General features: G+C 71.6%; 59 protein-coding genes (2 of these 59 cut by a window edge). 17 read left to right on the top strand and 42 right to left on the bottom strand.

Annotated features, from left to right (window positions below; translation table 11 throughout):
* The 15 genes from ACQPZF_RS30955 to ACQPZF_RS31025 form a co-directional block, all read right to left on the bottom strand.
* On the bottom strand, positions 1–119 hold the 5' end (the start) of the coding sequence (locus tag ACQPZF_RS30955) for a GPW/gp25 family protein (protein WP_433262978.1). 292 nt of this gene lie to the left of the window's left edge; the window shows 119 of its 411 coding nt (coding positions 1–119); the start codon lies at positions 117–119; its stop codon lies beyond the left edge, outside the window.
* A 1-nt stretch (position 120) separates the two neighbouring features.
* On the bottom strand, positions 121–402 hold the full coding sequence (locus tag ACQPZF_RS30960; RefSeq protein WP_433262980.1) for a PAAR domain-containing protein: 282 nt from the start codon (positions 400–402) through the stop codon (positions 121–123).
* 75 nt (positions 403–477) lie between these two features.
* Positions 478–2,295: a VgrG-related protein gene (locus tag ACQPZF_RS30965; protein WP_433262982.1), complete on the bottom strand. Its 1,818-nt coding sequence runs from the start codon at positions 2,293–2,295 to the stop codon at positions 478–480.
* Positions 2,285–3,043 carry a LysM peptidoglycan-binding domain-containing protein gene (locus ACQPZF_RS30970; protein WP_433262984.1) on the bottom strand — a complete coding sequence of 253 codons (759 nt, stop codon included), beginning with the start codon at positions 3,041–3,043 and terminating at the stop codon, positions 2,285–2,287. Before ACQPZF_RS30970 ends, ACQPZF_RS30965 begins: the two co-directional genes overlap by 11 nt.
* A 4-nt stretch (positions 3,044–3,047) precedes the next feature.
* Complete coding sequence (locus tag ACQPZF_RS30975; RefSeq protein WP_433262986.1) at positions 3,048–3,479, bottom strand: phage tail protein; 432 nt, start codon at positions 3,477–3,479, stop codon at positions 3,048–3,050.
* A gap of 12 nt (positions 3,480–3,491) precedes the next feature.
* Positions 3,492–3,791, bottom strand: a complete 300-nt coding sequence (locus ACQPZF_RS30980; RefSeq protein WP_433262988.1) for a hypothetical protein — start codon at positions 3,789–3,791, stop codon at positions 3,492–3,494.
* A 2,061-nt stretch (positions 3,792–5,852) separates the two neighbouring features.
* Complete coding sequence (locus ACQPZF_RS30985) at positions 5,853–6,011, bottom strand: DUF6760 family protein (protein WP_433262990.1); 159 nt, start codon at positions 6,009–6,011, stop codon at positions 5,853–5,855.
* Positions 6,008–6,442: a hypothetical protein gene (locus tag ACQPZF_RS30990; RefSeq protein ID WP_433262992.1), complete on the bottom strand. Its 435-nt coding sequence runs from the start codon at positions 6,440–6,442 to the stop codon at positions 6,008–6,010. The genes ACQPZF_RS30985 and ACQPZF_RS30990 overlap by 4 nt, the downstream gene beginning before the upstream one ends.
* 4 nt (positions 6,443–6,446) lie before the next feature.
* Positions 6,447–6,890 (bottom strand): phage tail protein, encoded by a 444-nt coding sequence (locus ACQPZF_RS30995; protein WP_433262994.1) that lies wholly within the window; start codon positions 6,888–6,890, stop codon positions 6,447–6,449.
* A 13-nt stretch (positions 6,891–6,903) separates the two neighbouring features.
* Entirely contained in the window at positions 6,904–8,424 is a 1,521-nt protein-coding gene (locus ACQPZF_RS31000) for a phage tail sheath family protein (RefSeq protein ID WP_433262996.1), read from the bottom strand.
* Positions 8,425–8,611: 187 nt separating this feature from the next.
* Positions 8,612–9,028: a VOC family protein gene (locus tag ACQPZF_RS31005; protein WP_433262998.1), complete on the bottom strand. Its 417-nt coding sequence runs from the start codon at positions 9,026–9,028 to the stop codon at positions 8,612–8,614.
* A gap of 10 nt (positions 9,029–9,038) precedes the next feature.
* Positions 9,039–9,455: a helix-turn-helix transcriptional regulator gene (locus tag ACQPZF_RS31010; protein WP_433263000.1), complete on the bottom strand. Its 417-nt coding sequence runs from the start codon at positions 9,453–9,455 to the stop codon at positions 9,039–9,041.
* A 155-nt stretch (positions 9,456–9,610) separates the two neighbouring features.
* Positions 9,611–10,330 carry an eCIS core domain-containing protein gene (locus tag ACQPZF_RS31015; protein ID WP_433263002.1) on the bottom strand — a complete coding sequence of 240 codons (720 nt, stop codon included), beginning with the start codon at positions 10,328–10,330 and terminating at the stop codon, positions 9,611–9,613.
* Positions 10,331–10,481: 151 nt separating this feature from the next.
* The gene (locus tag ACQPZF_RS31020) at positions 10,482–12,473 is read right to left on the bottom strand and encodes an ATP-binding protein (RefSeq protein WP_433263004.1); all 1,992 of its coding nucleotides are present in this window, start codon (positions 12,471–12,473) and stop codon (positions 10,482–10,484) included.
* Positions 12,470–13,078: a DUF4255 domain-containing protein gene (locus ACQPZF_RS31025; protein ID WP_433263006.1), complete on the bottom strand. Its 609-nt coding sequence runs from the start codon at positions 13,076–13,078 to the stop codon at positions 12,470–12,472. The genes ACQPZF_RS31020 and ACQPZF_RS31025 overlap by 4 nt, the downstream gene beginning before the upstream one ends.
* Before the next feature lie 235 nt (positions 13,079–13,313).
* Here ACQPZF_RS31025 and ACQPZF_RS31030 point away from each other — a divergent pair, with 235 nt between their 5' ends.
* Positions 13,314–14,159: an NPCBM/NEW2 domain-containing protein gene (locus ACQPZF_RS31030; protein WP_433263008.1), complete on the top strand. Its 846-nt coding sequence runs from the start codon at positions 13,314–13,316 to the stop codon at positions 14,157–14,159.
* Between the two features lie 35 nt (positions 14,160–14,194).
* Here the strand turns inward: ACQPZF_RS31030 and ACQPZF_RS31035 are convergent, their stop codons facing one another.
* Positions 14,195–14,446 (bottom strand): hypothetical protein, encoded by a 252-nt coding sequence (locus tag ACQPZF_RS31035; protein WP_433263010.1) that lies wholly within the window; start codon positions 14,444–14,446, stop codon positions 14,195–14,197.
* Positions 14,447–14,535: 89 nt separating this feature from the next.
* On the opposite strand from ACQPZF_RS31035, the gene ACQPZF_RS31040 reads away from it, so the two are divergent.
* The 3 genes from ACQPZF_RS31040 to ACQPZF_RS31050 all read left to right on the top strand — a co-directional run bounded on the left by ACQPZF_RS31040 (position 14,536) and on the right by ACQPZF_RS31050 (position 15,790).
* Positions 14,536–15,378 carry a helix-turn-helix domain-containing protein gene (locus ACQPZF_RS31040; RefSeq protein WP_433263013.1) on the top strand — a complete coding sequence of 281 codons (843 nt, stop codon included), beginning with the start codon at positions 14,536–14,538 and terminating at the stop codon, positions 15,376–15,378.
* A 2-nt stretch (positions 15,379–15,380) separates the two neighbouring features.
* The gene (locus tag ACQPZF_RS31045) at positions 15,381–15,551 is read left to right on the top strand and encodes a DUF397 domain-containing protein (protein ID WP_433263015.1); all 171 of its coding nucleotides are present in this window, start codon (positions 15,381–15,383) and stop codon (positions 15,549–15,551) included.
* A gap of 62 nt (positions 15,552–15,613) precedes the next feature.
* Positions 15,614–15,790: a DUF397 domain-containing protein gene (locus ACQPZF_RS31050; RefSeq protein ID WP_433263017.1), complete on the top strand. Its 177-nt coding sequence runs from the start codon at positions 15,614–15,616 to the stop codon at positions 15,788–15,790.
* A gap of 116 nt (positions 15,791–15,906) precedes the next feature.
* On the opposite strand, the gene ACQPZF_RS31055 is transcribed toward ACQPZF_RS31050, so the two are convergent.
* Positions 15,907–16,119 (bottom strand): hypothetical protein, encoded by a 213-nt coding sequence (locus tag ACQPZF_RS31055; protein ID WP_433263019.1) that lies wholly within the window; start codon positions 16,117–16,119, stop codon positions 15,907–15,909.
* Positions 16,120–16,745: 626 nt separating this feature from the next.
* On the opposite strand from ACQPZF_RS31055, the gene ACQPZF_RS31060 reads away from it, so the two are divergent.
* From ACQPZF_RS31060 to ACQPZF_RS31075, 4 genes are read left to right on the top strand one after another with little or no spacing between them, the layout of a single operon-like run.
* Positions 16,746–17,105, top strand: a complete 360-nt coding sequence (locus tag ACQPZF_RS31060) for an ATP-binding protein (protein ID WP_433263021.1) — start codon at positions 16,746–16,748, stop codon at positions 17,103–17,105.
* Entirely contained in the window at positions 17,102–17,848 is a 747-nt protein-coding gene (locus ACQPZF_RS31065) for a SigB/SigF/SigG family RNA polymerase sigma factor (RefSeq protein WP_433263023.1), read from the top strand. Before ACQPZF_RS31060 ends, ACQPZF_RS31065 begins: the two co-directional genes overlap by 4 nt.
* 22 nt (positions 17,849–17,870) lie before the next feature.
* Positions 17,871–18,242 (top strand): hypothetical protein, encoded by a 372-nt coding sequence (locus ACQPZF_RS31070; RefSeq protein WP_433263025.1) that lies wholly within the window; start codon positions 17,871–17,873, stop codon positions 18,240–18,242.
* A 46-nt stretch (positions 18,243–18,288) separates the two neighbouring features.
* Entirely contained in the window at positions 18,289–19,215 is a 927-nt protein-coding gene (locus tag ACQPZF_RS31075; protein WP_433263027.1) for a hypothetical protein, read from the top strand.
* Between the two features lie 91 nt (positions 19,216–19,306).
* On the opposite strand, the gene ACQPZF_RS31080 is transcribed toward ACQPZF_RS31075, so the two are convergent.
* Positions 19,307–20,173, bottom strand: coding sequence for a GNAT family N-acetyltransferase (locus tag ACQPZF_RS31080; protein ID WP_433263029.1), 867 nt, complete (start codon positions 20,171–20,173; stop codon positions 19,307–19,309).
* Between the two features lie 42 nt (positions 20,174–20,215).
* A complete protein-coding gene (locus ACQPZF_RS31085; protein ID WP_433263031.1) occupies positions 20,216–21,178 on the bottom strand; it encodes a DNA topoisomerase IB in 963 nt (320 codons plus the stop codon).
* Between the two features lie 75 nt (positions 21,179–21,253).
* Between ACQPZF_RS31085 and ACQPZF_RS31090 the strand changes: the two genes are divergently transcribed.
* Entirely contained in the window at positions 21,254–22,390 is a 1,137-nt protein-coding gene (locus tag ACQPZF_RS31090; RefSeq protein WP_433263033.1) for a carboxylate-amine ligase, read from the top strand.
* 14 nt (positions 22,391–22,404) lie between these two features.
* Positions 22,405–22,764, top strand: coding sequence for an STAS domain-containing protein (locus tag ACQPZF_RS31095; RefSeq protein ID WP_433263035.1), 360 nt, complete (start codon positions 22,405–22,407; stop codon positions 22,762–22,764).
* A 180-nt stretch (positions 22,765–22,944) separates the two neighbouring features.
* Here ACQPZF_RS31095 and ACQPZF_RS31100 read toward each other — a convergent pair whose 3' ends face one another.
* The gene (locus ACQPZF_RS31100; RefSeq protein ID WP_433274769.1) at positions 22,945–23,373 is read right to left on the bottom strand and encodes a nucleoside deaminase; all 429 of its coding nucleotides are present in this window, start codon (positions 23,371–23,373) and stop codon (positions 22,945–22,947) included.
* Positions 23,374–23,405: 32 nt separating this feature from the next.
* Positions 23,406–26,018 (bottom strand): CHAT domain-containing protein, encoded by a 2,613-nt coding sequence (locus ACQPZF_RS31105; protein ID WP_433263037.1) that lies wholly within the window; start codon positions 26,016–26,018, stop codon positions 23,406–23,408.
* A 78-nt stretch (positions 26,019–26,096) separates the two neighbouring features.
* Here ACQPZF_RS31105 and ACQPZF_RS31110 point away from each other — a divergent pair, with 78 nt between their 5' ends.
* From ACQPZF_RS31110 to ACQPZF_RS31130, 5 genes are all read left to right on the top strand, one after another.
* Positions 26,097–27,299, top strand: a complete 1,203-nt coding sequence (locus ACQPZF_RS31110) for a S8 family peptidase (RefSeq protein WP_433263039.1) — start codon at positions 26,097–26,099, stop codon at positions 27,297–27,299.
* A gap of 72 nt (positions 27,300–27,371) precedes the next feature.
* A complete protein-coding gene (locus ACQPZF_RS31115; protein WP_433263041.1) occupies positions 27,372–27,998 on the top strand; it encodes an RNA polymerase sigma factor in 627 nt (208 codons plus the stop codon).
* Positions 27,970–28,428 carry a hypothetical protein gene (locus ACQPZF_RS31120; protein ID WP_433263043.1) on the top strand — a complete coding sequence of 153 codons (459 nt, stop codon included), beginning with the start codon at positions 27,970–27,972 and terminating at the stop codon, positions 28,426–28,428. The genes ACQPZF_RS31115 and ACQPZF_RS31120 overlap by 29 nt, the downstream gene beginning before the upstream one ends.
* 179 nt (positions 28,429–28,607) lie before the next feature.
* Positions 28,608–29,810 (top strand): S8 family peptidase, encoded by a 1,203-nt coding sequence (locus ACQPZF_RS31125; RefSeq protein ID WP_433263045.1) that lies wholly within the window; start codon positions 28,608–28,610, stop codon positions 29,808–29,810.
* A 184-nt stretch (positions 29,811–29,994) separates the two neighbouring features.
* Positions 29,995–32,007, top strand: a complete 2,013-nt coding sequence (locus ACQPZF_RS31130; RefSeq protein WP_433263047.1) for a diguanylate cyclase domain-containing protein — start codon at positions 29,995–29,997, stop codon at positions 32,005–32,007.
* Here the strand turns inward: ACQPZF_RS31130 and ACQPZF_RS31135 are convergent.
* The 5 genes from ACQPZF_RS31135 to ACQPZF_RS31155 all read right to left on the bottom strand — a co-directional run bounded on the left by ACQPZF_RS31135 (position 31,967) and on the right by ACQPZF_RS31155 (position 38,245).
* Entirely contained in the window at positions 31,967–32,713 is a 747-nt protein-coding gene (locus ACQPZF_RS31135; protein ID WP_433263049.1) for a class I SAM-dependent DNA methyltransferase, read from the bottom strand. The two genes, ACQPZF_RS31130 and ACQPZF_RS31135, sit on opposite strands and share 41 nt — an antisense overlap.
* Before the next feature lie 70 nt (positions 32,714–32,783).
* Positions 32,784–33,374 carry a GTP-binding protein gene (locus ACQPZF_RS31140; protein WP_433263051.1) on the bottom strand — a complete coding sequence of 197 codons (591 nt, stop codon included), beginning with the start codon at positions 33,372–33,374 and terminating at the stop codon, positions 32,784–32,786.
* Between the two features lie 52 nt (positions 33,375–33,426).
* Positions 33,427–33,849 carry a roadblock/LC7 domain-containing protein gene (locus ACQPZF_RS31145; protein WP_184696067.1) on the bottom strand — a complete coding sequence of 141 codons (423 nt, stop codon included), beginning with the start codon at positions 33,847–33,849 and terminating at the stop codon, positions 33,427–33,429.
* A complete protein-coding gene (locus tag ACQPZF_RS31150) occupies positions 33,846–36,965 on the bottom strand; it encodes a nitrate- and nitrite sensing domain-containing protein (RefSeq protein WP_433263054.1) in 3,120 nt (1,039 codons plus the stop codon). The genes ACQPZF_RS31145 and ACQPZF_RS31150 overlap by 4 nt, the downstream gene beginning before the upstream one ends.
* 254 nt (positions 36,966–37,219) lie before the next feature.
* The gene (locus ACQPZF_RS31155; RefSeq protein WP_433263056.1) at positions 37,220–38,245 is read right to left on the bottom strand and encodes an ABC transporter substrate-binding protein; all 1,026 of its coding nucleotides are present in this window, start codon (positions 38,243–38,245) and stop codon (positions 37,220–37,222) included.
* 232 nt (positions 38,246–38,477) lie between these two features.
* Between ACQPZF_RS31155 and ACQPZF_RS31160 the strand changes: the two genes are divergently transcribed.
* Positions 38,478–39,632 carry a 4-hydroxybenzoate 3-monooxygenase gene (locus tag ACQPZF_RS31160; RefSeq protein ID WP_433263059.1) on the top strand — a complete coding sequence of 385 codons (1,155 nt, stop codon included), beginning with the start codon at positions 38,478–38,480 and terminating at the stop codon, positions 39,630–39,632.
* Between the two features lie 167 nt (positions 39,633–39,799).
* Here the strand turns inward: ACQPZF_RS31160 and ACQPZF_RS31165 are convergent, their stop codons facing one another.
* The 13 genes from ACQPZF_RS31165 to ald all read right to left on the bottom strand — a co-directional run bounded on the left by ACQPZF_RS31165 (position 39,800) and on the right by ald (position 53,179).
* Positions 39,800–40,684 carry an ABC transporter ATP-binding protein gene (locus ACQPZF_RS31165; RefSeq protein ID WP_433263061.1) on the bottom strand — a complete coding sequence of 295 codons (885 nt, stop codon included), beginning with the start codon at positions 40,682–40,684 and terminating at the stop codon, positions 39,800–39,802.
* 1 nt (position 40,685) lies between these two features.
* Positions 40,686–41,483, bottom strand: coding sequence for an ABC transporter permease (locus tag ACQPZF_RS31170; RefSeq protein ID WP_433263063.1), 798 nt, complete (start codon positions 41,481–41,483; stop codon positions 40,686–40,688).
* Positions 41,480–42,247 carry an ABC transporter permease gene (locus tag ACQPZF_RS31175; protein ID WP_433263065.1) on the bottom strand — a complete coding sequence of 256 codons (768 nt, stop codon included), beginning with the start codon at positions 42,245–42,247 and terminating at the stop codon, positions 41,480–41,482. The genes ACQPZF_RS31170 and ACQPZF_RS31175 overlap by 4 nt, the downstream gene beginning before the upstream one ends.
* Before the next feature lie 106 nt (positions 42,248–42,353).
* Entirely contained in the window at positions 42,354–42,902 is a 549-nt protein-coding gene (locus ACQPZF_RS31180; protein ID WP_433263067.1) for an AAA family ATPase, read from the bottom strand.
* Positions 42,903–43,001: 99 nt separating this feature from the next.
* Entirely contained in the window at positions 43,002–46,754 is a 3,753-nt protein-coding gene (locus ACQPZF_RS31185; protein WP_433263069.1) for a helix-turn-helix domain-containing protein, read from the bottom strand.
* A gap of 229 nt (positions 46,755–46,983) precedes the next feature.
* Positions 46,984–47,724: a pseudouridine synthase gene (locus tag ACQPZF_RS31190; protein ID WP_433263072.1), complete on the bottom strand. Its 741-nt coding sequence runs from the start codon at positions 47,722–47,724 to the stop codon at positions 46,984–46,986.
* Positions 47,717–48,448, bottom strand: a complete 732-nt coding sequence (gene scpB / locus ACQPZF_RS31195) for an SMC-Scp complex subunit ScpB (RefSeq protein ID WP_433263074.1) — start codon at positions 48,446–48,448, stop codon at positions 47,717–47,719. Before scpB ends, ACQPZF_RS31190 begins: the two co-directional genes overlap by 8 nt.
* On the bottom strand, positions 48,445–49,278 hold the full coding sequence (locus tag ACQPZF_RS31200; protein WP_433263076.1) for a segregation and condensation protein A: 834 nt from the start codon (positions 49,276–49,278) through the stop codon (positions 48,445–48,447). Before ACQPZF_RS31200 ends, scpB begins: the two co-directional genes overlap by 4 nt.
* The gene (locus ACQPZF_RS31205; protein ID WP_433263078.1) at positions 49,275–49,667 is read right to left on the bottom strand and encodes a hypothetical protein; all 393 of its coding nucleotides are present in this window, start codon (positions 49,665–49,667) and stop codon (positions 49,275–49,277) included. Before ACQPZF_RS31205 ends, ACQPZF_RS31200 begins: the two co-directional genes overlap by 4 nt.
* The gene (locus ACQPZF_RS31210; RefSeq protein ID WP_433263080.1) at positions 49,664–50,638 is read right to left on the bottom strand and encodes a ParA family protein; all 975 of its coding nucleotides are present in this window, start codon (positions 50,636–50,638) and stop codon (positions 49,664–49,666) included. Before ACQPZF_RS31210 ends, ACQPZF_RS31205 begins: the two co-directional genes overlap by 4 nt.
* Before the next feature lie 94 nt (positions 50,639–50,732).
* On the bottom strand, positions 50,733–51,059 hold the full coding sequence (locus tag ACQPZF_RS31215) for an ArsR/SmtB family transcription factor (RefSeq protein WP_433263082.1): 327 nt from the start codon (positions 51,057–51,059) through the stop codon (positions 50,733–50,735).
* Positions 51,060–51,191: 132 nt separating this feature from the next.
* On the bottom strand, positions 51,192–52,073 hold the full coding sequence (gene xerD, locus ACQPZF_RS31220) for a site-specific tyrosine recombinase XerD (protein ID WP_433263084.1): 882 nt from the start codon (positions 52,071–52,073) through the stop codon (positions 51,192–51,194).
* Positions 52,070–53,179, bottom strand: coding sequence for an alanine dehydrogenase (gene ald / locus ACQPZF_RS31225; protein WP_433263086.1), 1,110 nt, complete (start codon positions 53,177–53,179; stop codon positions 52,070–52,072). The genes xerD and ald overlap by 4 nt, the downstream gene beginning before the upstream one ends.
* Before the next feature lie 69 nt (positions 53,180–53,248).
* Here ald and ACQPZF_RS31230 point away from each other — a divergent pair, with 69 nt between their 5' ends.
* Positions 53,249–53,851, top strand: coding sequence for a DUF1707 domain-containing protein (locus tag ACQPZF_RS31230; protein WP_433263088.1), 603 nt, complete (start codon positions 53,249–53,251; stop codon positions 53,849–53,851).
* On the opposite strand, the gene ACQPZF_RS31235 is transcribed toward ACQPZF_RS31230, so the two are convergent.
* The 3 genes from ACQPZF_RS31235 to ACQPZF_RS31245 all read right to left on the bottom strand — a co-directional run.
* Complete coding sequence (locus ACQPZF_RS31235) at positions 53,848–54,228, bottom strand: DUF2752 domain-containing protein (RefSeq protein ID WP_433263090.1); 381 nt, start codon at positions 54,226–54,228, stop codon at positions 53,848–53,850. The genes ACQPZF_RS31230 and ACQPZF_RS31235 overlap by 4 nt on opposite strands.
* A gap of 292 nt (positions 54,229–54,520) precedes the next feature.
* Positions 54,521–55,135, bottom strand: coding sequence for an NUDIX domain-containing protein (locus ACQPZF_RS31240; protein WP_433263092.1), 615 nt, complete (start codon positions 55,133–55,135; stop codon positions 54,521–54,523).
* Positions 55,132–55,976 carry the final stretch of a CTP synthase gene (locus ACQPZF_RS31245; protein ID WP_433263094.1) on the bottom strand. Its footprint extends 847 nt past the window's final position, so 845 of the gene's 1,692 nt are visible here — the last part of the coding sequence; its start codon lies beyond the right edge, outside the window; its stop codon occupies positions 55,132–55,134. Before ACQPZF_RS31245 ends, ACQPZF_RS31240 begins: the two co-directional genes overlap by 4 nt.

The following is a 55,976-nucleotide window of genomic DNA, read 5'->3' on the forward strand; positions in this document are numbered from 1 at the left end:
GCGGTGGCCAGGATCAGCCGGATGCTCTCCACGATCTCGCGCTCGCCGCCGACCAGCGCCACCGAGCCGGTCGCGTCGGTGTGGATCGGGAACGCCAGGCCCCGTCCGATGAAGTCCACGTCACCCTCCGATCATGACGGTCGGGCAGCCCAGGACGATCGGCGCGCCGCACGCGGACAGGTCGCCCATCCGCGCGGCGGGCCGCCCGCCGATCAGCACGGTCGGGCAGCCGGGCGGGAGCAGCGCGGTCGGCGGATGCGGTGGCAGGCCGGGGAAGGAGCAGATGTGCGGGTTGCCCACGACCGCGGCGGGCATCCCGCCGACGAGCACCGTCGGCACACCCGGCGGCCCGACCACGCCGGGGTGACCGGTGGGGTCGCCGACCCTCGCCGCTGGTGGCATGTCCGCCTCCCTCAGTTTGACCCTGCCCTTGGTCGATCCCGACCCGGTCGACCGCGACCTCAGTCGATCTCGACCTCAGTTGATCTTGACCAGGCTGCCGCGCACGGTGAGCACGCCGCTCGCGGTGACCTCGGTCTGGCCCTGTCCCGCTACCGACACCGTCGCGCCTTCGACCTTCACGCCCGCGGTGCCGTTGAGCTTGAGCTGGGCGCCGGCCTTCACCTCGACGTCCGTCTGGGCCTGCGCGGTGATCTTCTGGCCCTTGAGCTCCAACGGCCCGGTGCCCGCGTCGATGGTGATCCCGTTCTGCGCCTTGACCGTCACGGCCTTGCCGCTGGTCACCTCGATGACCTGGGCCTTCTGGTCCAGCTTGACGACGAACTTCCCGTCACCGCTGGAGATCAGGATGCCCTCGTCCTCCACGAACTCGACCTTGTGCCCCTTGCGGGACACGAACCCGCGGGTGGTCACCTCGCCGCTGTTGCCGTCCACCGGCTCCTTGGTCAGCTTCGGCGCGGTGTCCTTGCTGTTGTAGAGCCCGCCGAGCACGTACGGGGCGTCGAAGTCGCCGTGCTCGAACCCGACCAGCACCTCGTCGCCGACCTCGGGCAGCACCAGCGAACCCCGACCCTGGCCGGCCCCGGTGTGCACGGTGCGCGCCCACCCGCTGGTGAAGTCGTTGGACAGCCACGGGTACTTGACCTTGACCCGGCCGAGTTTCGCCGGGTCCTTGATGTCCGAGACCTCGGCGGGCACCAGGCCGGCGCGCGCGCCGTTGCCGCCGCCGCTGTTGGCCAGCCCGTAGAGCGAGCGCTCCTGGCGGCCGGACACGGTGAACTCCGTGGTGTAGCCGACCTGCTCGGCGAACAGGTGCCGGGTGCTGGTGAGCGTGTACTTGCCCGCGAACGGGTCGCCGATGTTGGTCAGCGCCACCGCCGTGCCCGCGCGCAGCTTGGGGTTGCCGCGCGCCACCCCGGCCAGTTCCGCGCACGCCCCGCCGAGCTGCGAGCCCAGCGCCGCCGCGACCGCGTCCACCTCGGCCTGCCCCCGGTACGGCCCGGTGGCCAGGAACGGCGGGCTGTTGAACTTCCCCGCCAGGTCGACGGGGCTGACGCCGGTGATCTCGGTGCCGGTCATGTCGGGCTTCTTCGTCGCGGAGACTTCCTTCTTGTTCTCGTAGTCCCAGCCGCGCACCTGGACTTCCGGCACCTGCTCGGCGGCGGTGATCGCGGCCCGCAGCGACAGCAGCGTGCGGTGCATCTCCAGCACCAGCGGGTTGCTCTTGGCCTTGGCCGACTTGTCCGGCGCGCCGGCGGGTTTCTCCGGTAGCTGGAAGTCCAGTTTCCCCTCCACCACGGCGATCTGCGCGCCGACCGCGGCGGCGAGCCGGGACAGGAACTCCCAGTCGCTCAGGTTGTCCTGGCTGATCTGGGTCTGCGGCCGGCCGCCGAACCCCTTCACGTCGTCGATCTGCCCGATCGGGATCTGGGCCCGCTGGGCGACTTTCCGGACGATGTCGGCGACGGTCATGTTCGGGTAGGCGGCGGTGCGGCGGCCCCGGAACAGCCGGTGCGCCAGGTCGTAGCCGCGCACCTCGGTGAACGTGCCACCGCTGTCCAGCTCCACGCCGACCGCCGTGACCTCGCCGCTCATCAACGGCTGCGGCCCGCCGGGGTCGGAGGTCTGCACCTTCAACGCGATCTTCGCGCCGATCTTGAAGTGCGCCTTGTCGAGCACGACGTGGCCGGGGTCGCGGAAGCGCAGCACGAACACGTCCGGCAGGTTGCGGCTGTCGTCCACGTAGGCGTGCGTCAGCAGCGGTTTGACGTCCTCCGGCAGCGGGGCGGACTCGACCTCGATGACGAGGGAGTTCGCGAAGCTCTCATTGGCCATCGCGGATCTCCTCCAGTGCCGGCACCAGCAGCCGGGAGCCGGGCCGCAGCCGCATCGGGTCGTCGATGTCGTTGGCCACCGCGATCTCGCGCCACAGCTCGGCGTTGCCATAAGCCTTGTACGCCAACGACTGGAGCGTGTCGCCCGCGACCAGCACGTGCGAGTCGCGAGCGGCCAGCGCGCCGGACGTCGGGTTCTGGCCGCCCTGCTCGCCGGAGATCTCCTCCAGGTTGACCGTGCAGGTCGCACGGACCGGCGTGCCCGCCGGCGTGAACAGGGTGTACTTCGCGCTGACGCTGGAGACGTACGACGGGAACCCGGTCATCCCGCCCCACTTGAAGATCACCCAGGGCGGCGAGCCCTTGCCGTGCTGGCGGCTGTCCTCGGTGGGGACGCAGCAGGCGAACAGCCGCTCGACCTTCCTGACCACGCTGTCGTCCATCTTCTCGGTGGCGTCGAGGAAGAGTTCGAGCGCGAGCTTCGACGGGTCCGAGCCCTTGAACTCGGGCGGGCCGCTCTTGGCGTTGTTGGGCTGGCGGCTGCGCTCCCACTTGGCGTTCTTGGTGAGCGAGAGTTCCTTGGGGTTGAACTGGAACGCGATCTCGTGCAGCAGTCCGCCGGGTTTGGCGGCACTGCCGGCCTTCGGCGGGCTGTGCACGGCGAGCACGGCCTTCTGGAGGTTGTTCGGCGCGGCGTAGCTGGTGACCTTGGACGCGCCGGCGGACGTGAAGGTGATCGGGGAGGCCATGCCGTCACCTCGCCGACGTCAGGAAGCCGTGGTGCGCGAGTTCGAGCGTCTCGGTGGCGACCTTGGGCGAGTCGGCGGACAACTGCGGCCCGCTCCACCGCACCGGGACGACCCCGGACAGCGCCCAGCTCGCGATCACCGTGCCCCGCAACGTGCGGGCCTCGATGATCGCGGTCTTGCGGGAGATGCCCGCCGCCATGCCGGCGATCCACTTGATGATCTTGTCGGAGTCCTTGGTGACCGGCCGCGACAACTTCACGTTGGAGTACTTGATCCGCGTCGGCAACTGCCACACCATCCCGTTGTTGCCGCCTTCTTCCCGCTGCTCGATGGTGAACTCGATGCCGAGCCCGTCACAGCTATTGAACGACCCGAGGCTCTCGTCGTCGATGCGCACCACGAAGCACACGGCAACCGCCTCTTCCACTTCAGCCATCGCCAAGTCCTCTCAGTGCCACCGATCCGTCAACACCCCGCGCCGTTCGCGGTCCAGCCAGAGTTCGGCTTTGAGCCGCCGCAACAACGGGTCGTACAGCTTCTTGACCAGCTCCTCCGGCTCCTGCCCGACGGGGGCCGGTCCGACTGCCTGCACGGGAGCCGCCTGGGCTTGCGGTGGCGCGGACTCGACCGCCGGGGCCGGCTCGGCGGCCGGGGTGGGGTCGGCGGTGACCTCCCGCGCTACAACGACTTCGGCCTGCGACTCGGGCGCTCGCTCGGTCCGTTGCACGAAGTAGGCCGAGGACGCCATCGGCGCACCCAGGCCAGGGCGTCGTGCTTCGGTCGGACGGCCGGCGGAAAATCGGCCGGGCACCGGATCTTCAACGGCTGCATTTCCGATTATGGGAGTTCCAGCCATGGAAGCTGTGACGGGGGAACTCCCGGCCACCTGATCGACCGAGACCCGCTGCACAACGCCGCCCACTCCGCGCCCGCCAGCCTGGACCGGCCCTGCTCCCAGCGTGCTGCGGACCGGACTGTGGTCGGAACGGTGGTCAGCGCTGTAGTCAGGGCTGTAGTCAGAGCTGTGGTTCAACGGCGCTTCGCTCAACACGGGATCAGCGCCCACCAGCGGCGCGGCGGTCTCCTCTGAAGGCACTCGCTGCACACTCGGAAGTTGCGCACTCGGAGGCTGCACACTCGGAAGTTGGACACTCGGAAGTTGCATACTCGGAGTCGATCCGACCCTCGGCAGCCCCAACCCGAGCCGGGGCGCTACCGGCTCGACACCGGCTCGCACCGATTCCACACCGGACTGCCGAACCACGGGTTCGAGACTCGCCACCGTCGGAAGGTCGCGAGTCGACCCGGCTCCATGATCTTCGAAGCGCTGCGGTGTCACGGATTCGGACACACCCGCCACCACAGGATCGGACATGCGAGCCACTACCGGTTCGGCGCGCGCGACAACCGGCGCGGACCCGACCTCGACCACGGGCTCCGACACCGGCCGAGTGGACCTCTCAGCTTGAGAAGCCTGTACTTCCTGCCCGACCAGTCGCGCGGGCAAGGGGGCCGCACCCGACTCCGCCAAGCGCGCGACGACTATCTCTGGCCCAGTCCCCAAGACGGATTTCGACGCACTCTCCCCAACCGGCCCGTCGGAAACCATCGCAGACTCCGGCACCACACCGATCTCCGGCAGGCGCGACACGGAAGGCTTCGGGTTGGGCGGCACGACGGTCTCGGCGACACGCTGCACGGAAGGCTCAACCACTCGCTGCGCGACCCCGTCGGCCACACGTGGTACGGCAGGCGCAGCAATACGGGGCACAATCGACTCAGATGAGCGGGGCGTTGCAACTCCAGGTGAAGGCGGAGCGCTGGGCCCGGCATCAAGCGCAACCTCCGGCATCCGTTGGACCGGGGACTCCCCGAGCGTCGGACGTGCATCAGATCCGGAGTCGGCGAACGATGCAGCCTCCTGAGGCCCACCAGGCTCCCCCGCGAACTCAGCCTCCGCCACGAATCCGGCCTCCGGCGCGGTCTCGACCGGGCCCGCCACCGACGCGACTTCACCCGCCGAATCACCGACCACATCCGGCTGCCCGGCAACCACCGGCAAATCAGCCCGAGCAGCATCCGGCGGAGTACTCACCGGCGCATTCACCGATGCGCCTACCGAAGCACTCGGTGACGCGCTCCGCTGCACCTTCAGCGGTGCGCTCACCGACGCACTCGGCGGCATGCCCGGCGACGAACTCGGAGCAACCGGCACAACCGCCCCGACACCCGCCTCAGCCCGGAGCACCGAACCCGGAACCTCCGCAGCCAACTCGTCCCCGAGCACAGGAGCCTCAGCCGCCGACGCCCCAACAACCGACGTCTCAACAGCCGCCTCACCAGCCGACGCCTCAGCAGCCGACGCCTCAGCAGCCGCCTCACCTCCAGCCGCCTCAGCCCCCGCCACCTCACCCCCGGCCACAGCCCGCTGCACCGGAGCACCCGGCGAGTCAGCCGACCAAGAAGTCCGCAAAGAACCGAGCAGCCGCTGCACCACCGACCCCCGAGGCCTGCCCCGCACAGCAACAGGCATGTCGACCGGCGCCCCGGGCACCCGCACCGGACGGACCAAGCCGTCGATCACACCGGACGGCTCCCGAGCCTCCACGAGATGCGCCAACGGAGCCAGGTAGGCAGGCGACCGCCAAGAAGCCAGAGAGCCCGAGAACCGCTGCACCGGGTTCACCAGAGGGTGCTCCGGCACGACGCGCTGGATCGGCGGCAGCATCCGCCACTCGCCGCGCAGCACCGGTTCGGCGCGTGCCGCGGGCTCGGCACGTGGTTGCCTGCGCCATGGCCACATCGCGGTTCACCGCCCCTGGCTTATCCGTGTGTTGATGCGCGCGATCTCGGCCACGTACCGCAGCCGGTCGGGGTGTTCCATGTCCAAAATGGACTCCCACGACCAGTGGAAGTGGTACGCCACGTACGCGACCTCCTCGTGGAGGCGGTCGGCCGCGTACGTCACGATTCCCCCAGGCGCCCGCCCGCGACGTCCACGCTGAACCCGTGTCCGCACTCGGGGCAGGCCACCGCCGCGCGGGTGTGGCCCTCGCTGTTGATCCTCCGGTACATGTCCTGCAGGAAAGCCAGATCCGACGCGAACAGGTTCTCCACGACACCCACGTGCACGTCGGTCACCGTGCCGATCCGCTCGATCACCCTGGCCAGCAGCACCACCGTCAGGTAGGCCGCGTTCTCCCGCACCCGGTCGTCGCGCAGCGGCACCAGCTCGTCCCGCGCGGTGGCCAGGCGCATCACGCCGGACCGGTGCACGACGCCCGCGTCGTCCACGTAGCCGCGCGGCAGTTCGAAGGCGAACTCCGTCCGCATCGCCGACTCCGGTGCGGCCGGCGCCTCGGGAGCGGGTGCGGGGACCGCGGACATCACCCTGCGCATGGCGTCACTCGATTTCAAGCTGCTCGTAGGTGATGACGAGCTTCTCGGTCAGCACGCTGGTGTCGCCGGCCTTCAAGGTGCCGATCTCCAACGACTTCGGCCACGCGTTGGTCAGCTTGTAGCGCTTGATCGGCTGGCCCTCGTAGTCGTAGACGATGATCGCGCCGCCCTTGCGGGCGTTGACCATCTTGCCGAAGTGCGAGTCCTTGACCCACTTCTCGAAGCTGTTGTCGGACGTCAGGCCGCGGGTCAGGGTGACCTCGCCCGCCTTGGGCCTGCCGGGCAGCTTCTTGATCATGTACTTGCCGTCGTTGGTGTTCTGCTTCAGCTCGATGACGTCCTGCTCCATCTTCAAGCCGGAGACCTCGGAGATCTGCTTGATCGCGACGCCGTCGACTTCGAGCCCGAACGAATGGCCGACCGAGGTGTCGAGGTCGGGAAGGGCCATGACTCAACCGCCTTTACTCGTTGACGAGGCTGGTGCCGCCGGAGATCTGGGCCAACCGGAAGATCACGAACTCCGCGGGCTTCACCGGCGCGATGCCCACCTCGCAGACCACCTGGCCGAGGTCGATGCTCTCGGCGGAGTTGGTCTCGCGGTCGCACTTGACGTAGAACGCCTCGTCCGGCGTCAGCCCGAACAGCGCGCCCTTCCGCCATTCCGTGACCAGGAACGCGCTGATGGTGCGCCGGATCCGGGCCCAGAGCGCGTCGTCGTTCGGCTCGAACACGACCCACTGGGTGCCGTTCAGGATGGACTCTTCGAGGTAGTTGAACAGCCGCCGCACGTTCAGGTACCGCCACGCCGGGTCGGAGGACAGCGTCCGCGCGCCCCACACCCGGATGCCCCGGCCGGGGAACGACCGCACGCAGTTGACGCCGATCGGGTTGAGCAGTTCCTGCTCCGCCTTGGTGAGCTGCGTCTCCAGCGCCACCGCGCCGCGCACGACCTCGTTGGCGGGCGCCTTGTGCACGCCGCGCGTGCCGTCGGTGCGCGCCCACACGCCGGCCATGTGCCCGCTCGGCGGCACGAACACGTGCTCGTCGCTGGCCGGGTCGAAGATCTTGATCCACGGGTAGTACAGCGCCGCGTACTTCGAGTCGTAGCCCGCCTCGTTCTGCCGCCAACTGCGGACCTGCTGCGGGTTGAGCCCGGGTGGCGGGTCGAGGATCGCGATCCGGTTGCCCATCAGCTCGCAGTGGGCGATGATCGCGAGCTGCACGGCTTTCGCCGACTCCAGCGTGATCAGGCCGCGTTGCAGCGAACTCATCAGGTCGGGCACCGAGACCATGGTGATCTCTTCGATCGCTTCCAGGCCACCGAACCCGGTGCGGTCCGCGACGTCGCCCACGTAGTCGTCGGCCGCGATCTTGCGCGGCACGGGCGACCCGGCGGGCGCCTCGGACAGCGTGACGGCGCCCTTGTCGGGCTTCGCCAGCGCGGTGGAGGCGGTCTCCTCGATAGTGATCAGGTTGGACTTCTCCTGCACGACCGTGACGACGTTCTCCTTGGTGCGCTTGGTGGTCACGTTGTGCGTCTCGACCACCTTGCCGTTCTGCTTGACCAGCAGCGTGAACCGGTCGTCCGGCGGGTTCTCCCCGGCGGCGTCGGCCACCTCGACGGAGAGGTCCGCCGCGCCGACCTCCTTGGCGCGGACGCGGTAGCCGCCCAATGCGGCCTGCGGCCCGGTCGGCTCGGCGCCGTTGCCGTTTCCCCGCTCGCCGCCGATGCGCACCACGTAGCAGTTGGTGCCGCCGTTGAGGAAGTACCCGTAGACCGACTGCGCCAGGTAGCAGTCCTCGACGAAGTCGCCGAAGGTCTGCGTGTACTGGGCCCAGTTGGAGACCAGGGTCGGGGTGTTGAACGGGCCACGTGCCGCGAACCCCACGAAGGCGGCGACAGCGGTGCCCACGCCCTCAATGGGCCGCGCACCCGCCTCGACCTCCTCGACGTACACCCCCGGCGAGAGATAGGTGGGCATTGCGTTGCCTCCCAGAGTCGTGCGGGACCGGGTCGTGCGGAACCGGCTGTAGGCAAATGCTGCGGCCCGCCGGGCACGTGGCGAAACGACCATGAGGATGGGCCAGGGGGAACCGTTGACTGCCCGAAGAGGCAGCCGCCCCCGGGCAGCGGGAACTGCCAGGGGGCGGCTGCCCGTGATGGTCGGCTTACCGCTTGCGGGGCTGGTTGAAGCGCAGCATGTTGCCGGAGGGATCGCGGAACGCGCAGTCGCGGACGCCGTACGGCTGGTCGATCGGCTCCTGCAACACCTCGCCACCCGCCGCGCTGACTCGCTCGAACGTGGCGTCGCAGTCGTCGGTCTGGAAAATGACCCCGCGCAGCATGCCCTTCGCCAGCAATTCCGCCATGGCCTGCTTGTCGGCGGGCGAGGCGTTCGGGTTCGCGAGGGGCGGTTCGAGGACGATGTCCACATCGGGCTGTGACGGTGAGCCCACGGTCACCCAGCGCATTCCTTCGAACCCGACGTCGTTGCGCACCTCCATGCCGAGCACGTCCCGGTAGAAGGCGAGCGCCTTGTCGTGGTCGTCGACGGCGATGAAGCACTGTGAAAGCGTGATGTCCATGCGGACAACGCTACGAGCGCGGCCCGGGTTTCGCTTCTCCATTCCTGATCGGGCGGGTGTGGATCTTGGCGACGCAGGCCGGGATGGCCGCGCCATCGTCGTGGGAACGGGCCCGGTAGGCACTCGGGCTCTCGCCGACCAGCTCGGTGAACCGCGTGCTGAACGACCCCAGCGACGTGCAGCCGACCGCGAAGCAGACCTCCGTCACCGACAGGTCACCCCGCCGCAGCAGCGCCTTGGCCCGCTCGATCCGGCGCGTCATCAGGTAGCTGTACGGCGTTTCCCCGAACGCGGCGCGGAAGCTGCGGGAGAAGTGACCGTCCGACATGAGGGCGGCCCGCGCCAGCGCCGGGACGTCCAGCGGCTCGGCGTAGTCGCGGTCCATCGTGTCGCGGGCCCGGCGCAACCGGACGAGGTCCTCCAGCATCACGCGTCCACGATCTCACAGCCCCGGCCACCCGGTGCTGTCGGCGTCTCCACTATCGACCCATATTTCACCCGAAATAGGCCCGAATCAGGTGAACAGTCGATTCGCAATGGTTTTCATCATGCCATCGGGCGCAATTCACAGCGCCGCGCTGACTACTCGGCGACTTCTTCCTCTTCCTCCCGCTGCACATAAGTCTGCGCGGCCGGGGCTTCTTCCTCTTCCTCGGCGGGCACGTCCTCGCGCTGCAACGCCGCTTCCGCGCCGTGGTCGTGGTCCTCGTGCCGCTGCACGGCGGGCGCGGCCGGGGCCGACATCACGTGATCGGCGTTGGCACTGGCTTCCCGCTCGAACCGGTCGGACGGGTCGCTCACCTTCACGCCGCCGCCGGCGTCCGTGCCGTCGACCGGGCCGCTGCGCTGCTGCACGACGTGGGTCAGCTCGTGCGCCAGCATGTGCTTGCCCGCGTCCGAGGACGGGTCGTACTTGTCGCTCTGGAACACGATGTTCTCGCCGACCGTGTAAGCCTGGGCGTTGACCGACCTCGCCGACTCGTGCGCCGCGCCGTCGGTGTGCACGCGGACACCGGAGAAGTCCTGGCCGAAGCGCGATTCCATGTCCTCGCGCACGCCCACGTCCAACGGCGCGCCGCTGGACCGGACCACGTCGTGCACCGGGGATTCCTCTTCCACCAGGGTGCTCGCGCCCGCGTTGCCGACGGCCCGTTGCAGGCCCAGCATCCCGGCCGGCCCGAGGATGTCCGGGCGTCCGGCCGCCGCCGCACGACCCATCAGGTCGTGGTCCTCGCGCTCTACCCGATCGCCCTTCGGGCGGAACGCGCTCTCGCCCTCGTGCTCGTGCCCGTGTCCGTGCATGGTCGCCCCCACGTATCAGAGGTGTCGCCCTAGAGCATGGTCCCGGCGCGCGACGAGCACCAGCCTCGGCCGCACGCCCGAACGGGCGGTCTCGACTGCCCGGAAGGGCATCCACGGGGACCTGGAGCACGGTCGCGGCACGTGGCTCATGTCACGACACCACCAGGTCCAGGTACGGGCCGAACTCCCGCGCGCCGACGAGCCGCCCCAGCTTGCGGTACTCCCTGGCCACCGCGCCGACCACCTCGGCCATCCCGACCGGCCGCCCGGACTCGGCCGCCAGGTACGCGGCCGTCACGGCGGCGGAGCGGATGTGCCCGCCCGCCAGTTCGAACGCCGACGACAGGAAGTCCAGGTCCACCTCGGTGCGCGGGGCCGTCGTGCCCAGACACTTGTCCCAGAGCGCGCGCCGCAGGTTCTCGTCCGGCACCGGGAAGTCCACCACGACGTCCAGTCGCCGGGTGAACGCCTCGTCCAGGTTGGCCCGCAGGTTGGTGGCCAGCACGGCGATGCCGTCGAAGGTCTCCATGCGCTGCAACAGGTATGCGCTCTCGATGTTGGCATAGCGGTCGTGCGCGTCGCGGACTTCCGACCGCTTCCCGAAGATCGCGTCGGCCTCGTCGAACAGCAGCACGCCGTTGACGCCCGCCGCCTCGGTGAAGATCCGCTCCAGGTTCTTCTCGGTCTCGCCGACGTACTTGTCCACCACGGTCGCGAGGTTCACCGTGTACATGTCGAGCCCCAGCGACGCGGCGATGACTTCCGCCGACATCGTCTTGCCGGTGCCCGAATCGCCCGCGAACAACCCCGTCACGCCCCGCCCACGACCTCCGCCGGGGCGCATCCGCCATTCGTCGATGACCCGGTCACGGTGCCGGGCGCGGGCCGCGAGTTCTTGCAGCAGACCGACGACACCGCTGGGCAGCACCAGATCGTCCCACGTCACAGCGGGCTCGATGCGGCGTGCCAGGCGTTGCAGACCGGCCGCGTTCTGGCTGCGCGCCCCGGCCCGCAGGTGCGCCATCGTGACCACGCCGCCGTCCACCAGCGCCGACACCGACGCGGCCTGCGCGGCGCGGGCGATCTGGCTGGGGCCCAGCACGAAGTGCGCGGTCGCCGTGGCCGGGTCGACGCCGGGTGCGAGCTTGCCGTCGAGCCGCTCGCGCCACAGGTCCGCGCGGGACGTCACGGTCAGCGTCGCGGCGTCGTGCAGCAGCGGCGGGTCGACACTCCATTGTGGATTCCACACTTCGGGGCCGTGCACCAGCAGCGGGACGGACGGGTGCGTGAGCGGTCGCAGCAGCGGCTCGTCCTCCACCGGCCCCAACACCACGCCCGCGCCGCGCAACACCGCCTCCCTCAGCACGGCCGTCGCCAGCTCGGAGTGATCGGGCTCGGCACGCAACCGCGCGGCGTCCACTTCGAGCACGGAGAACCCGGCGTGCGTCAGGGCGGCCGACGCCAGCTCACGCGCCCCGCCACCCGGCCGTTCCCTCAAGTACGCCAGGCGGACCTTGGCCCGCAGCCCCCGCACCAGCCGCCCGACGTCGGCCGCCGGCACCGGGTCGTCCACCACGCGGGCGACGCCGGCCAGCGCCGCGTCCGGCCGGTCGTCGCCCAGCAGGTGGTTGACCACCCGGTCCGGCACCCGCAGCGAACGGGACAGGAAGGGCCGTTCCCGGTCCTCGACCACGAGCAGCCCGGCGGCCACCAGCGGTGAGGACGGGTCGAGCCGGGACCGGCCGGCGGCGGAGGCCTCGGGCAGCCCGCAGAGCCGCAAGGCCAGCCCCGCCGTGGCACGCCGCCGGGTCACGTCGTCGTTGAGGTAGCCGTAGAACTGCTCGAACCGGCTGTCCACGTCCGGAGCCAGTGCCACCAACAGGATTTCAATGTCCAAACCGGACAGTCCGGCCACTTCGGCCAACCGGCCGAGCCGCCCGGCCGACACGGAGGACTGGAACGGCACGTAGGGCTCGCGCCGGGACGCGAGCAGCGCCTCGATGGCCTCGTCCGACAGGTAGAGGCCGCGGAACGGGTCGTCCGGGTTCGGGTCGGCCTCGCGGCGCGCGGCGACCGCGTCCCGGATGCGCCGCTCCAGGGCCGCGAGCCGGGCGAACAGGTGCGGCAGGCTGCCGGTGTTCACGTGTGCCTGCGGGTCATCGCCGGCCGGTGGGCGACCGAGTCGTCGCCCATCTCCAGACGCATCCCGTCCTCGACCGGCGGGCCGGCCGGGAAGACGCGGCCGGAGTCGACCGGCGAGGACACCACGACGTCCAGCGACGGTTTCAGCTCGCCGCCCAGCGCGGTCCACACGTCGGCGAACGCGCGGTCCTCGGGCGGCGGCAGCGCGACCGTCATCGGCACCGGGAGTTCCAGCGCGGCCAGCGTCCCGCTGAGCAGGCCGGTCGGCACCGACTCGTGCCGGATGAAGCCGACCAGCAGCTCGGACAGCAGCCGGTGCTCGTCCTCGGACCGCTGGGTCCACGCCGTGACGAGGTAGGACAGCTTGATGTAGCGCGGCGGCAGGCGGCGCGAGACGACCTGGCCGTTCTCGTAGTCGTTGAGCAGCCCGCGCTGCCGGCGGCGCATGTCCTCGCGGATGTCGTAGAGGTAGACGTTGACGGTGGGCGCGTTGCGGCGCGCCGCCCAGTCCTTGGTCGGCGCGTCGAACGCGACTTCGACGTCCGTGCCGCGCAGCGCGTCGTCCCGGACCAGTCGGCGAAGGGCCTCGTCCACCTCGTGAATCACGCCTCCACCATGGGGTTCGGGCAGGTCGAGGTGCAGCGACGCGACGGCGGACCTTGGGGCAGCGCCGGCTGCCCGCGAGGGCAGGGTGGGCCGGGCCGGCACCTTGTTTTACCCGCAATTACCGCATAAATACGGAAGTTCGACTTCACACGAACACGTTTCCCGCGTATTGATCTTGGCTCGTTCGGTGCTAGTGTGCGGCGCCAACCAGGGATCCGGAAAGGATTTGTGAGCAATGGACGGTCGGCACCACCGGGCTCGCACCAGCGCTGACCACCCCGAAAGTGAGCCGACTACCTCCAAAACAACCATCGCACTAGCCCGGTGGGCCGGTGCGGCCACCAGCCTGGCGGGCGCCCTCATCGCCATTCTGACATTTCCGACCACGGTGCTGAAAATTGTCGGCGCGGCGGTCTGCGTGATCATCGGCGCGACCGTGCTCGCCACCTCCCGCGACCGGGACAGACCGTCCACCGCCCTGCTCGCGGGCCTGTCCACGGCCAGCGTCGCGACCCTGGTCCTGGCAATAGTGCTGGGCAGTATGGACATGTCGCCGCGGGCAACTCCGGCCAACGCCGCGAGCACCCCGCCGCCGTCCACCACGTCGACACCGAGCGAAACGATCGGCACCGCGCAGTCCGTGCCGCTGACGCCGCCGAACGCCGTCTCCCTGGCGGATCTGAAACCGATCGAAAACGAAGCCAACGAGAATCTCTGGACAACCGGCGCGACACGACTGCAAGGCGTCCCGCACGACAAGGCGATAGCCGTCACCGGCGCGTGGTGCGGAGCGACCCAGGTCGAGTTCGCACTGAACGCGCGATTCGAGCGGTTCACCGCGTTCATCGGAATAGCCGACGACTCCGCCGAAACCAAACCGCTGGACTTCTACGTGCTGGCCGACGGCAACCCGGCCGACTTCCCGGCGGTCGGCAAGACCTCGCGAATGGTGGACATCCCGGTGGCCGGCGCACAGCGGCTGACCATCGGCGTCCGCCCGCCGACGGGTGACGCCAGCAAGTGCCCCGGCCCGGAACGCGTCGGCGTGTGGGCCGATCCGCTGCTGACGCCGGCGAAGTGACCGCTGACGGGCGGCCACTCCGCCGGCCCGGCTGGTCACTCGGCGGACACGTCCTCCGGCAGGTCCTGGACGTCCTCGAACCACGACGTGATGTTGTCCAGCGCGGCGGACACCAGTTCGGCCTGCCGGGGCGTGATGACGATGACGTGGCCGTCCGAATCGGTGACCCGGACGTGCGGCAGCGCGAGTTCGATACTGGCCGGCCCGAGGTCGCCGTAGGCGGGGATGGTGAATTTCCGGCCGAGCGGGAGCTGGGCCATGTGCGCGAGCTGCTGTTGTGCGTTCATAAATGCACACTGACACGTTGCAACAGGTGCAATACATAGCCCAATCGTGTTATTGCCGATCAAAGATCAGCTCGACCACCATGGGCCTCATGCCAGGTAACGCCTACACCTCCGTGCGCTCCCGCACGGTCGCCAACGCGCTCCGACTATATCGTGAGCAACATGAGATGAGCTGCGAAGACGTCGCCGGGATGCTCGGCGTGTCGGCCAGCAAGATCAGTCGGATGGAGACCGGGAAGAGCGGCCTCCAACTGGACGACGTGGCCGCGCTGCTGGGTTTCTACCAGGTGCCGGGGCCGCGTCGGAAAGAGCTGATGGACCTGATGCGCAGGGGTGAGGAGATGGGGTGGTGGGAGCGTCAGGCCGGTCTGCCGAAACTGTGGCGCGCACTCATCGACTTCGAGAACAAAGCGTTGCGCATACACAACTACGAACCACTGATGATCCCAGGTCTGCTGCAAACCGCCGAATACACCCGAGCACTGTTCAAAGCCGCTGAACCGACGGTCACCGACCACGAGTTGGACACCCTGGTCACCAGCCGGATGGCGCGCCAGACATTGTTGTCTCGAAGCAACGCCCCGCAGTACCTCGCAGTAGTCCATGAGGCCGCGCTCCGCGTCCAGGTCGGCCAGCCTGCGGTCATGCGCCGCCAGCTTCGCCACCTCCTGGACGCCGCCGAACACCCGAACGTCACCGTCGTCGTCGTACCGATGTCCGCCGGCATGAACGCCGGTCTGCGCGGGCCGTTCGTGATCCTGGAGTTCCTGCACGAACCGGCGATCGTGCACGTGGAGAACCAGATCACGGCCATGTTCCTGGAGGAGGCAGTCGACTTGGAGGGCTACCGCCTTGCTCTGCGCAATATTCTCGGAGCGGGTCTTGCACCGGGTGCAACGGCCGACCTGCTGGCAGAGCTGATCAAGGAGTGACCGTGGACCTCACCCGTTGGCGCAAGAGCACCCGTAGCGGCACCGCGTCGAACTGCGTCGAACTGGCCCGCACGGAGCAGGCCGCAGCCATCCGCGACTCCAAGAACCCCACCGGCCCAATCCTTGCGTTCACCTCGAAGTCACTGGCCACGTTCCTGAACACTCTCAGGTAGTCGAGTCCGGGCCGACCCGCGTCGCAGGCCTGCCCGGCACGCACACCAATCAAGGAGTGACCGTGGACCCCACCACCGCCTGCTGGCGCAAGAGCACCCGCAGCAGCGACGTCGCCAACTGCGTCGAACTGGCCCGCACCGAGGAGGCCGCAGCCATCCGCGACTCCAAGAACCCCACCGGCCCGACCCTGGCCTTCACCGCCAAAGCCCTCACGACGTTCCTCACCGCCGTCAAGTAACGCAGGTCGGGGCCGGCTCGTCCCCCGAGCCGGCCCGCCCCAACAGCGTCACGGGTAGCAGTGCTACGAGAACTTGTGCCCCTCCGATGTAGGACCGCTGAAGAAGTCCACCAAGGTCACCCCGGTGGGCGCGGCCGGAACACGCCGCGTGGCTCGACAATCAGGAAGACCACGATCAACAGTCCATAGAGGACGGCCTCGACCTGGAACACCGTGACCGCGCCCGTCGCAGCGGGGCTGATGAACGGCAGCACCGTGGGCAGTTCCCGGGTTATGCGCGGCAGCAGGTTGCACGAACCCAGGTCGAAGAAACCGTTGACCACGAACAACCACCGCTTCCTCCTCTTGTAGTGCTCGACGTCGCGGAACGACGAGACCGTGCCCTCGCCCCGCAGCCCCAGGTGGGAACTCGCGCACGTCCTCGTCGGCCGGCAGCGCCGCGGCGGGCTCGTCCATCACCACCCGGTCGGTCTCCAGCACGTAGCCGTGGTCGGCGACGGGCAGCGCCATGGCGGCGTTCTGCTCGACCGGCAGGACCGCGGTGCCCTGCTCGTTGATCCGCACGAAAAGGTCGCGGATCTGCCGGACCACCAGCGGTGCGAGACCCGGGCTCGGCTCGTCCAGCAGCGGGTAGCGCGACTCGGATATCAGGGCGCGCCCGCGTCTCGCCCGCGCCGTTCGCGCCGAGGAGGGCGACTGTCCGCCCTTCGGGGATGCGCAGCCGCGCAACACCGGCATCACATCGGCGTAGACCAACTCAAAGTTGCACGCCTCCAGCACCAGCGCCTCCGGAGTGCCGGGAAGGCGGCCGGTATGACCCCGATCACACCGTTACCTACCACTGTTCACGAACCGTGATGTCGGGGCGGTCGACCCGGTCCGGCTTTCTCGATTCCGATGCCCAGTCCTGTGTGGACGGGGTGTAACGGGGTGACGGCTCGGGTATGCGCCATCCATGGACGGCGGCGAGATCGAGCTCCGGCTGGCAGCGGGGCCCGCCGGCCTGTCCACCGTGCGGGCGGTCGCGGGTGCGATCGCCCGGTCCACCCCCGAACTCGCGATCGACCTGGTCATCGCGGTGGACGAGGCCTGCACCACGTTGATCGCCAAGGCGCGCGACCACGCCGTGCTGGCCTGCCGGTTCGTCCGAGACGGTGATTCCGTTCGGTTTCGCGCACAGGTCCGCTCCTCGGCCGTGACCGTGCCCGACCACCGCTCGTTGTACTGGCGGGTCGTCAGCTCGGTGACCGACACGGTGGCCACCTGGGTGGACGGAGAAGGCCTGTTGCAGGTCGAGTTGAGGTGCCGGGCATGAACGCGGTCGACTACCAGCCGCTGTTCGTGGAACTGGCGGCGACGCAGCGTGACGGCACGCGCTATGCGCAGTTGCGCGACAAGCTGGTGACCGAGCACCTGCCGCTGGCCAGGCACATCGCCGACCGGTTCGCCGAACGCGGCGAGTCCGTCGAGGACCTGCGGCAGGTGGCCGCGCTGGGGCTGATCCACGCCGTCGACCGGTTCGACGTGGGCCGCGGCATCGACTTCCTGGCGTTCGCGGTGCCCACCATCACCGGCGAGGTCCGGCGCTACCTGCGCGACCAGGGCTGGGCGGTCCGCGTGCCCCGCCGGCTCAAGGAGCTGTGCGTGGCCATCGACACCGCCCGCGTCGACCTGGCCCGCCGCACCGGCCGCTCGCCCAAGCCCTCCGAGGTCGCGCGGCACCTGGGCATCAGCGTGGACGAGGTCTACGAGGGCCTGCACGCCACCTCCGCGCACCACCTGCTGTCGCTGGACGAGCTGGCCGGCGGCGGCGAGCTGGACAGCGGCGACCACCTGATCTTCGACGACCCCGCGCTGGAGGTGGTCGAGCTGCAGCACGCGCTGGACCCGATGCTGCGCGGCCTGCCCCGGCGCGAGCGGCGGATCGTGGTGCTGAGGTTCTTCCGCGGCATGACGCAGAGCCAGATCGCCGACTCCGTGGGTGTGTCGCAGATGCACGTGTCCAGGCTGTTGAGCCGCTCACTGGCCCGGTTGCGGAGTCTGCTCGATGATGAATGACGGAGCGAGAGGGGTGCACGCCATGGCGAACCTGTCCTGGCCCCAGCGCACGGCGCTGGCACTCGGCGCGCTGCTCATGGTGTGGGCACTGGTCGACCTGGTGGCCGGGCGGGCGCCGCTGGGCGTGCTGCACGGGATCACCGGACTCGCGGTGCTGGCGGCGGCCTTCCGCACGCGGGCGGCCCGGTTCGTCGGCACGTTGATGGGCTTGGTGTTCCTCGTCGTGTTCGCCTACGGGGTGGGTGACCCGAACGGGCCGCTGGACGCGGGCTTCCTCGGCAACGGGGCGCACCTGCTGCTCGGCTTCGCGTCGGTCGGCATCGCGGAGAGCTGCGTGTGGTGCGAGCAGCGCGCCCGGACGCTCCGGGCCGGCCGCACGGGACGGTTGCCCTAGGCCCCCGCCGGGTATGTCTTCCGGTGACGTCAACCGGGAGGACCACATGCGCACCACGGGCTGGCACGAGGTCGTCGGGATGGACGGCCCCTTCGTGTCGGTGTACCTCGATGTGAGTGATCACGTTGACCTGCGGTGGCGCGCGCTCCGTGACCAACTGGACGGGGCCGGGGCGGACCCCGGGTCGCTGGCGGCGGTCGGGTCGGCCCTCGACACCGGGCTGTCGTCGGGCGGCCGGGCGGTGGGGCGCGGGCTGGTGGCGTCCGAGGGCCGCGTGCTGATCGACGCCGATCTGCCGCTGCCGCCTTCCGGGTACACCGCGCGGTTCAGCGCGTTGCCCTACCTGCTGCCGCTGGTGGACTTGTCCGAGCCGCTGCTGCCGCACGTGGTCGTGCAGGTCGGTTCGCACGGGGCGGACCTGCGCGGCGTCGACCCGAGCGGACGGCCGGTGGCGGTCGCCTCGGTGGGCGCGCGGCGGTCCGACCGGCGACTGGCCGCGGCGGAGCTGGCCGACGTCGCCCAGGAGGCCACCGCCCTGGTGGACCGGCTCGGCGCGCCGCTGCTGGTGCTCGCCGGTCCGCTGTCGTCGAGGCGGTCGCTGCGGGTCGCGCTGCCGAGTCGGTACCGCCACCTGGTGGTCGAGGTGGACGGCGCGCCGGACCGGGCGGTGCTGCACCTGGCCGGCCGGGCGAACCAGGACGCGCGGCGCGCGGTGGTGCAGCGGTTCCGCGACGAGTCCGCACGGCTGACCGGCCGGGCGGTGCACGGGGTGGCGCCGGTGCAGGAGGCGCTGGAGGCCGGGACGGTCGACACCCTGCTGCTGACCGATCCGCTGGTGGGGTCGCGGATGGCGGACGGCGGACGGGCCGACGAGGTCCTGCCGTTGCTGGCGGTGGCCTCCGGGGCGGACATCGCGCTCGTCGGCGGGGCGGTGCGGCTGCACGAGGACGTCGGCGCGCTGCTCGCCGGGTGATGGCCGGCCGTGCCCGTCGATGCCGTGTCCCTCCGCTGCCGTGCCTCTTCCACCAGGTGACCCGCCGCACCGATGACCGGGGATTCCCGGGCTAGCCGGCCCGGCACAGGTCCCGGACCTCGGCGCGTTGCCGGAAGCCGGCTGACCGGTAGGTGGCGACCGCGCCGACGTTGGCGCTCGGGGTGCAGACGACCACGCTCGACGAGCCCAGCTCCCGAAGCGCCGCCGCCGCGGCGACGGTGATCGCCTTGCCGTAGCCGCGACCGCGGTGTTCCCGGTGCACGCCCATCGGCTCGATCAACCCGGGCCTCCCCGGACCGGCCGACCACACCGTCACCGTCGCCACCGCGTCGCCCCGGTCGTCGTACGCGACCAGACAGCGGGCGTCGGCGTAGGGCGCTCCGCCCGCCATCGCCTGCCAGCCCGCCTCGGTGAACGTCGAACGGTCGAACGCCGCCCGCTGCACGGCGGCCCGCACGACCGCCTGCCCCGGCCCGATCACCTCGATCCGCACGCCCGGGTCCTCCACCGGCTCGGTGAGGTCGCGGAGCAGCGGCGTCCACGGCTCGTCGGTGTGCCAGCCGCGCTCGGACAGCAGGTCCTGGAGCAGCGCGCCCCTCGGCGCCTCGATGCACACCCTGCCCTCCGGCAGCACGCCGCGCTCCGGCTCGGCCACGTCCTCGACCAGCCGCCGCGCCAACTCCTCGTCCCGGTGGGCGTCCGGCGCGATCGTCAGCCGCAACAGTGTGGGCTCGTCCAACAGCCCGACGGCCAGCATCCGTCCGTCCCGGCTCCACGTCCGGACCGCCGCGGCCGTCGCCTCCACGCCGAACCGCCAGAACCAGCCGAGGTCCCCCGGATGCAACTGCATCGGCGCGCCGTCGTGCTGCCACTCCCGCAGCACGCCCACAGCGTCATCCAGCCCCTCGACCCCCGGCCTGCCCACCACGATCGCCATACCCCTGATCACACACGACCGCACCGACCGCCCGCACCCGGATTAGTCGCCCAACAGCTTCACGACCGCCTTCTCGATCTCCTCGCGGTCGTCACCGGAGGGCCGCACAACGGTCCCCTTGTCGAACAACGCGACGAGCCTGGGGTCCACATAGGACTTTCGGGTGACGGCGGGGGTGTTTCCCAAGTGGTCGGACACCTCCCGCATCACTTCCGCCTCCACCCGCTTGCGACCGCGTTTCGACGCCGGGCGCTCGCTCCGGGCGAACGCCACCGCCGCCAGCACGGTCGCGTGCCAGGTGCGCAGGTCCTTGACCGAGTACTCGTCACCGACCAGTTCCTTGAACCGCTCGTTCACGTCCTCGGCGGTCACCCCGCGCCCGGACTGGTCGACCAGGAGCCGGTCCTCGCCGGAGCGGTTCCGCAGCAACGCCTTCACCGCACGGGCCAGGTCCGCGTCCGCCACGCTCGTGGTGAACCGGATGCCGCCCTTGGCGGGGTAGCAGAAGTCCACCGTCGACCCGCGCACCCCGACGTGCGAGCACAGCAGGGTCGCGACCCCGTGCGAGCCGTTGTCCTCCGCGTACGACTCGCCGCCGATCCGGAACACGCCGCGGTCCAGCATGGCCAGCGCCACGGCCACCACCCGCTCCTGGGTGCGGCCCCGGCCGCGCAGCGCCCGACCCACCTCGGCCCGGAAGCCGGGCAGCGCCGGCGCCAGCGACAGCACCCGGTCGTGCTTCTCCTCGTCGCGCTCCTGCCGCCACCGGTCGTGGTACAGGTACTGGCGGCGGCCGGCCGAGTCCGTGCCCACCGCCTGGAGGTGGCCGTTCGCGTGCGGGCACACCCACACGTCGCGCCACGCGGGCGGGATGGCCAGCGACTTGATCCGGGCCAGTTCCTCGGCGTCCGGGACCGCGCCGGTGTCGTCGGTGTAGCTGAAGCCCCGGCCACGGGGGCGACGACGCCAGCCGGGGCCGCTCGGGTTGCTGCGGCGCAGTCTCACCAAGGCGTGGTGCCCGGACCGGGGACAGGTGAACTTTCCGGGTTGAAGTCGGCGCGGTTTGGGTATGGGACGCCCATGACGCAGCCCTGGACCGTGGGCGTCGAGCAGGAGTTCCTCCTGGTCGACCCCGAGTCGCGCCGTCCGGCGGCCTGCGCCGCGGAAGTCGCGCGGCACGCGGGCGACCTGCTCGACGTGCAGCGGGAGCTGACGCCGTACCAGATCGAGGTCGCCACGCCGGTCTGCCACACGTCCGCCGAGCTGGCCGAACAGGTCCTGCTCGGCCGCACCCACCTGGCCGACGCCGCGCGCGCCGCAAGCTGCCGGCTGCTCGCGGCCGGCGTGCCCCCGGTCGGCACGGCCGGACCGCCGCCGGGCTCGTCGGACGACCCCCGCTACCGGCTGGTGGAGCACTCGCACCGGAGGCTGCTCGGCGGGCAGGGCGTGTGCGGGCTGCACGTCCACGTCGGCGTGCCGGACCGGGACACCGCCGTCCGCGTGTCGAACGCGCTGAGACCCTGGCTGCCGACGCTGCTCGCGCTGAGCGCGAACTCGCCGGTCGAACAGGCCGCGGACACCGGCTACGCGAGCTGGCGCTCGATCGTCTGGTCGCGCTGGCCGGTCGGCGGGCCGCCCCCGCACCTCGACTCGGCCGAGCACTACGACCACCTGGTGCGGACCCTCTTGCAGACCGAGGTCGTGCTGGACGTCAACATGGTCTACTGGGACGTCCGGCCGTCCTCGCACGTCCCGACGGTCGAGGTCCGGGTAGCGGACATCCCGCAGACCGCCCACGAGGTCGTCGTCATCGCCGAACTCGTCCGGGCGTTCACGCGCACCGCCGGCACCGCCGCCGAGTCACCCGAACGGGTGGACGACGTGCTGCTGCGCGCCGCCTACTGGCGTGCCGCGCGGGACGGCGTGGACGGGCTGGGCGCCGACCCGCGCACGGGCCGCCTGCTGCCCGCGCGGGACCTGGCCGCCGAGCTGGTCGCGTACTGCGCGGACGCGCTGCGCGACGCGGGCTCCCTGGAGGCCGTGGAAGATCACCTGGAGTGGCTGCGCGCCAACGGGAGCGGGGCGGCACGCCAGCGCCGGGCGTTCGGCGCCTCGCCCGACGCGCGTGACCTCGTCGACCTCCTGCTGGCCGAGACCGTCGCGGACGGCCGAGCCCGACTACCGTGGACCACGCACCGCACCGGCGGTGTGCGATGAGAGAGGAGACCGGCGTGCCAGAACCCGCGGCAACGCTCGCGTCCGTGCGGGTGGACGAGCCGGCGGACGGTGTGGTGGTGCTGCACGTGTCGGGCGAACTGGACACGAGCAGCGCGGACGAGCTGGCCAAACCGCTGAAGAGCACCCTGGTGCAGGGTGTGCGTGCGGTGGTGGTCGACCTGACCGGGGTGCGGTTCCTCGGCTCGGCCGGCCTGGAGGCTCTCGTCACGGGCAGCAAGCGGGCGACCGAGCTGGGCGTCCCGCTGCTGCTGGTCGCGGCCGGGCGCGCGGTGCTGCGCCCGATCGAGGCGACCGGACTGGCCACGGTGTTCACCATCGTCCCGACCGTGGACGAGGCGATGGCGAAGGTCTGAGCGGACGGCGCAGCGCACCGCCCCCGGACCGGGGGCAGTGCGCCCGCCGGCGCGCGCCCGTCCCGGCGGTGTCCTCGCACCACAGCCACCCGCCGGCCCGCGTCAGTCCCGGCCGACGTCCTCAGACGACAGCCACCCGCCGGCCGTGTCCTCGCACCACGGCCGCCTGCCGGCGGGGCGTCAGTCCCGGCCGATGTCCTCGAACCACAGCTCGGGGCGGGCCGCGATGAAGTCGCTCATCAGCTCGAAGCACGCCGGGTCGTCCAGCACGGTGATCCCGACCCCGTGCTCGGCCAGCCAGTCGTGGCCGCCGTGGAACGTGCGGGCCTCGCCGATCACGACCCGGCCGATCCCGAACTGGCGGACCAGCCCGCTGCAGTACCAGCACGGTGACAGCGTGGTGACCATGACCGTGTCCCGGTAGGTCCGCCGCCGGCCCGCGGCGCGGAAGGCCGCCGTCTCGGCGTGCGTGGACGCGTCGCCGTCCTGCACGCGCCGGTTGTGGCCGCGGCCGAGCAGCGTGCCGTCCGAGGCGAACAGCGCGGCCCCGATCGGGATTCCGCCCTCGGCCAGCCCGGTCCGGGCCTCCTCCACCGCCACGGCGAGCATGTCCTGTGGGTCCACGCGGGCCAACCTACCGCTCAGGCTCCGAAGCACAGGAAACCGACGCTGGCCGCGAAAGCCGCGTCACCGCCGTCCACGTGCGCTTCCTGCGCCCCCGCCAAGGCCACCGCCGGGCTCTGCCCCGACCCCAGCCGCCGGTGCAGGTCCACCATCAGCGGCGTCGTCATCTCGGCCGGCACCGGCACGACCGGCGCGACCAGGGTCCGCGTGCCCAGGCCCAGCAACGCGGCCGTGAAGCCCATCAGCTCGTCGCCGGGACGCACCGCCGACAGGCCCGAGTCGCACGCCGACAGCACGACCCGCGCGGGAGGGGTGCGGAGGCGTTCCAGGTCGTAGACGGTCAGCGGGCCGTCGGCCAGTTCCAGCGCCGAGAACAGCGGGTTGTCCGCGCGGAACGAGCCGTGCGCCGCCACGTGGGCCAGTGGCGCGCCGTCCATCGCCGACGCCACCGCGTCCACCGTCGCCGCATCGCCCACCAGCACCGACGCCGCCCCCGCGAGGGGCGTGATGGCGGCGATCTCGGTCGGCGCGGCGGGCAGGCGCGGACCGGCGGCCAGCACCGCCCGGTTGTGCGGCACATGGGACGACGCCGCCGCCCGCAGCCACACCGTGGCGGACGGCACGACCGTCACCGAACGGCCGCGGCACCCCGGCAGCGCCGCCCACGGCAGGCCGCCCAGCACCCCGGTCGGCGCGAGCACCAGCGGACGCCCGTCGACCCTGCGCCGCAGCGGGGCCAGCAGCCGGCGGTCCAACAGGGCCGCCGCGTGTTCCGCGCCCGCCCGCACGGCCGTCCGGTCCAGGTGCTCGGGCAAGGTCACCAGGCGGTGCAGGGCGAACCGCAGCAGCCGGATCTCCCGCACCGGGCCGTCCACCGGACCCAGCCGGTGCAGGCTCGCCCGGCCGCCCGCCACCACCACGGCCAGCAGCGCGCCCTCGAAGTCGATGTACTCGACCAGCGCCGCGTCGCCCAGCGCCCACGCCAGGTCGCGCACCGCCGGCACCCGGTGCACCGCTCCCCCGCCGCTGGTCCGCCGGGTCAGCTCGCGCACCCGCTGCTCGCCGCGCAGCCGCCGCTGGCGCAGCGCCGCCGTCGGCTTCCCGGCCAGCAGCGCCAGGTCGATGTCCGACGTCACCGCCCGCAGCTCGGCCAGCGCGTCGGCCAGCCCCGAGTCCTCCGGCGGACGCGCGGGCGTCATCCGCAGCGCACCGGCCCGCCAGCTCTCCGCCCAGCTCAGCACCCGGCCCGCGAGCCCGCTCGCGACCGCCGACCGCAGCCCCTCCAACGCCAGCGCCTTGCCCTGCGCCCCGCTCAGCGCCCGCAGCTCCGCCGCGCCCAGCGACACCCGGTACTCGTCCAGCAGCACCAGCCCGCGCCGCAACGCGATCTGCGCGCCCCGCGCGTTGCCCTCCAGGTCCCGCCGCAGCGCCTCGGCGTACCAGCCCTGCACGCGGTGCGCCGCCGGACCGCCCCGCCGCGCCGCGCCCGCCGCCGTCAGCTCCGCCAGCGCACGCCGCCGGTCACCCAGCTCGCGGGCGATCAGCGCGGCGTCCACCCGCGCCTCCAGACCCGCCATCCGCCAGCCCAGTTCGGCCAGCCTGGACGCCACCCGCGCCATCGCCGTGCACAGCGACCGCGACCGCTCACCGCTCAGGTACGCCGCGCGCAGCTCCAGGTGCCGCGCGCCGACCTCCCACACCTCGCGCTTCTCGCGGCGGAAACCCTTGCGCGCCAATACCGCCATCCGCAGGGCCAGGTCCAGGTCGCCCTCCATGAGCGCGATCCGCGCCCGGTAGAACAACGCCTCCGACCGCGCCAGCACCAGGCTCTTGCCCAACTCCGCCAACGCCCGGTCGGCCGCCGCCCGCGCCTCCTCCAGCAGCGGCACGGACACCAGCAGCTCCAGCCGGTTGATCAGCAGCGCCGGCCGCGGCACCTCCAGCCGCCGGTACTCGCGCTCGGCCTCGGCGAACATGGTCAGCGCGCGCGGCACGTCCCCCGCGCGGGACGCCGAGATGCCCGCGTTCCACCGCACGTCGGCGACGGCCAGCTCCTGGTCCAGCTCCCGGTAGAGCGCGGCGGCCCGGTCGAAGTCCTCGTCGGCCGCCCGCAGGCCGCCGGTGTAGGCCCGCAGCAGCCCCCGGTTGTTCAACGCGCGCGCCTCCACCAGCCGCTCGCCGAACCGCCGCACCACTTCGATCGCGCCGTTGTAGTCCCGCAGCGCCTCGTCGTACCGGCACAGGTAGTGCAGCACCAGCCCCCGCTGCATCTGCCCGCTGCCCGCGTCCGCGCCACGCAGATCGGGCAACGCCGCGTTGATCGCGCGCAGCGCCAACGCGTGCCGCCCGGTGTTGGACAGCACGAACGCGAGGCTCATCCGGGCGAGCGCGGCCAGCCTCGGCGAGTTCGCGCCTTCGGCGATCCGCACCGACCGCCGGAGGTGCCGCAACGCCCCGTCGAAGTCGTGCAACTCGCGCAGCGAGAGGCCGATCGCGCGCTCCGCGATCGACGCTTCCTGCGCGTCGTCCGCCGCCCGCGCCGCGCGCAGCGCGGAACGGCCCATCACGATCGCCGCGTGCGGATCCCGTTGCCGGGCCTCCAACGCGGCGGTTGCGGAAACCGCGGTCACGAGAACACACCTTATTACCCGGACCGCTGTGGTAGCTTGATCAAGCTCAGCACCCCTCCACGCTGCTGTGAGGCCCCGGTGTCCGAACCGTCGAACCGCCCAGAGCTGTACCAGAAAGCGTTCGAGCAGGCGATCCGGGAGCACCAGAACTTCCGCCTCCACGCGGAGCGCGGCCGGGAATTCCTGTTCGTCGCACGCGAGTTGCTGACCATTCCGGAGGACGTCGACCGGGTCGGTCGGAAACTGGCGCAGAACGGCATCCCCCACGAGCGGGGCAAGGAATTCGCCGGGATGTCCCGGCTGATCCTGCCGCGCAACCCCGACGACATCCCCGCCGTCGTCCGGCTGCTGCGCGACCCGCGCCAGTGGCCCGGCGAGCGGGTGCCCTTCCTGCAGCCGCACCACGTGGTGGTCGGCCACGGCGGCAACATGCACGGCAACCCCGGCCAGCCGCCGCGCGTCGCCGAGGCGCTCCCGGACCCGGCGAAGGGCACCGAGGGCCAGGGCAAGGGCGTGGTCGTCGGCATCCTCGACACCGGCATCTCGAAGACCGCCGCCACCGACCACCCGCGGTGGCTCGGGGGCGCGTTCCTCCCGAAGCCCGACGAGGTGGACGCCGCCTACGCGCACACCGACGTGTTCGCGGTGGAGGGCGGGCACGGCACGTTCGTCGCGGGCGTCGTCCGGCAGGCCGCGCCGGGCGTCCGGTTCGACCCGGAGAAGGCGCTCGATCCGTCCGGGCTCGGCACCGAAGAGGACTTCGCGCGGGCGCTGTCGTCGTTCGACGAGCGCGTGCAGGTCGTCAACCTCTCGCTGGGCTGCTTCACCCAGGACGACGTGGCCTCCGAGCCGATCCGCCGGGCGCTGCGGCAGGTGCCTGCCACGACCGTGGTGGTCGCGTCGGCGGGCAACCAGGGCACCAACCGGCCGAGCTGGCCCGCCGCGCTGCCCGGCGTGGTGGCGGTGGCCGCCGTCGCGCAGGAGCGGGACGGCTCCCGCGCCCCCGCGTGCTACTCGAACTTCGGGCATTGGGTGGACGCGTGCGCGGTCGGCAACCGCACCAGCACGTACCTGAAGGGCAAGTGGGTGCTGCCGGGCGACCCGGCGGTGGACGTGTTCGACCTGTGGGCCTACTGGCTGGGCACGTCGTTCGCCGCGCCGCACGTGGCGGGGCGGATCGCGGAGACCATGACCACGCACGGCTTGTCCGCGGTCGCCGCGCGCGACAAACTGCTCGCCGGACCGGAGTTCTTCCCCGGCTACGGAATCCTGGTGGATTAGTCGTATCTGGCGGCGGGGTCCGCCCTCCGTAGTGTGTGGAAGCAACGAGGAGACCGAAGCCCAGGAGGGGACGTGACCCCTGCATCCCCGATCGCCGCGCTGGTCCGCGCGGCGGCGGCGGGCGACCAGCGTGCCTGGAACGAGATCGTCGACCGGTACACGCCGCTGGTCCTGTCGGTGATCTACCGGCACCGGCTGCGCCCGGCGGATGCGGCGGACGTCAACCAGACCCTGTGGCTGCGCCTCGTGGAGCAGATCGGACGCCTTCGGGATCCCGATGCGCTGCCCGGCTGGATCTCCACGACCACCCGCAACGAGTGCCTGCGCATGCTCCGCCTGCAGCACCGCACCCAGCCGTACGACCCGCTGTCGGACGACGAGCCGGCCAGCCCGGTCGACGCGGTGGCGGACCTGGACGAGGAGATGGAGGCAGCGCAGCGGCGGCAGGCCCTGCGCGACGGCTTCCGGCTGCTCTCCGAGCAGTGCCGGGAACTGCTCGCCAGGCTGATGGCCGACCCGCCGCCCAGCTACGCGACGGTCAGCGAACAGCTTGCGATGCCGGTCGGCAGCATCGGGCCGACCCGCATCAGGTGCCTGGAGAAGCTGCGCAGAACACCCGCGGTGATGGGGTTCCTCGACCCGCGGCCGGTCGGCGGAGGAGGTGTGCTCGGTGAGCGGTCCGGGGTGGGAAAGCGATGAGGTGCTGCTGCGCGAGCTGACCGAGGCCCTGGCCGAGGCGCGGACCGTGCCGCCGGAGTTCGCCGAGGCCGCCCGCGCGGCCTACACGTGGCGGACCGTCGACGCGGAGCTGATGCTGCTGACGAGCTACGACTCGATCCTGGACGCCGAGCTGGCGGGCCGGGCGCGGGCCGCGCTCACCGCACGGCAGCTCGTGTTCGACGCCGAGGGCATCTCGGTGCAGGTGGAGGTCACCGAAGCCGGCGTCGCGGGCCAGGTGCTGCCCGCCCGCCCGAGCCGCGTCACGCTGCTCACCGCGAGCGGACCGGCGGAGGAGGCGGAAGTGGACGAGCTGGGCTGCTTCCTGCTCGGCCCGCCCCCGCCGGGACCGGTGCGCTTGCGCATCGAGACCGACGGCACGACCGTGGTGACCGACTGGGTCTGCGTCTAGCCCCGTCGCGGCGGTCACCCGCTCGCGACGGGGCACTTTGCCGCCTTCGGTAGACCGGCTTCCCTTGCCAGGCAACAAAAAACAGTGTCGCAAAACCCGTGCCACCGCACCGGCCGCACTGCTACGTTGGTCGAACCCCCCTCACCCCGTCAGTCACGACTGTTGTGGAGAGGTGTTTGATGTCCGAACCGCCGAACCGGGCCGAGCTGTACCAACAAGCGTTCGCCCGAGCGGTGCTCCACCGCCCCGACATCCGGCTGCACGCCGAGCAGGGGCGCGAATTCCTTTACGTGGCAGGCGAGTTGCTCACCATCCCCGAGGAGGTCGACCGGGTCCGCGAGAAGCTGACCCAGAAGCTCGTCGACAACGAGCGCGGCCAGGACTTCGCGGGCATGGCCCGCCTGGTGCTGCCCCGCCACCCCGACGAGATCCCCGCGATCGTCCGTCTCCTGCGCACCCCCGCGCAGTGGCCGGGCGAGCGGGTGCCGTACGTGCAGCCGCACCACGTGCTGGTCGGTCACGGCGGCAACATGCACGGCCATTCGGTGCAGCCGCCGAAGACGACCCCCGCGCTGCCCGACCCGTCCCCGGACGCGGCGGGCGACGGCAAGGGTGTGCTGGTCGGTCTGGCGGACACCGGCATCTCCCGCACCGCCGAGACCGACCACCCGCGCCTGCTGGGCGGCGCGTTCGTCCCGCACGCGGACAAGGTGGACGAGGCCTATTCGCACGACGACGTGTTCGCGCTGGAAGGAGGGCACGGCACGTTCGTCGCGGGCGTGCTGCGGCAGGCCGCGCCGAGTGTGCGGTTCGACGTGGAGAAAGCCTTGGACGCCAACGGTCTGGGCACCGAGGAGGACCTGGTCCGGGCGCTGTCCTGGTTCGGCGAGCACGTCCACGTGGTGAGCCTGTCGCTGGGCTGCTTCACGCAGGACGACGTGGCACCCGAACCGGTCCGGCGGGCGGTGGCCGCGCTGCCGGACTCGGTGGTGGTGGTCGCGTCGGCGGGCAACCAGGGCACCAACCGGCCCTGCTGGCCCGCCGCGCTGCCGCGGGTGGTCGCGGTGGCGGCGGTCGCCGAGGAACGGGACGGTTCCCGTGCGCCCGCGTGCTACTCCAACCACGGGCACTGGGTGGACGCCTGCGCGGTCGGCAACCGCGCCAGCACGTTCCTGCGGGGAAGGTGGGAACTGGCCGGTGACCCGGCCGTGGAGGCGTTCGACCTGTTCGCCTACTGGCTGGGCACGTCGTTCGCCGCGCCGCACGTGGCGGGGCGGATCGCGACGATGATGTCCCGGCAGGGCCTGTCCGCGGTGGAGGCGCGGGACCAACTGCTCACCAGCGCCGAATTCCACCCGGGCTACGGGGTTTTCGTGGCGTGACACAGGCACGGCCGGCCTCGCGCCCGAGGGTGATCACCTCAAGCACGGGGCCGGCCGCGTGCTTTCCCGACGCCGGATGTGCCACTCGGTGCGAGGTTGTCGGCCGCAAGCCTTGACGTGAGGCGTGCCGGGTCCGCAAGATTTGCGGAACTGATCATATGCACCACACTTTCCGCCTCACGCGATGACCGACTCGGCACCGGACCAGCAAGCCTCGGAAGGCCCTTCCGCGGCCGTTGCCACCTGCGCCGAGTCGTGGACCGAAGCCCTGCTCGCGAGCGCGCGGGTGCCGATGGCCCGGCCCGCGATCCGCACCCACCTGGCGGACGACGTGCAACGGCTGCTGGAAATCCTTGCCGCGCCCGAGTTCCGGCCGGACGGGGCGGCGGAGGTCGGCGAGTGGCTGGTGTCCGCGCGGTTCACCGGGCCGACGAGTCTCCGGTGCAGCATCGAGGTGCTGGGCGCGGCGCTGGCCGACGCGCCGCCCGAGCGGGTCGCGGCGGTGCTCGGCGCGGTCGCCGCCGGGTACGCGCACGGCGTGCGAAGACAGGCCCTCGCCGAGCAGGAGGACGTGCGGGCGGCGCTGGCGCGGGCCCGGCAGGACCTGCACGACAGCGAGGCGCGGTTCCGGCGGCTGTTCACGTCGTCGGCGGCGGGCATCGCGATCTTCGACCTGGACGGCGGGGTGGTGGAGGCGAACCCGGCGCTGGTGCGGATGCTCGGGCACGCCGAGGGCAACGCCGGTCCGGACCCGGACGAGCTGTTCGAGCCGGGCGACCTGGCCGCGCTGCGGTCCGCGTGGGCGTCCGGGGACGAGGCGCGGACCGAGTTGCGGTTCACCGGTCCGCTGGGTGATCCGATGTGGACGACGGTGGCGCTGTCGCTGGTGCGCGACGCGGACGGGCGGCCGAAGTGCCGCATCGCGGTGATCGAGGACGTGACCGAGCAGCGGATGCTGCGCGACTACCTGCGGCACCAGGCGCTGCACGACGTGCTGACCGGGCTGCCGAACCGGCAGAGCTTCCTGCCCAAGCTGGAGGGGGCGCTCAGCCAGCCGGGGTCGATCACGTTGTGCTACCTGGACGTGGACAGCGTGGCGATCGTCAACGACGGCATCGGCTACGAGGCGGGCGACGAGCTGCTGAGGGTGGTGGCGCGGCGGCTGACCGCCGTGGTGGCCGGGGAGAACGCGACGGTGGCCCGGATCGGCGGTGACGAGTTCGTCGTGCTGATCGAGGATTCCCCCGCGACACCGAGCATTTCCGCGCTGGCCGAGGCCATCGACACGGAGCTGTCCGAACCGGTCTACCTGTCCGGGCACGGTGTCGGGGTGTCGGCGGGCATGGGTTTCGTGCGCACGACGGCGCAGGGCCTGGACGCGATGTCCCTGCTGCGCCAAGCGCACAGCACGCTGCGGCGGGCGGAGAGCGGCGGCAAGGGGCAGTGGGGCATCTACGACGCCGGCCAGGACGCCCGCGACCGCACCCGGCTGTCGTTGATCGCCACCATGCCGAGAGCCCTGGAGAACGGCGAGATCGCCATCGACTACCGACCGGTGATCCGGGTCGGCGAACCGCCGCACGGCGACGAACAGCACAGCGGCGAGCAACACGGCGGCGAACAACAGCGAGACGAACAACACGGCGAGCAGGTGGCGGTGGCGGCGCGACTTCGTTGGGACGAGGCCGAGTTCGGCGTCGTGGGGCACGAGGAGTGCCTGGACTTCGCGGACACCCTCGGGCTGAGCGGGCACCTGGGCGCGTGGCTGCTGGAGGAGGCGTGCTCGTTCGCGGCGGCGGAGGAGTTGCCGGTCATCGTGCGGCTCTCCGCCGACCAGTCACGCGACCCGGACCTGGCCGCGGTGGTCGCGGAGGCGGTGCGGACCTCCGGCCTCGCCCCGGACCGGCTCTGGCTGAGCCTGGACGCGGCCTGTCTGGCGAGCTGGTCGGAAGCGCTGGAGGACAACCTGACCACGTTGGCGGACATGGGTGTCCGCCGGCTGCTGCACGGATTCACCTGCGGCCTGCGGGAACTCGCCCTGGTGCGGCGGCACGCGCTGCACGGCGTCGAGCTGGACGAGCCGCCGGACGAGCCGCTGGCCCGCGAAGCGCTCGCGATGCTGGTGCCGATGCTCCGGTCGGCCGGCGCCCTGGTGATCAGCGGGACGCCGGGAGCGGACCTGGCCGTGCGATGGTGATGATCTCGCGGCTGTCGTCGCCGAACCCGCCGCGGTCCCAGTCGCCGAACCGGGCGTGGACCGACAACCCGCTGTCCGCCAACAACCCGTCGACCTCGCCCGCGTCGAGGAACCGCAGCGATCCCCGGCTCACCTGAGGTTCCGGCCACCGCGGGCCGCTGAACGTCTCGCTCAACCGCACGACACCGTCCACGACGCTCTCCACCTCGTGCGCCACGGTCACCCGCGCACCGTTCGGATCGGTGATCTCGGTGGCGTTCTCCGGCGTCCACCGCTCCCACGGCCGCAGCGCGGGATTGCGCGTCTCGAACGCGAACCGCCCGGTCGGCTCCAACGCCCGCCGGATCGCGGTGAACGTCGCCCGCACCTCGTCGTCGGTGAGGAGCACCTGGAACGCGTGCCCGGTCATCACCACGAGGTCGAACTCGTGGTCCCAGGACGTGGTGCCCAGATCGCCTCGCACCCACTCGATGTCGGCCCGCGCCCGCGCCTGCGCGAGCATCCCGTCCGCCGGGTCCAGCCCGCACAGCCGACCGGGGTGCCCGGCGTCACGCGCGGCTTTCAGCAGCAGCCCGGTGCCGCAGCCCACGTCCAGCACCGAGGACGCGGACATCACCAGGTCGAGGTAGAAGTCGTCGCTCGGGCCCCAGGCGTTGATCGTGTCGTAGAGCGCGGCCAGTTCTTCGCTTTCGTAGGAGTCAGGCACACACCGAGTCTGGCCGAACACGGCGGCGGGGTCACGGGGATTTCCCACGACCCCACCGGCGGCAAAGGCCTCAGGCGAACGTCGGCTGCCGCATCGCGTGCTGCACCAACGTGATCAACGTCTGCTTGGTCGACTGCCGGTTCCGCGCGTCGCACGGCACGATCGGCACCGACTGGTCGATCGTCAGCGCCTCCCGGATGTCCTCGATGCGGTGGTGCAGCAGGCCGTCGAAGCAGTTCACGCCGACCACGTAAGGCAGTTCGCGGTCCTCGAAGAAGTCGATCGACGCGAACGCGTCGGACAGCCTCCGGGTGTCCACCAGCACGACCGCGCCGATCGCGCCCTTCACCAGGTCGTCCCACATGAACCAGAAGCGGTGCTGACCGGGCGTGCCGAACAGGTACAGGATGAGGTCCTGGTCCAGGGACACCCGGCCGAAGTCCATGGCCACCGTGGTGGTCATCTTGTTCGGCGTGTTGGACAGGTCGTCCACGCCGACGCTCGCCTCGGTCATCACCGCCTCGGTGGTCAGCGGCACGATCTCCGACACCGAGCCGACGAACGTGGTCTTGCCGACGCCGAAGCCGCCGGCGACCACGATCTTGGTCGACGTGACCGTCAGGCTCGGTGTGCCCGGCCGTTCGGGAGCACCACCGCTCATGTTGCTTCCGCTTTCCCTAGTAGTGCCCCGAAGTGATGCCCCGGAAGGCGTCTCACCCGCGCATCGCGACGTGCAGCCGCGAGCGGATCTCCGGGGTGAGCTGCACGCCCACCCGCTCCACCAGCCGGGTCATCGCGTACCCGATGAGGCCGATGTCGCAGTTCGGCGCGGCCAGCACGGCCAGGCAGGACCCGTCGCTGATGGACATCAGGAACAGGTAGCCCCGCTCCATCTCCACCACGGTCTGCTTGACGTCGCCCGCCTCGAAGCAGCGCGCCGCCCCGAGGTTGAGGCTGACCAGGCCGGACGCCACCGCGGCGAGCTGCTCCGCGCGGTCGATCGGCAGGCGTTCCGAGGACGCCAGCAACAGGCCGTCCGCGGACACCACGATCGCGTGCGCCACGCCCGCGACCCGGCTCACGAAGTCGTCGACCAGCCAACTGAAGTTGTCGAGTTCTTCGGCTGCGGTGGTCACTTCTGCTCCTTGGTCTGGTTGCCGGGGTTGTCTCCGTTGCCGAACGGCAGGCCCTCCCAGGGCATCCCGTTGTCGTCGGCGTTCTCACGGCCGAGTTGGACCCCGCGCTGGTAGGTGGCGAGCCGCTGCCGCAGGCGGTCGGCGGACCGGCGCGGCGGCGCGGTGGTGACGCCCGCGGCGGAGGCCGAGCTGCCGTTCGCGGACGACGGGGTCGACGCCGGGCGCGACGACGCGGGCGCGGTGAGCGAGCCGGGCATCAGGCGGGCGTTGGGCACCCGCTTGGGCAGGCCCGCGGTGGTGGTGTCGTCCACCGAGGACTTGAGCACGCTGCCGGCGGCGGCCCAGCCGTCGTCGGCCGGGCCCCAGCTTGGGCCGGGGTTGGCGGCGGCGGGCACCGGGGACGGCGCGGGCGCCCGCTTGGGCAGGCCGGCGGCGGTGGGCTCCGGTTCGACCCGTTCCGCGGGCTGGTCGGGTTCGCCGACGAGGTCCACCCGGTCCGCGTACACGGTCTGCTCGGACGCGTTGTCCGGTCCGACCAAGTCCAGCCGGTCGGCGAACATCGTCCTCTCCGCCGGGGACTCCGGCGGGACCTCTTCGTGGGACTTCTCCCGCACCGCCGCCTCCGCCGCCTCGCCGCCCTGGAACCAGCGCGACAGCACGTCCTCGTAGATCGGCAGCCGCTGAGTGGACGCGTCGTCCTCCTCGACGACGATCGGCGGCGGAGGCGGGGCGGGTGAACCGGGGTAGGAGTAGTCGGGCGCGTCCTCGCGCGACGGCGGCGCCACGGTCTCGACCACGGTGGCGGTGAACAGGTCCGCCGCCGGGGTCTGCTCGACCTGGAAGAAGTTCGTGCTGTCCTCCGCCGGCGTGGACACCACCTGCGGGAACGGCGCGGGCGTCGACTCGGCGGGCGACAGGAACGGCGCGGGCGTCGCGTCCGGGCGGCCGAACGACGCGGGAGGCTGGTCCGGCGTCCACTTCGGCACGCCGGCGAGCACGCCGCCCCCGCTCGCCTCCAGCTCCAGCGGCGCCTGGCGGTGCGGCAGCGCCGGGGTGGCGGGGCGGGCCTGCGCCGGCTCGGGGCCGCGGTGCAGCAGCGACACCGGCAGCACGACCTGGGCGGTCACGCCACCCTCTATGTCGTCGTTGTTGCTCAGCGTCACCCGGATCTCGTGCCGCTTGGCGAGCTGGCCGACCACGTACAGGCCCATCTCGCGCGCCACCGACACGTCGACCTCGGGCGGTTCGGCGAGCTTGTGGTTGGAGTCGATGATGTCCTGCTCCTGCATGCCCACGCCGCGGTCGTGGATGCGGATGGACACCTCGCCGCGGCGGGTCTCGATGGCCCGCACGGTGACCTTGGTGGTGGGCTTGGAGAACGCGGTGGCGTTGTCCAGCAGCTCGGCGATGAGGTGCGCGAGGTCGTTGACCACGCGGCCCTGCACCCTCAGCTCCGGCGCGGGCGCGACCTGGACGCGGGCGTACTTCTCGACCTCGGACACCGCCGCGCCGAGCACCTCGGCGATCGGCACCGGCCGGGTGACCCGGCGGTTGACCGTGGTGCCGGAGAGCACCAGCAGGTTCTCGCTGTTGCGGCGCATCTGGGTGGCGAGGTGGTCCAGCTCGAACAGGCTGGCGAGCTGGTCGGGGTCCTGCTCGTCCTGCTCCAGCCGGTCGATGACGGTGATCTGCCGTTCGACCAGGGCCTGCGAGCGGCGCGAGAGGTTGATGAACATGTCGTTGACGTTCGCGCGCAGCGCCACCTGCTCGACCGCGAGGCGCACGGCCTCGCGCTGCACGGCGTCGAACGCCCGCGCCACCTGGCCGACCTCCTCGGTGGTGTGGATCGGCACCGGCACCAGCGACTCCTCCGCGGCCCGCGACGGGTCGCGGTGCGTGCGGATGCGCTTGATCGCCTCCGGCAGGCGGTTGCGGGCCAGGTCCATCGCGGAGCGGCGCAGCACCCGCAGCGGCGTCAGCATCGACCGCGCCACGAACGCCATGAGGGCGAACGCGATCAGCAGCGCGACGGCGACCAGCGCCGCGTCCCGCCACGCGGCCCCGCGGGCGATCTCGGTCAGGTCCACCGACGCGCGGTCGGCCTGCTGCTCGATGTCGATCGCGACCGTCCGGATGAGGGCGGCGGTCTCCTCGCCGACCCGCATCACCTCGGCGTCCGAGATGGACACCTCGTCGGTCTCCTCCTGCTGCACCAGGGCGAGCTGCACCAGCCGGCTGCGGGCGTCCACCGAGGCCCCGGACACCACGTCGGAGTACCGCTGGCGGTTCTCCTGGCTCGCGGTGTTGGCGAAGTCGGTGAGCGCCGCGTCCAACCGGGACTGGGCGGCGCGCAGGGCGTTGACCTGGCCCGGCGCGAACTCGCCGCGCTTCGCCGTGGACAGCAGGATGGCGTTCTGCTGGAAGAGCTGCTCCTTCGCGCCGTACAGCGCGAGGTTGGCGCCGGAGAGCGGGGTGATCGTCTCGTTGCTCAGGCTGCTCGCGGTGGCGCGCTGCACCTGGGCGAGGGCGCTGAGGATCTGGGTGTACGCGCTGGCCACCGAGATGTCCGGGTACCTGGTGGTCAGCGTGGTGTTGCGCAGCGAGGGCAGGCCGTCCAGCGACTGCAGCGACTTCTGGAACGAGTCGAGCACGCTGTCCTCGACGCCCGACGTGGCGGCGGCGACATCGCGGTACTTGCCGACCTCCGTGTCGACCTTCGCGGACCGCGTGGTCAGCTCGCCGCTGTTGTCGGCCCGGCCGCCGGCGACGAACCACACGGCCGCGTCGCGCTCCAGTTGCAGCGCGTCGGAGACGGCCGCGGCCTGGGCGGAGAGCTGGAGCTCCCGCTGCACCTTGCCGAACAGCTCGACGTCGTCGAGCTGGGTGTTGAGCCGCAGGCCCGCGAGGGCGAGCGTGCTCAGCGCGGGCACCAGCAGCACCACGGCGAGCTTGCTGCGCAGTCTCCAGTTGCGCAGCCGCCACCGGGAGATGCCCCGGTCGGCGGGTGCGGTGGTGCCTGTGCCCGGACCCGAGTCGGGCGGAACGGCGTCCGCGGCCTTGTCGGGTCCAGTCCGCTCCGGATCTCTCCCGGAGGCGTGGTCATCGTGACCGCGCACCGTCAGCACACTCCCCAGCCCCCCAGCCAGTTGACGAACATCCCTACAAACCCGGTGGATCTTGGTGGAAAATCCCCGGTCCTCATACCGCCGTTCGGACGAGAACAGCGGTATTTTGCAAATCAACCATTGTCCCGCGAGGTCAAGTGCGCCGGGCTAAACGATCGCTAACCCGGGTTCAAGGTTTTTCATGCTGCCGACCAGCGGGAAACTGCTCGGGGAAGCCCGTCTCCGGGCTCCCCCGAGGCCGCGGCTCAGCCGCCGGAAGCGGTGACCAGCATGGGCTTGACGTCGAAGTCCTTCTCCAGCAAGCCATAGGTCTTCATCAGGGTCGCGACCCGCTGCAACCGGGTGGCGTCCAGCGTGGTCGGGAACTCGCCGAAGTGAACCAGGCTGGCGGTTTCCTTGTCGACCTTCGCGTACTCGACCAGCAGCGGCTCCACCGTGGGGCGGTCGGCGGCGTCGCGCTGGCCCTTGGCCATCGCGCGCTGGAACGCGGCGACGGTGTTCGGGTTCTCCTTGGCGAACTTCCCGGTCGTGCCGTAGCCGGCGACCGGGATGCCGTCGGTCGGGCCGGACGCGGCGTCCAGCACGCTGACCGCGCCGATCGCGCGCTGCGCCTTGCTGATGAACGGCTCCACCATGAACGCGGCGTCGACGGTCTTGTTCTGCACCGCCGCCTGCATGTCCCCGAACGCGAACTCCTTGAAGGTCACGGACTTCGGGTCCACGTCGTTCGCTTCGAGGGTCGCCTTCGCGGTCAGCTCGGCGATGTTGCGGAACGTGTTGATCGCGATCGTCTTGCCGGCCAGGTCCTTCGGCGACTTGACCGTGGAGTCGGGGCCGGTGAGGATCAGGAACATCTCGGGTTTGGCCTGGTAGCCGTCGTTGATCAGCTTCAGGCCGTCCACGCCCTTGGCCGCGTCCTTGGCCTCCGCGGCGAAGAACGAGACCCAGTTGCCGAAGGTGATGTCGAGTTCGCCGTTGATCAGACCCGGGATGGCCGCGGCGCCACCCTGGATCGAGATCGGCTCGATCTCCAGACCTTCGTCCTTGAAGTAACCCTTCTTGATCGCGACGTGCACCGACGCGACGTCGAGGATCGGGAGCAGGCCAAGCTTGATCTTGGCCTGCTCGACCTTGCCCGGAGCTGCGGCGGCGTCGGTGGGCTTGGCCTCGGAACCACCGAGCAGACCACAGCCGGAGACCACGGCGAGCATCGCGATCGCGGACAGACCGCCGATGATCCTTCTTGCCGAGAGGCCGACTCTACGAGTCATGGGGGGCATCTCCTGTTGGAGTGGCGACATTGCGGGGGCAGGATGCACGGGCGACAGGGCCGAGCAGAACCACTCAAAGTGACTTCGGTGGTTCGGCAAGACCCCAGTCGACCGACACTTGAAGGCTGATCCACTACCTTCGGTGAGCATCTTTGCACAGGCTGTCCAGAGGTTGGGGTACTCGGTGAGCGATCTTGATGGGGAATGGGCCGGACAGAGCAACCGCCGTCCGGTGGGAATCGTCGGAGCGGGACCGGCCGGCCTGACGTTGGGCAACCTGCTCCAGCAGGCCGGAATCCCTTGTGTGGTACTGGAACGCGGCAGCCGCGAGTACATCGAGACCCGTCCCCGCGCGGGCGTCATGGAGCACCGGGCCGTCCAGATGCTGAGCCGGCACGGGTTGGCGGACCGGTTGCTCCAGGAGGCGGACCGCCACGGGGCCTGTGAATTCCGGGTCGACGGGCAGGCCTACGAAGTGGACTATTCGTCGCTGTACGACGGGCAGACCCACTACGTCTACCCCCAGCAGGAGGTCGTGAAGGACCTCGTGGCCGCGTTCGTCAACGGCGGCGGGGACGTCCGGTTCGACGTCCAGGACGTGGCGCTGCACGACATCGAGAGCCCGGCACCGTCGCTGACCTGGACTACCGCCGACGGCACGCGGGAGAAGCTGGACTGCGCGTTCATCGCCGGGGCGGACGGCTTCCACGGCGTGACGCGGCGCAGCATCCCGCCGGGCGCGATCCAGGAGTTCTCCCACCAGCACGGCATCGAGTGGCTGTCCATCCTCGCGGAGGCGCCGCCGTCGACGCACAAGGTAATCTACGCGCTGCACCCGGACGGCTTCGCCGGGCACATGCTGCGCAGCGCGACGGTTTCCCGGTACTACCTCCAGGTCCCGGTGGACGACACCGTGGACAACTGGTCGGACGAACGGGTCTGGGCCGAGTTGCACAAGCGGCTCGCGCTGCGCGACTCCGACTGGTCGCTGACCGAGGGCCGCATCATCGAGAAGCGCATCCTGGACATGCGCAGCCACGTGGTGGAACCGATGAACCACGGCAGCCTGTACCTGCTCGGCGACGCGGCGCACATCATCACGCCGGTCGGCGCAAAGGGAATGAACCTCGCTTTGCACGACGCCGAGGTGCTCGCCACCGCACTGACGGGGTACCACCGTACGGGTGACGACACCGGACTGCGGTCGTACTCGGAGGTGTGCCTGCGCCGGGTGTGGCGTGCGCAGGAGTTCTCGCAGTGGATGGTCTTCATGATCCACCGCTCGCCGGAGCCGTTCCTGAGCCGGTTGGGGCAGGCGCGACTCGAACACCTCATCGGGTCCGGCGCCTCCGCCGGGTATTTCGCGCAAAACTACGTCGGCCCCTGAACGGCGGTCGCCCGCCCCGCGAAAGCGAAAGGCGGGCGACCCGACACAGCTTGCGGGAAAAGCCGGCCGGATCGGGAATCGCCCGCCCGTCAACACCGCGGTATGCCGTCGCGAAACGGCCGCGCGGTATCGGGGATCACCCGCCCCGCGAATGTCGCGGTATACCGTCAGGAAGTGGCCGCGCGGTCCTGTGCTTCCGTGCGCGACACCTCGGCCCGTTCCGCCTCGGCCCATTTCGCGGCCGAGTGCTCATTCGCCTTCCGCCGCGGCCGGCGCTGCTCCGCGCCCTTGCCGACGTTCAGCAGCCGCGCCACTTCCCCGCGCAGCGCCACGAAGGCCTCCGACTCGCGCGTGGTGATCTGGTCGCGCCGCGCGGGCAGGTCGACCGGCAGGTCCGCCACCACCGAGGCGGGCGACCCGGACAGCACCAGGACGCGGTCGCCCAGGTACACGCTCTCGTCGATGTCGTGGGTGACCACCAGCACCGTGGTGTCGTGCTCGTTCTTGACCTTCAGCAGCAGGTCCTCCAGCTCGAACCGGGTCTGCGCGTCCACCGACGCGAACGGCTCGTCCATCAGCAGCAGGGCGGGCCGGTAGGCCAGGGCCCGCGCGATGGCCACGCGCTGCTGCATGCCGCCGGAGAGCTGCCACGGGTACTTGCGGGTCGCCCCGGCCAGGCCCACCCACTCCAGGGCCTCGGCGGCACGGGCCCGGCGCGCCCGCCGGCCCAGCGACCGGCGCAGCGGGAACTCCACGTTCTTCTGCACCGACAGCCACGGGAACAGCGAGCGGCTGTAGTCCTGGAACACCACGGCCAGGTCGTCCGGCACGCCGTGGACGGCGTTGCCGTGCAGGGCGATCGCGCCCTGCGTCGGGCGGATTAGGCCCGAGATCGTGCGGAGCAGCGTGGACTTGCCGCAGCCCGAAGGGCCGACGACGCAGACCAGCTCGCCCGCGCCGACCGTGAACGACAGGTCGGCGATGGCGGTGTGCGCGCCGTCCTTCGCCTGGTAGGTATGGCCGAGCTCGGCCACGGAAAGCATCGCGGTCATGTCAATCCTCCACCGTCGCGGGGGTGCGCTCCCGCTTCGGCTGCCAGGCGAGGGCCCGGCGCTCGAACGCGAGGAGCACGGTGTTGAGGGCGTAGCCGAGGACTCCCAAGAGGACGATCCCGGCCCACATGTCGGGGAAGTCGAACTCCCGCTGGGCGACGAGGAGTTGCGACCCGATCCCGTTGTCGGTGCCGACCAGTTCCGAGACGACCATGAGCACCAGGGACAGCGACAGGCTGACCCGCAGCCCGGCGAAGATCTTCGGTGCGGCGGCCGGCAGGACGACACCGAGGATCCACTGCGCCTTGGGGATGCGGAACACCGCCGAGGTCTCGGACTTCGTCGCGTCGACGCTGCGGGAGCCGTCGACGCTGTTGAGCAGGATCGGCCACAGCACGCCGAACACGATCGTCGCGAGCTGCATCTGCGTGCCGACGTTGAACACCAGCAGGAACACCGGCACCAGCGCCGGCGGGGGGATGGAGCGGAGGAACGTCAGCAGGGGCCCGGCGAACTCCATGGCCGTCGCGGAACGGCCGAGCGCCACGCCGAGCGAGACGCCGACCAGGGCGGCGATGCCCCAGCCGGCGAGCAGCCTGCCGACACTCGGGACCACGTGCTCGAACACGGTGTCGCCGAGGAACAGCCGATCGGCCGGACCGGACAGCCACAGCGTCCGGGCGGCTTCGGCGATCACGGTGGGACGCGGGAAGAACGTGTCGTCGGCCAACCAGGTCAGCAGCTCCCAGACCACGACGAGGCCCGCGAACACCGCCCAGCGCTGGAAGAACCGGGTCATGACCGTCCTCCGGTGACCGAACTCCACGCGACCCAACGACGTTGCGCGCGTTCCAGGCCCTCGTTGACGGCGAACCCGATGACGCCCGCGACCACGGTCCCGGCGAGGACCAGGTCCATGCGGCCGGAGCCGCTGCGCGCCTCCATGATGAACTGCCCGAGGCCACCGGAGCCGCCCGCGAGCAGTTCCACGCTCACCAGCACGACCAGGCACGTCGTGGCGGCGAGCCGGATGCCGGTCAGCACGAACGGCAGCGAGCTGGGCAGCGCCACGGAGAACAGCACCCGCACCCGGCCGGTGCCGAACACGCGGGCCGTCTCCACGAGCAGGGGGTCCAGCTCGTCGAGCGCGTAGATGGTGTTGAACAGGATCGGCCACACCGCCGCGTACACGGCGAGCGCGATCTTCATCTCCGGTCCGATGCCGAGGACCAGGATCGCCAGCGGGATCAACGCCACCGACGGGATGGGCCGCAGGAACTCGACCACGGCGCGGGTCGCCTGCCGGACGGCCGGGACGCTGCCCAGCACCAGTCCCAAGGGGACGGCGATGCCGACCGACAGTCCGATCGCGATCAGCAGCGCCAGCACGGTCGCGACGATGTCGCGCAAGAACGCCTCGTCGCCGAGCAACTCGAGTAACTCGGCCCCCACCACCGAGGGTGGCGGCAGATATTCCGCGGGAACCAGCCGGGATCGGCCGAACAGCTCCCAGACGACGAGGAACCCGGCCACACCGAGCAGTCCTCGGGTGAGCGCACGCACGCGCAACGCCTACTTCCAGTTGATCAACGCCAGCCAACCCGGCTCAATCTAGAGAGTCAGGCCCTGTCGCGACAATGCGTGCACGGCAAATCACTGTCACGAATCTTCACTGCTCCGGTCCGGTCCGCCGGTGGCCTGCGGCCAGCACCTCGTCGGCCAGTTCGGCCGGGGTGAGCCGGTCCGAGCGCAGCACGACCGTCCCGTCCGGCTGGCGGGCGCCGGCGGCCGGGTCCAGCCTGCTCAGGGCCCATTCGAGGGCCGTCCGGGCGGACTCCGGATCGCCGGGGACCTGCGGGGGGCGGGCGCTGAGCCGCTCCCTCAGCACGTCGGCGTCCGCCTCCAGGAAGACGTGCAGGACTTCCTCGCCCGCGTCGGCCAGGCCGCCGAGGATCTCCGTCCGGTAGGCGTCGCGGACCAGCGACATCGGCACGATGAGCGTGTGCGCGTGGTGCCTGCGCAGCGACAGCGCCGTCGCGACGACCAGCTCCCGCCAGCTCGGCAGGTCCTGGAAGTCCTCGTTGGGCCGCATCCACTTCCACAGCATGATCCCGACGTCCTCGGGGTCGTACACGACCGCGTCCGGGAGCCGTCGGTGCAGCTCCTGTGCCAGCGTCGTCTTCCCCGCCGCGAACCCGCCGTTGAGCCAGAAGATCACCGTTTCACGGTATCCGGGCAGTTCGCGACACCGCCACCTCCATCCGGCAAGGACAGCTCCCGGGCGGCGCTGGGCGTCCTTGCCTGCCTCGGCGCGGTCCTAACGGCACGGTGGGGTGAACGGCACGTCCTGGAAGTAGCGTCGCCAGTCCTCGGCGGTCAGTCTGGGGTGGGCGGTGGCGCAGATCTTCGCCTCCACCCTGGCCGCGTCCGTCTCCCAGAACCGGATGACCGAGCCGCCCGCGCTGACCAGGGTGCGGTCGTCCGGTGCGAACGCCGCCGTCGCCGCCTCGCCCTGGTGGCCGGAGAACGCCGCCACCTCGCGTGGTGCGGACGAGTCCGCGATGTCGAACAGCCGGACCTTCCCGTCCGTGCCGGCGACGGCCGCGTGGTCGCCGTTCACCACCACCGACCGCGCGTCGGCCAGCAGCGGCACGGGCGGGGTGAGCGGCCTGGTTCCCCCGTCGACACCGGAACCGGCTTTCCGGTGTCGCCACAGGACCGCGTTGCCGCCTTCCTCCACGGTCAGCGGCTCGCCGGTCGGTCCTACGGCGATCGACGGGACCTGCACGCTCGGCGGGTAGGCGCTGGACCGGTCGACCGGCCGCCCGGGGTCGGCCACGTCCCACTCCTCCACCCGGTCGCCGGCCCGCGCGATCGCCAGGCGGACGCCGGTCCGGTCGTAGGCCAGCGCGGTGACCCGGCCCCGGTCGTCCGCTCCGCCGACCGCCGAGCGGCCCAGGGTGGACACCACCTCCAGGGTGGCGAGGCTGACCAGGCGGGTGCGGCCGTCGACGCCCCCTATCGCGAAGGTCCGGCCGTTCGGGGCGAACGCCACCGACCGGCCGCCGGGCAGTTCGCCGACCAGGTCGGGCACGGCCGGGTTGGTGGTCCGCCACACCCGGACCGCGGAGTCGTCGGCGCCGACGGTGACGAGGTGCTCGCCGTCGGGGCTGAGCGCGGCGGCCCGCACCTGGCCGGGGTGTCGGAGCAGCGGCCACGCCGTGCGCGGCACGCGTGGTTCGGAGATGTCGACCAGCCGCAGCACGCCTCCGACGTCGATGGTGGCCGCGATGCCCCGGTCGGTGCCGACCACGATCGACCGCAGCCTGGTGGGCTGTGCCATCGGCAGGTCGGCGACGTCCACGAGGCGGGCCGCGCCGTCCGCGCCCGCGGTGACCACGACCCGGCCGTTCGCCGCGAAGCCGACCGCGTGCACGCCGCCGGGCTGGCCGTCCAGGGTGGCGATCCCGGTCGGCGCGGTCCGGTCGGCCAGGTCCCAGAGCTTGGCGGTCCGGTCGTCGGCGCCCGTGATCAGGCTGCGCCCGCCCGCGCCGAACGCCGCCGACCGGACCGCGTCGGCGTGCTGCTCGACGGTGGCCAGCCGGACCGGGCGGGCCGGGTCGGCGAGGTCCCACAGGCCCACCACGCGGTCCTCGCCCGTCGTGGCCACCGTCCTCCGGTCCTCGCTGACCGCGATCGCGGCGACCCGCCCGCCGTGCCACGCGAAGTCGACCGGCGCGGCCGGGTCGGACAGCCGCCACGCCCGCGCGTGCGGGCCGTCGGCGGCGATCAGCAGGTCGTCGGTCAGGAACGCCACCGACGGCGAGTGGTCGCCGCCCGGTGACGCGGCGAGCACCGGACGGCTCGGGTCGGAGATGTCCCACAGCGCGGGCGGGTGGGACCGGTAGCCGGTGGCGAGGAACCGGCCGTTCGGGGCGAACGCGAGCGCGACCGGCGTTTCGGTGACCGTCGGGTGCGCGAACTTCAGCACGACCGCCGGCCGACCGGCGTCGACCAGGTCCCACACCCACACGGCGTCGCTGCCGGCGGTGGCGATGGACCGGCCGTCCGCGCTGAACGCCATCGCGTGCACCCCGCCGGGGTGCCCGTCCAGCACGCCGAGCCGGCTCGGGCGGTGCGGATCGGTCAGGTCCCACAGCCGGCCTTCGCGGCGCACCCCTTCCTCCACGGCGGCCAGCAGCGACCGGACCGGGCTGACCGCGATGTCGCGCACCGCGTCGATCCGGGTCGCGTAGGGCGTGGCGAGCGAGTCGAACAGCGCGTCACGGGTCTCGGGGAGCGGCGCGAGGCGGTGGGCGGCCAGGGTGAGCTGCACCGCGAGCGCCGGGTTGGCGGCCCGCAGCGTCGTGACCTCGTTGACGACCTTGCGGGCCAGCGCGAGGTTGCGCTGCTCGGTGGCCGTGCGCTCGGCCTGGAACGCGCGGAACGTGGAGAGGGACGCCAACAGCAGCAGCACGCCCATCACGCCGATGAGCTGCCGCAGCCGGCGGGTGCGCCGGTGCTCGGTAGCGGTCACGGCGGCTTCCGCGCGGATGCTCGCGTCCAGGAACCGCACCTCGGCGCCGGTCATCCGGGCGCCGCTGCCCGCCGCCCACTCGCGGGCCAGCGCGAGCCGCGTCCCCCGGTACAGCGAGCCGGGGTCGCGGTCCAGCGACTCCCACAGGCGGGCCGCCTCGGTCAGCATCCGCTGCACCCGCAGCCCGGCGCGGTCCTCGGCGATCCAGTCGCGCAGCCGGGGCCAGCGCCGCATCAACGCCTCGTGCGCGAGTTCCACGGTGTCCCGGTCCAGCACCACCAGCCGGGCGTCGGCCAGCACCGCCAGCACCTCTGGGTGGTCGACCTCGTCCCGCGCCACCCGCCGCTTGGTGTCGTCGGTGCCCTCGCCGACCGCGATGAGCCGCAGGAACACCTCCTTGGCGACGGCCCGCTGCCGCTCGCCCATGCCCAGGTAGACGTGCTCGGCGCTGCGCGCGATGGAGTGCTCGACGCCGCCCGCCTCCTCGTAGCCGGCCAGCGTCAACGCCACCCCGCGCCGCCGCCGCCACGTCTCCAGCAGGGCGTGCGACACCAGCGGCAGCACGGCGGGCCGGCCGACCGCGTCCGCGACCAGGCGGGTGACCAGCGCGGTCTCCGTCTTGCAGCCGACCGCGACGGCCGGTTCGACGATCGCCTCGCGCAGCTCGTCGGCGGTCATCGGACCGACCAGCACGTGCCCGCCGCGCAACGCCTCCACCAGCTCGGGGTGCCGCCCGCAGTGCCCGAGGAAGTCGGCCCGCACCCCGAGCACGACCCTGGTGCGGCTGGTCGGGATGGCCGCGGCGGTGGTGAGGGCGGCGATGAACGCGTTCCGCCGCGCGTCGTCCCGGCACAGCGTGAAGACCTCTTCGAACTGGTCCACGACCAGCAGCAGGTCGTCGTCCGTGCCGACCAGTTGCTGCCGGACCCGCAGGTGCAGGTTCTCCGGGTAGGCGGCGAACTCGGCGGCCAGCCCGCCGGCGGGCTTGCCGGTGAACGCGGCCACGTGCACGGCCAGCTCCTCCACCGGCCGCGCGCCGGGGGTGAGCACGACGGCGGGCCGCCGGACCCGGGCCACCAGACCGGCCCGCAGCACCGACGACTTGCCCGAGCCGGACGCGCCGAACACCCCGACGAACCGCCGCCGGCACACCAGGTCGGTCAACTCGCCGACCAGCCGGTCCCGGCCGAAGAACCGGTCCGCGTCACCGACCTGGAACGGCGCCAGCCCCGCGTACGGAGGGCAGCCGTCCGCGACCGGGGGCCGACCCTCGCCGGCGGACAGCTCCCGCCACCGCGCCTCCCACCAGCCGACGTCTCCCCGGCAGGCCCGCACGTAGGCCAGGGTCACCGCGAGGCTGGGCAGCTTGCGCCCGTTCGCGGCCTCGGACAGCGCCGCCGCCGAGTAGTGCGCCAGCCTGCCGAGCTGCCGGTAGGTGGGGCTGCCTGCCTGTTCCCGCAGCCGGCGAAGCTGGTCGGCGAACTCGCCCAGCTCGCCCGCGTCCTGGTGTAACGGGCTCTCCCGTCTGGCCATCGCGCCCCCTCGGTCTCGGGGGCCGATTGTTCAGAGAAGCCTGTTCAGCGTCCACGTCCTGACCCTGAACAACCCGGGTGCCGTAGCAATGGGGGTCGTGAGCCGGAGGGGCTCCGCGGGGGAGGGAGGCGCCTGGTGGTGGATGAGGGGAGACCCACCAGGCGCCTTCCGCTTCACCACCCGACTGCCACGCCCGGCGCGCCGACCCCTGCCGGAGCCCGACCGCTTCTCAGAGCCCGACCGCCTTGTACAGGGAGCCGACCTCCTGGCGGTTGAGCACCCGCATCGAACCCGGCCGCTGGTTGCCCAGCCGCACCTCGCCGACCGCCGTGCGCACCAGGCTCTCCACCGGGTGGCCGACCGCCTCCAGCAGCCGGCGCACGATGTGCTTGCGGCCCTCGTGGATGACGACCTCCACCAGCGCGCGGCCGGGCGCGGAGGACACCAGCTTGAACGAGTCGACCGCGACCGGCCCGTCCTCCAGCTCGATGCCCGCGCGCAGCCGCTTGCCGACGTCCTTCGCGACCGGCCCCGGCACCTCGGCCAGGTAGGTCTTGGACACGCCGTAGGACGGGTGCATCAGGCGGTGCGCGAGGTCGCCGTCGTTGGTCAGCAGCAGCAGGCCCTCGGTGTCCGCGTCGAGCCGGCCGACGTGGAACAGGCGTTCCTTGCGGTTGTGCAGGTAGTCGCCGACGCACGGCCGGTGCGCGTCGTCGTGCATCGTCGACAGCACGCCGCGCGGCTTGTTCAGCACCAGCGTGATGACGTCGTCCTTGAGCACCACCCGCACACCGTCCACGTGCACGATGGCGGTCTCCGGGTCGATCCGGCGGCCCTGCTCGCGCACGACCTCGCCGTCGACCTGGACGCGGCCCAGCTCGATGAGCTCCTCGGCCACGCGGCGGGAGGCGATGCCCGCCTTGGCGAGCACCTTCTGGAGCCGAATCCCTTCGGGTCCTTGGTCAGACATCGTCGATCGCATCCACTTCGGGCAGGAGGGGGGCGATCGGCGGCAGGTCGTCCAGCGACGACAGCCCCAACCGCTCCAGGAACAGTTCGGTCGTGCGGTAGAGCAGCCCACCCGTGTCGGAGTCCGTGCCCGTCTCGGCGATGAGCCCGCGCGCGACCAGCGTGCGGATCACCCCGTCGACGTTCACCCCGCGCACCGCCGCGATCCGGGCCCGCGTGACGGGCTGCCGGTAGGCGATGACGGCGAGGGTTTCCAGGGCAGCCCGGGTGAGCTTGGCCCGCTGCCCGTCGAGCAGCAGCTTCTCCACGAATGGCGCGAAGCGGTCCCGCGTGTAGAACCGCCAGCCGTCACCGATTCTACGCAGGTCGATGCCGCTGCCCTGCTCGGTGTAGCGGTCGGCGAGTGTGCGCAGGGCCAGGGTGACGCGTTTCACGGGCTGCTCGAACACTCCCGCGAGCTGTTTCTCGTCGATCGGGCTGTCCACGACGAGCAGGACGGACTCCAGCGCGCCCTCGAACTCGCGGTCGTCGGTGAGGTCGGGCACCCCGGACTCCTCCGCCGCCTCGGCCGGGTCATCGGCGGGCGCGGGGTCGGCGGGCGCGGCACCGACAGGCGCGGCACCGACAGGTACGGGGCCGGCTGACACAGCACCGGCGGGCGCCGGGTCGGCAGGCGCGGGGAACAGGCCGGGGTCCGGCTCGGTGGTGTTCTCAGGCTCGGTCACCCGTACTCCTCGTCCTCGTCACGGGCCCCCGCCTCGGCCTCCTCGACAGTGCCGCCCACCCACGTGATCCGCAACTCGCCCAGCGGGTCGGGCTGGTCGAACGCCAGCGCCCGCTCCCGGTACAGCTCCAGCAGTGCCAAAAACCGCGCCACGACCTCCATCGTCTCGGTGCAGTCGGCCACGATCTCGGCGAACGTCGCCGTCCCCCGCGCCGCCAGCAGCTCCCGCAGCAGCCCGGCGTGCTCCCGCACCGAGATCCGGTGCTGGTGGACGTGCGCGGTGGACACGGTGCGGGGCAGCCTGGGCCGGAACACGACGGCGGCGATCTCGGCGAACCGCCGGGCGTCCACCCCGAGCATCACCTCGGGCAGCAGCCCCTCGTACCGCACCTCCAGCGCCACCGACCTCGGGTAGCGCCGGTACGCGCCCTGCTCCAGCTCCGCGAACAGCGCCGCGACCTGCTTGTACGCCCGGTACTGCAGCAGCCGCGCGAACAGCAGGTCCCGCGCTTCCAGCAGCGCCAGGTCGTCCTCGTCCTCCACGTCGCCCTGCGGCAGCAGCCGGGCCGCCTTGAGGTCCAGCAGGGTCGCCGCGATGACCAGGAACTCGGTCGTCTCGTCCAGGTCCCAGCGGTCGCCCAGCGCCCGGATGTGCGCGATGAAGTCGTCCGTGACCTGGTGCAGCGCCACCTCGGTCACGTCCAGCGTGTGCTGCGAGATGAGCTGGAGCAGCAGGTCGAACGGGCCTTCGAAGTTGGTCAGCTTGACCTTGAAGCGGCCGTCCGGAACCACTTCGGCGGGGACCTCGTCGGCTGGGGCGTCACCGCTCACCGCTCGCGCAGCCTACGCACGAGCAGCGAGTCGTCGCCGTGCTCCTCCAGGTCGTCCAGCACTATCGCGATCGCCTCGCGCACCACGCGGCCCCGGTCCACCGCGAGGCCGTGCTCGCCGCGCAGCTCCAGCCGGGCGCGCTCCAGGGCCAGCAGCTCCTCGTCCGACACGTACACGGTGATCTTCGTGGAGTGCTTCTGCCGCCCGGTGCCCCGGCGCGGTCCCTGAGCCTCGTCCGAGAACGTCGCGGACGGCCCGGTCGGCGCAGTCGACGCGGGCTGCCCGGTCGGCGCGGAGGTGGGCTGGGCGGGCACGGAGGCGTCGAGAACCGAGGGGCTGGTGAGGCGGAACAGTTCGGACGCGCCCGGCAGTGATGGGCGTCGGGTCACCGGGCGATCACCTCGCGCGCCAGTGCGCGGTAGGCCTTCGCGCCCGCCGAGCGGGGCGCCCATCTCGTGATCGGCTCGCCGGCGACGGTCGTCTCCGGGAACCGGACGGTGCGGTTGATCACCGTGTCGAACACGACGTCGCCGAACGCCTCCACGACCCGCGCCATCACCTCGCGGGAGTGCAGGGTGCGCGGGTCGTACATGGTGGCGAGTATCCCGGTGATCTCGAGCTTCGGGTTCAACCGCTCCCTGACCTTCTCGATGGTGTCTATCAACAGGGCGACCCCGCGCAGGCTGAAGAACTCGCACTCCAGCGGGATGAGGACGCCGTCCGCCGCCGCGAGGGCGTTGACCGTGAGCAAGCCGAGTGACGGCTGGCAGTCCACCAGCACGTAGTCGTAGTGGTCGATCACCGGGCGCAGCGTGCGGACCAGGGTGTGCTCGCGGCCCACCTCGGACACTAGCTGGATCTCCGCCGCGGACAGGTCGATGTTGCTGGGCAGCAGGTCCATGCCCTCGACGTGGGTCTGCATGATCACGTCGCGGACGGTGACGTCGCGTTCCATGATCACGTTGTAGATCGTCTGGTCGAGCTGGTGCGGGTGCACGCCGAGGCCGACCGACAGCGCGCCCTGCGGGTCGAAGTCCACCAGCAGCACGCGGCGGCCGTACTCGGTGAGCGCCGCGCCGAGGTTGATCGTGGACGTGGTCTTGCCGACCCCGCCCTTCTGGTTGCAGATCGCGAGGATCTTCGCGGGGCCGTGGTGCGCGATCAGCGGCGGTTCGGCGACGAAGCGGAGGGGGCGTCCGGTGGGGCCTATCTCGCCCACCGTCTGCTCGGCGGCGTCCTCGTCGGCCGGCGCGGCGTGCGGGGCGAGACTCAGCTCGACCGACGCGCGCGGCACACCGGACTGTGGCGTGGGCGGCGGTGGGCTGACCCACGCCTGGCCCGCGTGCTCCGGTGTCGACATCGCCTTCCCGATTCCTAGTCCTCTGCCTGGGCGCAGCCTAAGCACACCGACGGTCACCAGCAACGCGCCTCGCCGTGCCGGGCGCGAGCAGTTCTCACCGGACGGCGGCGGTCCGGTCGGCCGCCTTGAGCACGACGTCGAGCAGCCCGGGGAACAGCGCGTCGAGGTCGTCGCGGCGCAGCGACACCCACCGCTGGTTGCCGCACGCCCTGGTCCGGGTGATGCCGGCCTCCCGCAGCACGCGCAGGTGCTGGGACAGCGTCGACTTGGCGACGTCCACGTCGAGCGCGCCGCAGCAGCGCTCCCCGTCGGCCTCGATCTGGAGGACCACCGCCAGCCGGGTGGCGTCGCTCAGCGCGTGCAGCACCGCGCCGAGTTCGATGTCTGTGGGCTCCGGCTCGTCGATGTTCGGCACCGGCACGGCTCCTCCAGCTTGTCGCGTCCGGGGTGGGGCTTGTGTTCCACGTGATCGGCCTCTCCGGCGTCACCCCTTCGGGATGTCACCCGAACGGCTGACGGCCGAGCGGGTTCGCCCACAGTACCTGTGGATGGCTCATGTTCCACCGATCGCGCGGGGATGGGCGGTCGCGTAGACCTCGCGGAGCGTGTTGACGGTGACCAGCGTGTACACCTGGGTGGTGGTCACCGAGGCGTGGCCGAGCAGCTCCTGCACCACCCGCACGTCCGCGCCGCCCTCCAGCAGGTGGGTGGCGAACGAGTGCCGCAGCGTGTGCGGGGAGACCTTCGCGGTGATGCCGGCCTTCTCGGCGGCGGTCTTGAGCACCTGCCACGCCGTCTGCCGCGACAGCCGCCCGCCGCGCGCGTTGAGGAACACCGCCGGGGTGCCCCGCTTGACCAGCGCGGGCCGGGCGCGCACCAGGTAGGCCTCCAGCGCGGCCAGCGCCGGGCGGCCGACCGGCACGAGCCGCTGCCGGCCGCCCTTGCCGTCGAGCAGCACGGTCCGCTCGGCGGTGTCCACGTCGTCCACGTCGAGGCCCACCACCTCGGAGATCCGCGCGCCGCTGGAGTACAGCAGCTCCAGCAGGGCGCGGTCACGAGGGTTCGCGGGCACGTCCAGCAGCCGCAGCACGTCGTCCACCGGCAGCGCCTTGGGCAGCCGGCGCGACGGGGTCGGCGGGTGCACCTCGCGCGCCGGGTCGTGGCTCGCGAGCCCTTCGAGGTGGGCGAACCGGTGCAGGCCGCGCACCGCGACCAGGGTGCGGGCGGCGGACGACTCGGCCAGGCCGGACTCGCGCAGGCTCGCCAGGAAGTCACCGACCAGGTGCTCGGTGACGTCATCCAGCAAGGTGATCTTCCGGGCGTCCAGGTGCTCCGCGTAACGGCGCAGGTCGCGGGTGTAGGACTCCAGGGTGTTGCGGGAGGCGCCGCGCTCGACCGCCAGGTGGTCGAGGAACGCCTTGACCACGTCCCTCACAACTGCGCCAGGGGGACGTGCGGCAGGCCGTGCGCCTTCGCGACCCCGGCCTGCACGATCGTGCCGCGCACCGCGTTCACACCCCTCGCCAACGCCGGGTCGTCCCCCACGGCCTGCCGGAAACCCTTGTCCGCCAGCGCGGTCACGTAGGGCAGTGTGACGTTCGTGAGCGCCCACGTCGAGGTGTGCGGCACCGCGCCGGGCATGTTGGCGACGCAGTAGAACATCGAACCGTGCACCCGGAACGTCGGATCGTCGTGCGTGGTGGGCCGCGAGTCGGCGAAGCAGCCGCCCTGGTCGATGGCGATGTCGACGAGCACCGACCCGGCCCGCATGGTGGACACCAGGTGGTTGTCGACCAGCGTCGGCGCCTTCGCGCCGGGCACCAGGACCGCGCCGATCACCAGGTCCGCCCACCGGCAGGCCTGCTCCACCTCGTAGGCGTTGCTCGCGACGGTCTGGAGGTGCCCCCGGTAGATGAAGTCGATCTGCCGCAGCCGGTTGACGTTCGTGTCGAGCACGACGACCTCGGCCTGGAGCCCGACCGCGATCGCGGCGGCGCTCATCCCCGCCACCCCCGCGCCGAGCACGACGACCTTGCCCGCCGGGACACCCGGCACACCGCCCAGCAGCACACCGCGCCCACCCTGGGTGCGTTCCAGGCAGTGCGCGCCGACCTGGGCGGCCATCCGCCCGGCGACCTCGCTCATCGGGGCGAGCAGCGGCAGCGAGCCGTCCGCGAGCTGCACCGTCTCGTAGGCGATGGCGTCGATCCCGGCCGCGACGACGGCGCGGGTGCAGTCGGCGTTCGCGGCCAGGTGCAGGTAGGTGAACAGGGTCTGGCCGGGACGCATCCGGTGGAACTCCTCGGCGACCGGCTCCTTGACCTTCAGCACCAGCTCGGCGTCGGACCACACGTCGTCGGCGTGCGGCACGGTCCGCGCCCCGGCGGCGGTGAACTCGACGTCCGGGATCGCGCTGCCGTCCCCCGCACCGGCCTCGATCAGCACCTGGTGCCCGCGCCGCACCAGCTCGACCACCCCGGCCGGCGTGATCGCCACCCGGTACTCGTGGTTCTTGACCTCTCGCGGTATCCCGACCAGCACCAGGTCAGCGTAGGTCGGCCGGCGCGTTCCGGCTGGACGGAGGCCGTGGTGCTGTTAGCGTTGCGGCCTGTGTCGGAACCCCACCAGGTGCGCATCGGCAACCAGCAGCGCGAAGCGGCCATCAGCGCGCTCAACGACCACTTCGCGGCCGGTCGTCTGGAGATCGGCGAGTACGAGCAGCGGGTCGGCTACGCGACAGCCGCCCAGACCGCCGCGGAACTGGCGGCCCTGTTCCAGGACCTGCCCCAGCCCCACCCGCAGTTCCTGCCGCCGCCGCAGACGCACTACGCGCCACCCACCGACTACGCCACCCCGCCACCGGGTTTCCCACCGCCAGGTTTCCCACCGCCGGGTTTCCCACCGCCGGGTTTCCCACCGCCGGGTTTCACACCGGACTACGGCGCCTACGGCCAGCCGGGCTTCAACCCCAACGCGCCGTTCGGCGTGGACCCGCTGACCGGCCAACCGTTGTCCGACAAGTCCCGCATCGCAGCCGGCGTACTACAACTCGTCCTGCCGTTCGGCATCGGCCGGTTCTACATCGGTGACACCGGGATCGGCATCGCGCAGTTGCTGACGTGCGGCGGGTGCGGGATCTGGTCGCTGATCGACGGGATCATCCTGCTGGTCAACGGCGGCACGGACAGCAACGGCCGCAAACTGCGCGACTAGGCCAGGTTCCGGACCAACATCCAGGCGACGGCCAAGGCCACCACCGGCACGCCCACCTTGGCCGAGAGCCGGGGCGTGCGCTCATCCCGCCGCGCGGACCGGAACCACCGCACCCACAGCCAGGCCAGCAACGGCAGCCCGGCGACCAGCATGACGGCGTTGAACTGCCAGGCGGCGGCGAGATCCCCGTGCAGCAGCGCGTGCACCATCCGGGTGGAGCCGCAGGCCGGGCACTGGATGCCGGTCAGGGCGAACAGCGGACAAGGCGGCCACACCGACCCGGGGCCGTTGGGATCGACGATCAACAGCCCCGCCCCGGCAGCCACCGCCCCGGCAGCCACGGCAACCGGTCCACGCACACCCGGACGTGCACCCATACGTGCCATTGTGCCCACCGGACCGGCTGATGGCGCACACCCCCGGCGAGTTGCGCTCTCCGCCCGCGAGTCGCACCTCCACCGCCCGGCGAGTTGCCCCCTCAACGGCGAGTTGCGCCCTCACGCGCGAGTTCCGCCATCCCTCCCCGGCGAGTTGGCCTTCGTCCGCGAGTTGCGCCTTCGCCGCCCGCGAGTTCCTCACGGGCGGCGAGTTGCGCGTTCAGACCTCCCACCGACCAGGCGAGCCGCGCCTTCGACCTCGCCTCAGTCGCCGCGCCTCAGTCGCCGCAGGTCAGTCGCCGCGAGCCGCGAACCGCGTCGGCCGGTCCGTGAACGGCGCGTCCGCCGGCCGAGCCTGCGCCCTCCCGGCGAGCACCGCCTGAGCCGCCAGCAGCCCGGCCACCGCGGCCCCGTTCACGATCTCCCCGGCCAGCGCCATGTCCACCGCCTCGTCCAGCGGGAACCGCCGCGCCTCCAGATCGGCCTCCTCGTCGCCCATCTGCTCCCGGTCCACCTCCGACAATCCCCGCGCGAGGAACACCCGCACCACCTCGTCGGTGAAGCCCGGCGACGCGGCGACGTCCACCAGCGTCGCCCACTCCGACGCCGCCAGCCCGACCTCCTCCATCAGCTCACGCCGAGCGGCCTCCAGCGGCTCCTCCGAAGCCGAGTCCAACAGCCCCGCCGGCAGCTCCCAGATCCGCTTGCCCAACGGGTGCCGGTACTGGTGGATCAGCGTCACCAGGCCATCGGGGTCCACCGCCGCCACGGCCACCGCGCCCAGGTGCTCCACCACCTCGCGCGACGCCGTCCCGCCGCCGGGCATGGCCACCTCGTCCACCCGCAGCCCGACGACCCGACCGATGTGCACGTCCCGCGACGAGACCGTCTCGAACTCGTGCCTCATTTGGCCGCACCAGCCGTCTCGGACAACGGCAGCCGGTCGGCGAGCCGGTAGTCCAGCGCCGCCTTCACGAACGCCGCGAACAGCGGGTGCGGCTTCGTCGGACGGCTCTTCAGCTCGGGGTGCGCCTGCGTGGCGACGAAGAACGGGTGCACGTCGGCGGGCAGTTCGACGAACTCGACCAGCCGCCCGTCCGGCGACGTCCCGGAGAACACCAGACCGGCGTCACCCAGCTTGTCCCGGTAGGCGTTGTTGACCTCGTACCGGTGCCGGTGCCGCTCGGAGACCTCGGTCGTGCCGTACGCCGACGCCACCTGCGAACCGGGCGTGAGCTTCGCGGGGTACGCGCCGAGCCGCATCGTGCCGCCCATGTCGCGCTGCCCGGACACCACGTCCTCCTGGTCGGCCATGGTGCTGATGACCGGCGACCCGGTCTCCTCGAACTCGGAGGAGTTGGCGTCGGCGATCCCGGCGAGGTTCCGCGCGGCCTCGATCACCAGGCACTGCAACCCCAGGCACAGCCCCAGCAGCGGAATGCCGCGCGTCCGGGCGTAGGAGATGGCACCGATCTTGCCCTCGATGCCGCGGACCCCGAACCCGCCGGGGATGAGCACGGCGTCCAGCCCGGCCAACGCGTGCGCCGCGCCGGACGGCGTCTGGCACTCGTCGGACGGCACCCACACCACCTCGACCTTGGCGTGGTTCGCGAACCCACCGGCGCGCAGGGCCTCCGTGACCGAGAGGTAGGCGTCGGGCAGGTCGACGTACTTGCCGACCAACGCGATCCGCACCTTCTCGGACGGGTTGTGCACGCGGTCCAGCAGGTCGCCCCACACGGTCCAGT

Origin of the sequence: Actinosynnema sp. CS-041913, from assembly GCF_050942485.1 — a bacterium.
Taxonomy (GTDB): domain Bacteria; phylum Actinomycetota; class Actinomycetes; order Mycobacteriales; family Pseudonocardiaceae; genus Actinosynnema.

Bases quoted from the DNA above. Each gene is read 5' to 3' on its own strand.
- ACQPZF_RS30960 (WP_433262980.1), bottom strand. From the start codon at position 402: ATGCCACCAGCGGCGAGGGTCGGCGACCCCACCGGTCACCCCGGCGTG.
- ACQPZF_RS30965 (WP_433262982.1), bottom strand. From the start codon at position 2,295: ATGGCCAATGAGAGCTTCGCGAACTCCCTCGTCATCGAGGTCGAGTCC.
- ACQPZF_RS30970 (WP_433262984.1), bottom strand. From the start codon at position 3,043: ATGGCCTCCCCGATCACCTTCACGTCCGCCGGCGCGTCCAAGGTCACC.
- ACQPZF_RS30975 (WP_433262986.1), bottom strand. From the start codon at position 3,479: ATGGCTGAAGTGGAAGAGGCGGTTGCCGTGTGCTTCGTGGTGCGCATC.
- ACQPZF_RS30980 (WP_433262988.1), bottom strand. From the start codon at position 3,791: ATGGCGTCCTCGGCCTACTTCGTGCAACGGACCGAGCGAGCGCCCGAG.
- ACQPZF_RS30990 (WP_433262992.1), bottom strand. From the start codon at position 6,442: ATGCGCAGGGTGATGTCCGCGGTCCCCGCACCCGCTCCCGAGGCGCCG.
- ACQPZF_RS30995 (WP_433262994.1), bottom strand. From the start codon at position 6,890: ATGGCCCTTCCCGACCTCGACACCTCGGTCGGCCATTCGTTCGGGCTC.
- ACQPZF_RS31000 (WP_433262996.1), bottom strand. From the start codon at position 8,424: ATGCCCACCTATCTCTCGCCGGGGGTGTACGTCGAGGAGGTCGAGGCG.
- ACQPZF_RS31005 (WP_433262998.1), bottom strand. From the start codon at position 9,028: ATGGACATCACGCTTTCACAGTGCTTCATCGCCGTCGACGACCACGAC.
- ACQPZF_RS31010 (WP_433263000.1), bottom strand. From the start codon at position 9,455: ATGCTGGAGGACCTCGTCCGGTTGCGCCGGGCCCGCGACACGATGGAC.
- ACQPZF_RS31015 (WP_433263002.1), bottom strand. From the start codon at position 10,330: ATGCACGGACACGGGCACGAGCACGAGGGCGAGAGCGCGTTCCGCCCG.
- ACQPZF_RS31030 (WP_433263008.1), top strand. From the start codon at position 13,314: ATGGACGGTCGGCACCACCGGGCTCGCACCAGCGCTGACCACCCCGAA.
- ACQPZF_RS31035 (WP_433263010.1), bottom strand. From the start codon at position 14,446: ATGAACGCACAACAGCAGCTCGCGCACATGGCCCAGCTCCCGCTCGGC.
- ACQPZF_RS31040 (WP_433263013.1), top strand. From the start codon at position 14,536: ATGCCAGGTAACGCCTACACCTCCGTGCGCTCCCGCACGGTCGCCAAC.
- ACQPZF_RS31060 (WP_433263021.1), top strand. From the start codon at position 16,746: ATGGACGGCGGCGAGATCGAGCTCCGGCTGGCAGCGGGGCCCGCCGGC.
- ACQPZF_RS31065 (WP_433263023.1), top strand. From the start codon at position 17,102: ATGAACGCGGTCGACTACCAGCCGCTGTTCGTGGAACTGGCGGCGACG.
- ACQPZF_RS31070 (WP_433263025.1), top strand. From the start codon at position 17,871: ATGGCGAACCTGTCCTGGCCCCAGCGCACGGCGCTGGCACTCGGCGCG.
- ACQPZF_RS31075 (WP_433263027.1), top strand. From the start codon at position 18,289: ATGCGCACCACGGGCTGGCACGAGGTCGTCGGGATGGACGGCCCCTTC.
- ACQPZF_RS31080 (WP_433263029.1), bottom strand. From the start codon at position 20,173: ATGGCGATCGTGGTGGGCAGGCCGGGGGTCGAGGGGCTGGATGACGCT.
- ACQPZF_RS31090 (WP_433263033.1), top strand. From the start codon at position 21,254: ATGACGCAGCCCTGGACCGTGGGCGTCGAGCAGGAGTTCCTCCTGGTC.
- ACQPZF_RS31100 (WP_433274769.1), bottom strand. From the start codon at position 23,373: ATGCTCGCCGTGGCGGTGGAGGAGGCCCGGACCGGGCTGGCCGAGGGC.
- ACQPZF_RS31125 (WP_433263045.1), top strand. From the start codon at position 28,608: ATGTCCGAACCGCCGAACCGGGCCGAGCTGTACCAACAAGCGTTCGCC.
- ACQPZF_RS31130 (WP_433263047.1), top strand. From the start codon at position 29,995: ATGACCGACTCGGCACCGGACCAGCAAGCCTCGGAAGGCCCTTCCGCG.
- ACQPZF_RS31140 (WP_433263051.1), bottom strand. From the start codon at position 33,374: ATGAGCGGTGGTGCTCCCGAACGGCCGGGCACACCGAGCCTGACGGTC.
- ACQPZF_RS31155 (WP_433263056.1), bottom strand. From the start codon at position 38,245: ATGACTCGTAGAGTCGGCCTCTCGGCAAGAAGGATCATCGGCGGTCTG.
- ACQPZF_RS31165 (WP_433263061.1), bottom strand. From the start codon at position 40,684: ATGACCGCGATGCTTTCCGTGGCCGAGCTCGGCCATACCTACCAGGCG.
- ACQPZF_RS31170 (WP_433263063.1), bottom strand. From the start codon at position 41,483: ATGACCCGGTTCTTCCAGCGCTGGGCGGTGTTCGCGGGCCTCGTCGTG.
- ACQPZF_RS31185 (WP_433263069.1), bottom strand. From the start codon at position 46,754: ATGGCCAGACGGGAGAGCCCGTTACACCAGGACGCGGGCGAGCTGGGC.
- ACQPZF_RS31190 (WP_433263072.1), bottom strand. From the start codon at position 47,724: ATGTCTGACCAAGGACCCGAAGGGATTCGGCTCCAGAAGGTGCTCGCC.
- ACQPZF_RS31210 (WP_433263080.1), bottom strand. From the start codon at position 50,638: ATGTCGACACCGGAGCACGCGGGCCAGGCGTGGGTCAGCCCACCGCCG.
- ACQPZF_RS31235 (WP_433263090.1), bottom strand. From the start codon at position 54,228: ATGGGTGCACGTCCGGGTGTGCGTGGACCGGTTGCCGTGGCTGCCGGG.
- ACQPZF_RS31240 (WP_433263092.1), bottom strand. From the start codon at position 55,135: ATGAGGCACGAGTTCGAGACGGTCTCGTCGCGGGACGTGCACATCGGT.